The sequence below is a fragment of the Shinella sp. M27 genome (genome assembly GCF_049199905.1).
GTDB lineage: Bacteria > Pseudomonadota > Alphaproteobacteria > Rhizobiales > Rhizobiaceae > Shinella.
Window position 1 is genome coordinate 57,911 of sequence record NZ_JBLZPK010000059.1, and the last position, 41,394, is coordinate 99,304.

Consider the following 41,394-nt stretch of genomic DNA (forward strand, 5'->3'; position numbering starts at 1 on the left):
ACTGCAAGCGCCGCCATGTTCACCACGCCGCGCGAGGTTGCCGACGGCGACAGGATGTGGGCGGGCAGGGCGGCACCGAGCAGGATCGGGCCGACATGCAGGCTGTCCGTCATGGTCTTGACGACGCCGAGGGTGATGTTGGCGGCGTCGAGGTTCGGGAAGACCAGCAGGTTGGCTTCGCCCGTCAGCGTCGAGTTCGGCATGACGCGCTGGCGCAACACCTCGGAAATGGCCGCGTCGCCGTGCATTTCGCCGTCGGCTTCCAGATCCGGGTCCTGCTCGCGCACAAGCTCCATCGCCCGGCGCATCTTGAGCGCGCTGTCCGATTCGCGCGAACCGAAGTTCGAATGGGAGACGAGGGCTGCGCGCGGTGTGATGCCGAAGCGGCGGATTTCCTGCGCGGCCATGATGGTCATCTCGGCCACTTCCTCGGCCGTCGGCTCCATCGTCACATAGGTGTCGGTGAAGAAGGTCGCACCACGCTGCGAGATCAGCAGGCTGAGACCTGAGAAATCGAGCACGCCGGGCTTCTTGCCGATGATCTGGCTGACATCGCGCAGGTGGCGCGCATAACGGCCTTCGACACCGCAGATCAGGGCATCGGCGTCGCCGCGCTTGACGGCCAGGGCGCCGATGACCGTCTGGTTCGTGCGCACGATGGTGCGGGCGGCTTCTGGGTTGACGCCCTTGCGGCCGACGAGGCTCAGGTACTCTTCGACATAGTCGCGGTAGCGCGGATCGTCTTCCGGGTTGACCAGTTCGAAATCGACATTCGGGCGCACGCGAAGGCCGTAGCGCTTGAGGCGCGTTTCGATGATCTGCGGACGGCCGATAAGGATCGGCTGGGCCGTATTCTCCTCCAGCAGAATCTGGGCGGCGCGCAGCACGCGCTCGTCCTCGCCTTCGGCAAAGATCACGCGCTTCTTCTCGGCCTTCTTCGCGGCGGCGAAGATCGGCTTCATGATGAAGCCGGAGCGCCAGACGAAACGGTTGAGCTGGTCGAGATAGGCGTCGAAATCGGTGATCGGGCGCAACGCCACCCCGGTCTCGGCCGCCGCGCGGGCAACGGCCGGCGCGATGCGCAGGATGAGGCGCTGGTCGAAGGGTGAGGGGATCAGGTAGTTCGGCCCGAAGCTCGGCGTATCGCCGGAATAGGCGCGGGCGGCGACGTCGGAGACTTCTTCACGGGCAAGCGCCGCGATGGCGCGCACGGCGGCCATCTTCATCTCTTCATTGATCGTGCGCGCGCCGCAATCGAGCGCGCCGCGGAAGATGTAGGGGAAGCAGAGGACGTTGTTGACCTGGTTCGGGAAGTCCGAACGGCCGGTGCAGATCATGGCATCCGGGCGTATGGCCCGCGCCTCCTCGGGCATGATTTCCGGCGTCGGATTGGCAAGCGCCATGATCAGCGGATTTTCCGCCATGCGGGTCAAAAGTTCCGGCTTCAGCACGCCAGCGGCGGAGAGGCCGAGGAAGACGTCGGCGCCGTCGATGCTTTCGGACAGCGCGCGCTTGTCGGTCTCCTGTGCATAGACGGCCTTCCACTGGTCCATGAGGACTTCGCGGCCCTTGTAGACGAGGCCTTCGAGGTCGTGCACCCAGATGTTTTCGACCTTTGCGCCGAGCGAGACGAGCTGATTGAGACAGGCGAGTGCGGCAGCGCCGGCGCCGGACGCGACGATCTTGGCCTCGCCGAGCGCCTTGCCGGCCAATTCCAGGCCGTTCAGGACGGCGGCTGCGACGATGATGGCCGTACCGTGCTGGTCGTCGTGGAAGACGGGTATGTCCATCTTCTCGCGCAGCTGGCGTTCGACCTCAAAGCACTCCGGCGCCTTGATGTCTTCAAGGTTGATGCCGCCGAAGGTCGGCTCCAGCGCGGAGACGACATTGACCATCTCATCGACGGTCGGGGCGTCGATTTCGATGTCGAAAACGTCGATGCCGGCGAATTTCTTGAAGAGGACGGCCTTGCCTTCCATAACCGGCTTGGAAGCGAGCGGGCCGATATTGCCGAGGCCGAGAACTGCCGTACCGTTCGAGACGACGGCGACGAGGTTGGCGCGGGCCGTGTAGTCGGCGGCCGTCTCGGGATTGTCGCGGATTGCAAGGCAGGGGGCGGCAACACCGGGCGAATAGGCAAGGGCGAGATCGCGCTGGTTGCCGAGCGGCTTGGTTGCGGTGATCTCGAGCTTGCCGGGGCGGGGATAGCGGTGGAAGAAGAGGGCCTGCTGGTCGATGTCGCCACTGACTGGGCCGTTCTGCGTCCTCGGTTTGTCACCCGTGCTCATGATGTTTCCTGCCATATGCTGTTTTGGTTGCGGCTCCACATGCCACGAACACGTCGCGACGTGAAGTTTCCGGAACCTTCCATAAAGCCGCATTCGCCGGCCTGTGCAATGCCTATTTGCGGACGGAAAAGGCATAGGTGTGTCATCAATTTGAAACAGGAGTCTGGTTTTCAACGGGACGAAAGCCGCCGGTTCCAGATGGAACGCGGCGGCCGGCCACCCGGAGACGAACGCGATGAGCCCGACGCCTGCCGACCCCAATGTCCGCCACTTCCGCACACTCTTCATCTCGGATGTGCATCTGGGATCGAAGGCGGCCAAGGCGGATTTCCTGATCGACTTCCTGCGCCACCACGAGGCCGAAACGATCGTGCTGGTCGGCGATATCGTCGATGGCTGGCGGCTAAAGCGCAACTGGTACTGGCCGCAGTCCTTCAACGACGTCACGCAGAAAATCCTGCGCAAGGCGCGCAAGGGCACGCGCATCATCTACATCCCCGGCAATCACGACGAGTTCCTGCGGGACTTCCCCGGCACGCATTTCGGCGGTGTCGAAGTGGCCGAGCGCATGATCCACGAGGCCGCCGACGGTAAGCGTTACCTGGTGCTGCATGGCGACGAATTCGATGTCGTGGTGCGCCATGCCCGCGTCGTCGCCTATCTCGGCGACTGGGCCTATGATGCGGCGATTGCCATCAATGTCGTCTTCGCCGCGATCCGCCGCCGCCTCGGGCTGCCGTACTGGTCGTTCTCGTCCTGGGCCAAGCAGCAGGTGAAGAGCGCCGTAAATTTCATCGGCGAGTTCCAGAAAGTGGTTGTGGAAGAAGCCCGCCGCAACGATGCCGACGGCGTCATCTGCGGCCATATCCACCATGCCGTCATCACCGAGATCGACGGTATCCGCTACATCAACAGCGGCGACTGGGTGGAAAGCTGCACGGCGATTGCCGAGCATCACGACGGCGAGATGGAGCTGATCACCTGGCAGACGCTGACGGCGGTGCCCGAACCCGTGTCGATTGCAAGCCGCAGCCTCGGCGTGGTGGCGACGTCTGGTGCCGAAGCCGCCTGACGCATTCCGTTGCAGACGAGATCGGAACGCAACCGGCAGAAATAGCGGATTGGCGTACGTACATCGGCGTGCTAGAGCGAGGTCGTTCCAATACAGGTTCCCCGCCATGACCGCCCCTTCCGGGTTCACCGTGACATCAGGCGCGCCGCCGTTCTTCGTCGCGCGCATCGCCCTCGTTTTCAGCGCCCCGATGATGGTGAACGGCATTGCGCTGCCGTTTTTCCCCGTCTGGCTGGAAACGCTATCGATGAGCGATTTCCAGATCGGCATCATTCTGGCCGTGCCGATGTTCGTGCGCGTCTTCACCGCGCCGGTGGCCGGCGTCATCGCCGACCGGATCGGCGAACGCTCGATCATGCTGGCCTGGTCGGCCGTGCTGTCGCTCATGACGGCGATTGCGCTCTTTGCGACGGGATCGTTCTGGCCGGTGCTGTTGCTCTACACGCTGCAAGGCGCGGTCTATTCGCCCTATGTGCCGATCACCGAGGCGATCATGCTGTCGGGCGTGCGGCGCTGGAATTTCGATTATGGCCGGATGCGCCTCTGGGGTTCGCTCGCCTTCATCGTCGCGACGATGATCGGCGGCTGGCTTGCCGGCCTTTATGGCGGCGCCATGGTGCTGCCAGCGATGGCGGTGGGTTTCGTCTTGACCGTGCTTGGCGCGGTGATCGCGCCGAGGGTCGGCAAGCCGCGCCGGCCGTCGCCGATCTCGGCGATCGCGACGATGCCGACGAAAAGCACGCTGCGGCAGGCGGATGTGCAGTTCATGCTGATCGGCGTCGCGCTGGTGAACTCGAGCCATGCCATGCTCTTCGCCTTTTCGGCGATCTACTGGCAGAAGATGGGTTTCAGCGGCGTGGATGTCGGCATCCTCTGGAGTGCCGGCGTGATGGCCGAGGTGATTTTCTTCCTCTTCGCCGTCCAACTCCGCCGCCGCTTCAATCTGTGGTCGATGATGATCGTCGGCAGCAGCGTCGCCGTCCTGCGATGGATCATCTTCCCGATGGATATGTCCTTTGCCGGCTATTTCGTGCTGCAATGCCTGCACGCCTTTACCTATGCCATCATCCATATGAGCGTGCAGAGCCGCCTCGTGGAGCGCGTGGCGGAAGAGCAGGAAGCCTCGGCGCAGGGGCTCTATTACTTCTACACCGGCATCTTCACGGCGTTCGCGACCTTCCTGTCGGGCTATGCCTTCAACTGGTATGGCGTTCACGGCTTCTACCTGATGTCCTGCATCGCCGCTGCCGGCCTCGCCTGCGTCGTCGCCGGCAGGGTCTTTGCAGTGCGTCTTCAGCCCCAGAGCGCCGCTTCGGGCGGATAGACCGACGATCCCTCGTAATGCAGGCCGGGCACCCGGTCGCGGGCCAGCAGCAGGGGGCCGTCGAGATCGACGAAATCGGCACCCTGCGCCAGAAGCACCGCCGGCGCCATGCCGAGCGAGGTGCCGACCATGCAGCCGACCATGATCTTCAGCCCGTGTTCGCGGGCGGCTTCGCGCAGCGCGAGCGCTTCCGTCAGACCGCCGGCCTTGTCGAGCTTGATGTTGATCGCGTCATAGCGGTCGATGAGCTTTGCGACATCCTCCGTGCGATGCACGCTCTCGTCCGCGCAGACCGGGATCGGCCGCGCATGACCGGCAAGCGCGGAATCGTTTCCGGCCGGCAGCGGCTGTTCGACGAGCGCGATGCGCGTCTCGGCGCAAATGGCGAAATGATAGGCGAGGTTTTCGGGCATCCAGCCCTCGTTGGCGTCGAGGATGATCGCGCTGTCGGGCGCACCGGCGCGCACGGCCCTGATGCGCGCGGCGTCGTCTGCCGTGCCGACTTTCACCTTGAGCAGGGCGCGGCCGGCATGCTCAGCGGCCTGGCGCTGCATAGCCTCGGGCTCTCCGAGCGAGAGCGTGTAGGCGGTGACGAGTTTCTGCGGGGCGGCGGCGTTGATGACCTGCCAGGTCGGCACGCCGGAAAGTTTCGCCTCGAGGTCCCACAGGGCGCAATCGATGGCGTTGCGCGCCGCGCCGGCCGGCATGATGCGGGCAAGGTCCTCGCGGCCGATGCTGTCCTCGACGGCGCCGCGCATCTCCTCGATCGCAGCCAGCACGCCGGGCACCGATTCGCCGTAGCGGGCATAGGGCACGCATTCGCCCCGACCGATCTGGCCGGAGGATTCGATTTCGCAGATGACCACCTCTGCCGTCGTCTTGGCGCCACGGGAAATCGTGAAGGCCCCGGCAATCGGGAAGGTTTCGGCGGTCGCGCGCAGTCTACGGTGCATCGGGCGGGATCCTGGCTGGCCCCGAAATATTCGAGGCGGAAACGGGGTTTTGCCGGTTCGTTCGGTGACAGATGGCCGGCGAGCCGATAAGACAGGCGCATGTTGTGCCCCAAGCACGGGAAGATGCAAGAGACTTGACCACAGCCGCCAGCCCATCAGCCGACATCGTGAGCGAAAGCCTGCCGGACAATGGCGGGGAGGTCTGGCGCTTGTCCGGCCACTGGGTGAACACAACCGCCGTTGCGGGTGCCAAGCGTCTGGCGGAGATGGCAGGCGGCAAGGGCGGTGCGCTGGAGATCGATCTCAGCGGCGTCTCGGAAATGGACACGGCCGGCGCCTGGCTGTTGCGCCGTGCGATCACCGAGCGGCAATCCGGCGGTGCCGAAGTGCATCTGAGGGATGGCGACGGTGAGCGTTATGCCGATCTCGTCTCCGCCCTGCCCGAAAAGCTTGCTCAGCCGCGTGCGGAAAAAGCGGCGCGCGTCACGCTGTTCGAGCGTGTGTTTTCACCCGTCGGCCGCGTCATCATGGACGCCTGGGAGGATATGGTCGCCGCCATGTTCATCCTCGGCTCGGCGGTGCGCGGGGCGCAGCTGAAACTTGGCCGCAGGAGCGGGCTTTCCCCGGCCGCTATCGTGCACCAGATCGACCATATGGGCGTTCGCGCCGTGCCGATCATCCTTCTGATGTCGTTCCTCATCGGCGCCATCATCGCCCAGCAGGGCGCCTTCCAGCTGCGGTATTTCGGGGCGGAGGTCTTTGTCGTCGATCTCGTCGGCATCCTGCAGCTGCGCGAAATCGGCGTGCTGCTCACCGCCATCATGATCGCCGGCCGCTCCGGCAGTGCCATCACCGCCGAAATCGGCTCGATGAAAATGCGCGAGGAGATCGATGCGCTGAAGGTCATGGGTCTCAGCCCCGTCGGCGTGCTCGTCTTCCCGCGGCTCGTGGCGCTGACCGTTGCGCTGCCGCTGCTCACCATCATCGCCAATTTCGCCGCGCTGTTCGGTGCGGCCTGCGTCGCCTGGGCCTATTCCGGCATCACCTTCGACACGTTCCTGTCGCGCCTGCGCGAAGCCATCGACCTTTCGACCATTGTTTCCGGCATGATCAAGGCGCCGTTCATGGCGCTGATCATCGGCATCGTCGCTTCGGTGGAAGGGCTGAAGGTCGGCGGCAGCGCCGAATCGCTCGGGCGTCACGTCACGGCCGCCGTGGTGAAGTCGATCTTCGTCGTCATCCTCGTCGACGGTCTCTTCGCCATGTTCTACGCAGCCATCGATTTTTAGGAAGGCGAATGGATCAGGCTCCCGAAAAACAGGACAATGTCGTGCTCTCGGTCAAGGACCTGACCGTGGGCTTCGGCAACAATGTCGTGCTCGACCGGCTGAACCTCGATATCTATCGCGGCGAAATCCTGGGCTTCGTCGGCGCGTCCGGCACCGGAAAATCCGTGCTGATGCGCACAGTCCTGCGCCTGCTGCCGCGCCGCTCCGGCAATATCCGCATCTTCGGCACGGATTTCGATAAGGCGAGCGAGGCCCAGCGCCTGGCGCTCGACATGAAGCTTGGCGTGCTCTTCCAGCACGGCGCCCTGTTCTCCTCTCTAACGGTCAAGGAGAACATCCAGGTGCCGATGCGCGAATATCTCGACCTGCCGCAGGCGATGATGGACGAGTTCGCGAAATTGAAGATCGAGCTTGTGGGCCTCGCACCCGAGGCCGCCGATAAATATCCCTCAGAACTTTCCGGCGGCATGATCAAGCGCGCGGCGCTGGCGCGTGCGCTCGCGCTCGATCCGGCGCTGGTCTTTCTCGACGAACCGACCTCCGGCCTCGATCCGATCGGTGCGGCCGAATTCGATGAGCTGATCGCCAAACTGCGCGACACCCTGGGATTGACCGTGTATATGGTGACTCACGACCTCGACAGCCTGTTTTCGGTCTGCGACCGGATTGCAGTGCTCGGAAAGAAGAAGGTCATGGTCGAAGGCACGATCGAGGACATGCTGGCCTTTGACGATGCGTGGGTGCAGTCCTATTTCAAGGGCAAACGCGCGCGCTCCATTGTGCGGAAAGCGTGAAGAAGTGTCCGGGAGCGTCGCTGCCCCGGAATAGGAACTGCGAGCGGGATAGCCTGAAGCATGGAAACGAAAGCCAATTACGCCATTGTCGGTTTCTTCACCGTGCTCGTGATGGCCGCCGCCTTCGGCTTCGTCTACTGGATGTCGCAATACGGTCGCAGCGGCGACATGGCACAGCTCGCCATCCGCATTCCGGGCTCCGCCAACGGTCTGAGCATCGGTTCGCCCGTGCGCTTTAACGGCATTCCTGTCGGCTCCGTGCGCAGCCTTGCCATCGATGCCGACGATCCCCGCTTTTCCGTCGCCATGACGGAAGTGGCGACAAGTGCGCCGGTCAAGCAGTCGACCACGGCCGTGCTCGAGGTGCAGGGTCTTACCGGCGCGGCCTATATCGAATTGTCCGGTGGTACCTCCGGCGATCCGAACATTCTTCAGAAGGCTTTCGACACGGAGACGGCAGCCGTGCTCGAGGCCGAGCAGTCGAGTGTCACCAATATCCTGTCGACCGCCGACAAGATCCTGAAGCGCGCCGATGCCGCCATCACCGACATCCAGGGGTTTGTCGCCGATGCGCGCGGGCCGCTGACCAAGACGATCAACAATGCCGAGCAGTTCTCCGATTCGCTCGCCCGCAACGGCAAGAATATTGACGAGTTCCTGAAGAGCGTCGGCGGCCTTTCGGAAACCTTCCGAAATCTCTCCGGCCGGCTGGATTCGACGCTTGCGTCGGTCGACGGTCTTATCAAGGCGGTCGATCCCAAGAAGGTCGAGGACTTCGTCGGCAATGTCGACAAGATCAGCAAGGACATCGCGGCCGCCTCGGGTGACGTGAAGACGACCGTCGAGGGCTTCCGTAAGACGGCCGAGACCTTCGATACCTTCGGCAAGAATGCCAATGCGGCGCTCGACAAGGTCGATACGCTGATTGCCGCCGTCGACACACAGAAGGTCTCTGGCGCGATCGACAATATCTCGGTGGCGAGTGCGGATGCCCGCAAGGCGATCGCCTCGGTCACGGGCGTTGCCAATCGTATCGGCGAGCGTCAGGGGGATATCGACCAGATCATCACCGACGTGAAACAGATGACCAACAAGCTGAACGCCGCCTCCACGCGCGTCGATGGCGTGCTCGCCAAGCTCGACGGCTTCCTGGGCGAGGGCGATTCCGAATCGCTCTTTGCCGAGGCCAAGGCGACGTTGCAGTCGATCAAGCAGGCTGCCGATACGCTGAACGGCCGCATCGGACCAATTGCCGATGGCCTCCAGCGCTTCTCCGGATCGGGTTTGCGCGATGTGGAAACGCTGGTGCAGGATACGCGCCGCACGATCCAGAACCTCGACAGCGCGATCTCGGGCTTTGAGCGTGATCCGCAGCGCCTGCTGTTCGGCGGCGAGACGGTGAAGCAGTACGATGGCCGCACGCGGCGCTAAACCAAAGGTGTGGCGCTATACCCACAATGGCTGTCTGGATGTTTCGGACGCGAATTTGTCCGGTATCGCAGCCGTGACTTGTTGTTGTGCCACTGCTAGACATTGAGTCTGTGGCTTTGAGGACGAGATGACAGTACCGGGTAATGAGTTGTTGCGGAACGGAACGGCGGCGCGCGCTGCCCTGATCGCCGTTCTGGCGGCAACGCTTGTCGCCTGCGGCAGCAAGGCAGCGAACAACGATACGTTCAGCCTTTCGGCACTCAGTTCCGTCGAAGGTCCTTCAGCGAAGAGCCGCCAGCTTCTCGTGCCGCAGCCTTCCGCGTTGAAAGCGCTGGACAGCGAGCAGATCATCATCCGCCCGACGCCGTCCGAAATCCAGTACCTCGCCAAGGCGCAGTGGAGCGACAGCCTGAGCAAGATGGTGCAGGCCAAGCTCGTGCAGGCCTTCGAGAACACCGGCCGTCTCGGCGGCGTGGGCATGCCGGGGCAGGGGCTTGCGATCGACTATCAGCTCGTCACCGACATCCGGTCGTTCGAGGTGCAGGCGTCGGGCGCCGACACGGCCGTCGTGGAGATTTCGGCCAAGCTGCTGAATGATCGCAATGGCACGGTACGAGCACAAAAAGTGTTCCGTGCGGCGGTACCGGTCAGCGGCGCGGGCAATCCGGCCTTCGTGAAGGCGCTCGATGCGGCCTTCGCCCGTGTGACCGCCGACATCGTCGGCTGGACGCTCTCCACGATCTAATCAGCCTTTTGCCCGCGTTGGCATCGGTGCAAAGCCCCTCATCCGGCCTGCCGGCCACCTTCTGCTCGCAAGCGGGGCGAACGCGGATGAGAGCGGGCCGCCTTCATGACCTATCGAATGCAGGAAGATCGAGCATCCTTTCACCCCGCTTGCGGTGAGAAGGTCGCGGCAGCTTGATGAGGGGCATACGCCACACCTGGCGGCACATGCCGTATCGCATCAGGCGTCGGCGACGCCCTGGATGGCCGAGACCTTCCACTCGCCGCCGTTGCGGCGCAGGAACGTCCAGATTTCGACGGCTTCCGTCAGATTGTCGGGATCGCCCGAAACCAGGCGGCCGGTCGCGCGGTCGCGCATCACGTCGATGCTCTCGTAGCGCATGGCGACGGTCGCATATTCATCCGAGCCTTCGCGCCAAGCTTCGGCCACGTCGCCCTGCACGAGGTGGATATCCTTGACCTCGTTCTTCAGGCCCTGGGTGGCATTGTCGCTCAGCTCCTCGGCGAGATAGGACATGGCTTCCGGCGTCGTGATCTGGCGCAGCGTGCGGAAGTCTTCCGCCGCATAGGCAGCCTGCAATTCCTTCAGCATGCTTTCGAACTGTTCGAGGTCCGCCTGCTGGATACCGATCTCGTCGCTGTTTTTCGGCTGGACGGGCGCTGCCTGCCGGCTGCCGCCGCCGACGCGCGGGATTTCGAAATCGGAGGCGCCGCCCTGATAGGCGCTGCGGGCCTGGCCGTTGCCGGCATAGGCGGGCGCGTTGCGCTGCGCGAACATGCGCCGCAGGAAGAAGAACAGGCCGGCGATCAGCGCCACCTGCAGGATAAGGCCGAGGAAGCCGATGCCGCCGCCGAGACCGGAGCCAAGCAGCATGCCGACGAGGCCGCCGAGCATCAGGCCACCGAGCAGCCTGCCGCCAAAACCGCCAAACAGGCCGGGGCGCGGGTTGGTTGCGGTCGTGGTGTTGCGGCCGGCCGAAGGCTGCGCCGACTGCTGGCGGGTCATGGTGCGGTCGATCGGCTGGGCTTCCGACGGCGAAGTGCGCGTCGTCGAAGGCGTGGAGAACGTCCGTGTGCCGCGGCTGCCGAAGCCACCGCCGGCGCGGCGCGCTTCGGCGACGTCAACGACCGTGACGATCGTCATTAGCGCAATCGCAAGCGTTGCCAGCACACGTCCAAATCCCTGTATCAAAATCATATTTCGTCTCTCTTCCCCTTGGCACTTTCAAAGTGCGTCGAGACGCATATAGAGGCCGGGCGCGCGGATTATAAGGTTTTGGCGAGGGGAAACGGCGTGAAGACCTCACATCTGCGTTATCGGCGCGTTATCAAAACAAAACGGCCGCCCCGAGGGACGGCCGTCGCTATTTTCGATCTTTATTCCGCTTAGCTGAAGCGGCCTGCCGCATGGGCCAGCATGGTATAGACCTTGCCGGTATCCGAGGTGAGGTAGGTCTGCGTCATCACCTTGTCGCGGTCGTTGCGGGCGACATCGGCGAGCAGCTTTTCGAAGTCCGAGATGTAGCGGTCGACCGCGGTGCGGAATTCCGGCTCGCGCTCATACTTGCGCTTGATCTCGTCGAACGTCTGCTGGCCCTTCAGCGTGTACAGGCGGCGTGTGAAGACGTCGCGCTCGCCGCGCTGGTAGCGGCGCCACAGATCGACCGAGGCATCGTGATCGATGGCGCGGGCGATATCGACGGAGAGCGAGTTCAGCGATTCCACGACATGGCGCGGGTTGCGCGTATCGGCCGGGCGGGCGGCCTGGGCCTCGCCGCGCGGCTGGGCGAATTGCGCTTCCTCGCGCGAAACAGCGCCGCGCAGCAGGTCTCGCATCCAGCCGCCTTCGCCTGAAGTCTTGGCATCGGCATCAGTGGGCAGGGGCTGGGCACGCTGCGGTACGGTTGCGTTGGCCGCACGCTCGAGGCCGAGGCTACCGCGCAGCTGGGCCGGCTCTTCGCGGCGGGGCTCGACGGCGCGGGTTTCCTGCACCGGCTGCTGCTGCTGTACCACGGGCTGCTGGACGGCCGGGCGGGAGACTTCGAGCGCCGAGGATGACTTGCCGATGATATCGGAAAGATCCTGCAGCGCCTTGATCTGCTCGCTGACGGCGCGGCGCATCTGTGCGGCGTTTTCCTTGGCTTCTTCCGGAAGGTCGAAGGCACCGCGCTTCAGTTCGCCACGGGTCTGGTCGAGTTCCTTGCGAATTTCGGAGGCCGCACGGCGGATTTCTTCGGTCGCGCCGGAGAACTTGCCGATGGCTTCCTCGACGGCCTCGCGCATGGATTCCCGCATGACGGTCGTGGCGGCCTCGGATTTCTTGCCGGATTCGGTAAGAAGGCGATCGACATCGGAGAGCGAGGCGCCGACGCTGCCGCGCAGGCGGTTCGCCACCTCCTTGGTCCGTTCCTCGGCGCGCACGAAGGCGCCTTCGACGGACTGGCCTGCCTCTTCACCGGCCTTGACCAACGAATCACGCAGGGTGCTGGCGGCTGCTTCGGCGCGCTTCTCGGTCTCGCCGAGAATGCGGCCGACTTCAGCAAACGAGCTCTGGATGCCGCCGCGCAGGTTGCCGGCGATCAGGCTGGAGCGTTCCTCGGCGCGGCTGAAGACGCCCTCGACCATGCCTTCGAGTGATTGCATGGTCTTCTCGATCTCTTCCGAGCGCTGGACGAGGCCGATGGAGAGCGAGCGCAGTGCGTCCTGGCGCTCTTCCAGCGTCGAGACGAGGTTCGATTGGGCGGCGGCGAGCAGGTCGGATGCCTGCGACAGGATCTTGGAGTGATCCTCGAAGCGGCCGACGATGCCGCCGATCTGCGAGAGCGTGCCGGCCGAAATGTCGGACAGGCGATCGACCTTGCCTTCGAGCAGGCGCGACGTGGTGGCGACCATGTCGGCGGCGCGTTCGGCCGAGGTGGTGAAGCGCTCCGATGTGCTGGTGAGACGGCCGTCGATGGCACCGAGCGTCTGGCTTGCCGAATCGACGAGCCCGGCAATCGCGCCATTGCTCTCGGAGAGGCGGGCGATCAGGCCTTCGACATTGGCGGCAAGGCCGTTTTCGATATCGCGCATCGCGCCGGCCGCTTCTTCGGTGCGGCTTGAGATCGCGGCAAGCGTATCGGCCGTGCGGGCGGAGATGGCGTTGATCAACGCGGCATTCTCGTTGCGCAGACGGTCGGCGCTGTCACGGGCGACGCTGCTGATGCTTTCCGCGGTCTCGCGGCCGACACCGGCCATCCGTTCGACGGCCTCGCGGCCGACGGCAGCATAGTCGTCGATAACGGGACGGGCTTCCTCGTTGATGAGGCGCGACAGTTCTTCCGTGCGGCTTGCCAGCATGGAGTTGAGTTCACGCGTGCGGTCGTCGAGCGTCGAGCGGATGGAGGCGCCGCGCGCTTCCAGCGCCTTCTCGACATCACCAAGACCGGTGCGCAGCGACTGCGCCTGGCTTGCAAGACGGTTTTCCGTTTCGGCGAAGCGGGCGGCGGCCGCCGTCGTGGTCTCGTCGACCGCGCGCGTGAAGGCTTCGTTTCGGGCGGAAAGGTTTTCGGCGAATTCATCGCCGGTCTTGGCGATGTTTTCCGCAACGCGCTGGGCTTCGACGCCCATTTCCTGTGCCGCACGAGAAACCGCGCCGCGCAGCGAACTCGACAGATGGGCGAATTCCTCGCCGGTCTTGGCAAGCGACTGGGCCGAACGGATGGCTTCGGCATCCATATCCTGGGCAGCCTGGGAGACGGCTTCGCGCAGTGTCTGGGCAAGGCCGGCCGCCTTGCCGTCGATCGTGCGGTTGACGCCATCAAGACCGATGGTGAGGGCCCGGTCCATCGTGCCGAGACGTTCCTCGATACGGCCGGTCTTCTCGTCGATGGTCGCAGCGATACGTTCGGAGGCTTCGGTCGAGACCCGCTCGATATCGTTGGTGCGCTGCGTGAGCGTACCGTCGATCTTGTCCGTCGCTTCGCCGGTCACGCGGGCGATTTCGCTCGCGCGTTCGGCAAGCGCACCTTCGAGGCGCGTCGCGGCGGCACCGGCAATGCGTTCGATCTCGGATGCGCGGCCGGAGAGCACATTCTCGATACGCTCAGCGGTGTCGCCGGCAACACGTTCCAGCTCGGAGGTCCGGCTCGACAGCGTAAGGTCGATGCGCTGGGCGGCATCACCAGCAATGCGCTCGATTTCTGAGGCGCGGCCGGAGAGAGACGCGTCGATGCGCTGGGCGGCATTTTCGGCGATCAGGTCAATTTCGAGCGCGCGGCCGGTCAGCGTGTTGTCGATGCGCTCGGCGGCTTCGGTCGTTACGCGTTCGATATCGCTGAGGCGGCCGGAAAGGGCGCCTTCGATGCGGTTGGCCGCATCAGCACTGACGCGCTCGATATCGCCGACGCGGCCGGCAAGCGCAGCCGCGATGCGGGCCGTCGTCTCGTCGCCGATGCGATCGACTTCGGCGATCGGGCGGGAGAGGGCGTTGGAGACGCGCAGCGACACGTCGCTGCCCACGCGGTCGAGATCGACCAGACGCTCGGACAGCGTGTCGGAGATACGGGCGGCGGCGGTGTCGACCGTGCCCGAGACATGATCGACGCTCTGTTCGATGCGCGCTTCCAGCTTGCCGAGGTTTTCCTCCAGACGGCTGCCGGTGGCGTCGAAACGGTTCGCGACGCCGTCGACCGTCGTTTCCATACGGGCGCCAAAGGCATCGGCGGCCTCGGCGATCTTCGCCGTGGTTTCGCTGAGGCGTTCGGCGACCGCACCGGCGCTTTCGCGCACGCGGTGATCGAGCAGGGCGGCACTGCCGTCGATGGTGCGGCGCAGCGTTTCTTCATGCTGCTCCAGCGACATTTCCAGCATGCCGGCCGAGGTGGCGATCGAGGTGCCGATATTGGTGGCCTGCTCGTTCAGCGTTTCGGTGAGCTGGTTCTTGCCGTCGGTGATGGCGACATTGATCGCGTTGATGCGGTCGTCGAGCGTGGCGCGGATCTGCTCGTGGGTGTTGACGAGCGAGCCGGCGAGCTGTGAGGCGCGGCCGGAAAGGGCTTCGGCGATCTCGGCGGCGCGGCCGGAGAACGCATCGGCGAATTCCGCGGCCTGACCATGCAGGACGCCGCCAAGCTCGCGGCTGCCTTCGGTCAGCACCGTCTCGACGCGGTTTGCGGCGGCATCGATCGACGACTGCATGGCGCCGGCGCTGTTGGACAGAACCGAGGCGAGGTTGGCCGTGCGGCCGGTGATGACTTCATCGATCTGGCGGGCAGCACCCGTCAGCGCGTTTTCGACGCGGCCGGCGGCGGAGCCGACCGACTGCTCGAGCTGGCTTCCGGTTTCGTTCAGCATGGCCGAGAGGGCGGCCGTGCGTTCGGTGAGCGCGCTGTCCAGACGGTTGTGGCTGGCGGCGATCGTCGAAGTGATCTCGTCGGCGCGGGCGCCCAGCGCTTCTTCCATACGCGCCTGGGCGGCCTGGATGTCTGTGGCAATTGCCGTGCCGCGGTTGTCGAGCGCTTCCGTAAGGCGGCGTTCGCTGCCCGAAATGCTTTCCGCCAGCGCATCCGCGCGGGCACCAAAACCGCTTTCGATGCGATTCTGGACATCGGAAAGGCCGCCGAGCAGGGCCGCCGACTTTTCGGAGAGCACCGCGCCGACGCGCTCATGCGCACCGGTGACGGCGCTGTTGATGGCATCCGCATGGCCGGAAACGGCGCTTTCGAGCACTTCCTGGCTGGTGGCGAGCGTCGTCGCGAGAGCGAAGGACTGGTCGGTCAGCGTGTTGCCGAGGCGGTCGATGCCGGAGGTCAGCAGGCCGTCGATGGCATCGCGGCCGCTCGCAACCGTCTCGTTGATGCGGCCGAGACTTTCCATCAGCTTCGAGTCGAGCGAACCGGCGCGCTGGTCGAAGGCCTGGGCGAATTCCTCGACGCGGTTGTCGAAAGCGCCGGCGATCTGGCCGACGGTCGCCTGCATGCGCTCGTCGAAGAAGCCCGAGCGCAGGTCGAGGTCCATGACCGTATCGTCGGCGGCGTTCTTGAGGCTCTGGCGGAACTGCGCGCCCTTTTCGTCGAGTGCGGCATTCATCGACTGGAGAACCTGGTCGAGACCGTTTGTGACGGCATGCTGGCCGACGGACAGGCTTTCGCTGATCTCGCGGGTGCGGGCGATCAGCGTCTCGTTGAGCTGCTTGGCGCGCTCGTTGAGGGCGGCGTTCAGCTTTTCGGTATTGGTGTCGAGCGAGGAGGCGCGCGTCTCGAACTGCTGGAGCAGATCGCGGCCGCGGGAATCGAGGCTCTTGGTCAGATGATCGAGGCGGGTGTCGAACTCGTTGGCGAGTGCCAGGCCCGAAGAGGAGAGGGTGGAGAGCAGGCTGTCGGTGCGGGCCGAAAGCATGGCGCCGATCGTCTGCGTCGCGCTGTCGGACTTTTCCATCAGCATGGCGGCGCGGGTGTCGAGCATGGAAGCGAAGGCTTCGCCCGAGGTCGCAAGCCGATGGGTAATGTTGTCGCCGGCGCTGGCGAGCTCGTCCTTCAGCTGCTCATGCGCACCCGAAATCGAGGAGCGGATGCGCTCGGCATGACTGACGATGGCTTCGCGCTCGGAGCCAAGTTCCTGCACGAGCGTGCGCACGCGCATTTCATTATCGGTGTAGCTGCGCTCCAGTGCATTCACTTCCGAATGCACGAGGGTTTCAAGTTCGGTGGCGCGCGCGATGGTGCGCTCGATGCCTTCGTTCATCGCCGACACTTCGCGACGAACCGCCTGGCCGACTGTCATGATGCGGTCGGTGGCGACGGTTTCCGGCTCGGAAAGACGCAAGGCCACTTCGGCCATCGAGCGGGCAGCGCTGCGCAGCTCATGAGCGCGCGAGATCATGATCGCGAAGGCGAAGAACAGCATGATCGGCATGACGATGGCGACGACCATGCCGATGGCGCCGGGAAGGGCGACGAGATCGGCTACCGAGCGGATCTCCCAGATCTTCGGCGCATAAAGCAGGTTGGCAACGCCGAGGCCGCCTACGACCCAAAGGATCGAGGCGACGACGGCGGTGCGGATCGACGAGCGGCTGGAGCGCACGTCCAGCGATTTCAGGATCGCAGCCGGCGATTTGCGCGAACCGTCATTGGCGGGCGTGAAGGCGGGGGTCTTGGGTGCGGGCTCGGGCGCCAGGTTGCGGGGCGTTTCGCCCGCTGCCGGGCGGCTTGCCGGCTTTTCCTGTGTCTTGGTCGAAACACGGCTTGCAGGTTCAGACACGCGCGCCTCCGAAGTGTCCTTCTTCGCGGGCGTCTCCGGCGTCAGATCGTCGAAATCGATCTTCAACGCCTCTTCCAATGCCTGGAAAGCCTTTTCGTCGATCGTTTCGTTGGACTTGTTCGTCGCCATGCGGTTACGCCTCGTTACCATTCTCCGGGACGGGCCTCATACGCGCTGCCGCTGCTCAGGCGTCTTCGAACCGTCCGGTGGGTGGCCGGTCTTGCTGCTTACCCTCATGGCAAGCAGCGTCCAGGCCGCCGTTCATTCCAAATTCGCTCGATAAACCGAAATCGTGGCGTAAAGTATCTCCGCGCACGGCTTATCCACCGGGACTATCCCGGTCGTATCGTAGTGACACATTAGCCTGTATCACACAATTGATTGCCATCTCCCTTCGCTTGAAACTTAACAGGAAGTTAATGCGAGGGCTTTTTGTATCGCGATGGAATAATAGGAAAAATGGCGATTTTTCAGCCGTTAACCATAGTTTGCGATTCATGCCCAGATTGCGCCCTCTTTTAATCGGATAGGCGCGCCGGTCCCGCAGAATGGTGTCCCATGACTTCCACCGGATCCCGGCACAGGTTCGTGGCCGCATCCGGCTCCTGCGTGCATCACAACGAAACAAGCGTGCGTCGCATATAAAGGAAATTGGCAAATGGCAGCGCTCAACATCGCCTTCGAGGCCCCCGACAATACCGGCGGCATGGGACCTTCGAACGGACGTCCGATCGATCTGGTACACTTGGCGCGCCAGACGATGGGCGACAAGGCCCTCGAACTGGAAGTGTTGCAGATGTTTGCGCGCCAGGCGCGCGAAAGCATGAAGGAACTGGCAACGAGCGAAGGCGCTGTGCGTGCCGCCGTGGCACACCGCCTCAAGGGCTCTGCCCAGTCCGTCGGTGCGGACGCCGTTGCCAAGTCTGCCGCCGCGCTGGAGGACAACCCGGCCGATGCGATTGCGCTTGCCGGCGTCACCGCCGCCGTCGTCGAGGCGGAAAACTTCATCCTCAAACTCTGCCGCTGATCGCCGCTGCCCCGGCGCAGCGGGAAAATTCCATGGCGCGGCGGGACTGGCGCGGCCTCGCCCGGCGCGCGATGTTGACTGGAGAGGGGTTTTGTTGGAAACGTCCGGCGGAAAACCGGCGTTTCGGAAAACACCTTCGCCGGTCGTCCCTTCGCCCGCTTCGGGCAGTTCTTGAGAATCCGGAAGCCATCATGAGCAAACTCACCATCGTCGCCTTCGACGGCACGCGCCACGAACTGGATGTCGCCAACGGCTCCACAGTCATGGAAAATGCCGTGCGCAACTCCGTGCCTGGCATCGAGGCGGAATGCGGCGGCGCCTGCGCCTGCGCCACCTGTCATGTCTATGTCGACGACGCCTGGAGCGCCACCGTCGGCCCACCGGAAGCGATGGAAGAGGACATGCTGGACTTCGCCTACGAGGTGCGCCCCACCTCGCGGCTCTCCTGTCAGATCAAGATGTCGGATGCGCTCGACGGGCTCGTGGTTCACGTGCCGGAACGCCAGGCCTGACATCATCCACCCATGCCGAAGTTTAGCGGCGGCACCGTTCCGGTGTCGCCTTTTTGGCATGCGCATTTTGCTTTTCCGTGTCGGAAGAGAGGAAGACGCGGCGTTACATTTTCTCTCGCAAAGAAGAGAATCGTTCGTCTGTGTTTTCTTGAAGTATAGAAGACAAAAAAAGAGCCTCGCCGGTCGATCAAGACGAGCGAGGCCAGTAGGGCGCATCGCAGCGAGGAGAGGGAGGAGACACCTGCTGCTGAGATAAGGACGCGCCAGGAGAACCTGTTACAAACCGTTTCATGCAACTCCGGGAAGGAAATGTCTCTTCCCGTTCACTGTTGATATGAAAATACGGTGATTTGCGGAATTGCGCTATCGCTAAAACTAACCAGTCATTTCATGGATAGAACGCACACGGGGCCTTGCTCCGGTCCCGTTGCATTAAAGCTTTCTCAAGAAATACCTGTGCGGCCACGTACGCTTATTCGGCTTGGCTCTTCAGCCGGTGCGTGAGGAGCCGCATCATGCGGTCATTGAAGCTTTTCGATTCGACCCGGTCGAAACGGGCCTGGTCGGCATCGTGCTTCGAAACGGCATCCGCCGTTGCCCGGTCGACACGGGCCTGCATGCGTTCGCAGTCGCTTTCCGGCCGCAGCGTCTTCAGCGTCTTCTCCAGGGCGCGGGCATGGGTGCGGGCGATTTCCGCGTGGCGCTCCTCATGGCGCTTGATATCGGCCGAGAGCGTATCCCAGATCAGCGCGAGCGAGGCGGTGGCGCGCCTGCGGTTCTTCCATTTGGGCAGGATGATCTGGGTGGAGAGCGTCACCTTGGCATCGCCGACCGCGCATCTGCCGCCGCGGCGCACATAGGTGACCGAGCCGCCCCATTTTATGCGCGTGGCGCCAGGATGGCGCGAGCCGGAATGCTTCATGACGGGACCGCGCTTGGAAAGTTCCTCGTCCAGTTCGGCCGCCGTGCGCCCGCCGATCGAGAAATAGGCGAAGGATTTCGAGGTGATGGTCTCGGCGGCTGCGGGCTGGAGAGCGACGGAGGCGAGGGCGGCAACGGCCATCAGGCGAGCGATGGTCTTCATTCTTATCAGCATTCCTTTCGCCATCGGGCTTTTGCAATCGACGGAGCCCGACGCAGTGCCGGCCAGAGGCCGGTTGAACTTCCCTTAAGCTTGGGGCATAGGCTCGGCGAGCGCAACACCCTTTCGGGAACGCTGGTTAATCGCGAAGGAAACCGCCATGGTCTCGCCGTTCGATCCCTTTCGCTGGGCGCTCGCCCATGGCCGGCATCTGGAGCTCGGCCCGCGCGGCATCCTGATGGCGATCGTCAATGTCACGCCCGATTCCTTTTCGGACGGCGGGCAGTTCGACAGCGCCGATGCGGCGGTCGCGCAGGCGATCCTCTGTCTGGAGCAGGGCGCCGGGATCATCGATATCGGCGGCGAATCGACCCGGCCGGGTGCGGCCAGCGTCTCGGCGGCCGAGGAGCAGGAGCGTATCCTGCCCGTCATCGAGGCGCTCGCCGGCACGACGGATGCCATCATCTCCGTCGATACCTACCGCGCCGAGACCGCGCGTCTTGCCGTGGCCGCTGGCGCCCATATCGTCAATGATGTGCACGGTCTGCAACGCGAGCCTGATATTGCGCGCGTCGCGGCCGAGACCGGGGCCGGGCTCTGCATCATGCATACCGGCCGCGACCGGCAGAAAATGCCTGACGTGGTCGAGGACCAGTATCTCTTCCTCGGCCGCTCGCTGGAGATCGCCCGCGAGGCCGGTATCGCCGGCGACGCGATGGTGCTCGATCCCGGCTTCGGCTTTGCCAAGGATACGCAGGAAAATCTCGAACTGATGGCCCGCTTCGGCGAGCTTTTCGGCTTCGGCCGGCCCATCCTCGCCGGTACCTCGCGCAAACGCTTCGTCGGCGCGGTGACGGGCCGCGACGCTGCGGAGCGGGATGCCGGCACGGCCGCGACCACGGCGCTGCTGCGTGTCGCAGGTGCGGCGGTGTTTCGGGTGCACGATGTCGCAATCAACAGGGATGCGCTTGCCATGGCGGATGCTATGCTGGACGCAAAGCGCACGGTGAAGGCCCGCGAAGAACGCGCCTGACCATAGCCAGACAGGAAAAACCATGACCACCACCTACACGATCACGCTCAAGAACTGCGCCTTCTTCGCCCGCCATGGCCTGCATGATGCGGAAGAGTTTCTCGGCCAGCGCTTCTTCGTCGATGCGGAGCTCGAAGTTCGCCCCTCGCAGCCGCTCTCGGATGACGCCATCGAATCGACCGTCGACTATGGCGTGGCCTTTCAGGAGATCGAGAAGATCGTCACGGGTCAGCGCCGCTACCTCATCGAGGCACTGGCGCAGGAGATCGCCACGGTGCTCTGTGCCCGCTTTCCGCAGATTTTCCGCGCGCGCATTACGGTGCGCAAGCCGAATGCGCCGGTGCCTGGCGTGCTGGATTACGTTCAGGTGACCGTCGATCATGTCGTCTGAAATTTTCCACCGGGCCTCGCTCGGCCTCGGCGGCAATATCGGTGATCCCGTGCAATCCATGGCCGAGGCGCTGCGTGCGCTCGATGCGCGGCCGGACTGCCGCCTGACGGCCGTCTCGCGGCTCTACCGCACGCCGCCCTGGGGCAAGACCGATCAGGACTGGTTCTTCAACGCCTGTGCGCTGGTAGAGACATCACTGGCACCCGAGGCGCTGCTCGACACCTGCCTCGGCATCGAGCGCGACATGAAGCGCGAGCGCAAGGAGCGCTGGGGACCGCGCACCATCGATATCGACGTTTTGACCTATGAGGGTGTGGAGCAGTCCGGCGGGCGACTGGAATTGCCGCATCCGCGCATGACGGCTCGCGGCTTCGTGCTGATGCCGCTTTCGGATATCGCGCGCGATCTGATCGTCGCGGGACGCACGATCGGCGACTGGCTTCAGGACGCGGATGTCGCGGGCATCGAGCCGGCGAGTGCCGGCTCCGAATGGTGCCCGCTTACTTGATCGAGCCGACGGCGATGTCGTCGAGGTTGCGGTCGAGCGCGACGCCGATGACCGGAACCATCTTCTCGCCGACCTTCACCGAAATGGTGATAGCGAGCTTGTTGTCGCTTTCGAGCCGGGCGATCATCGCACCGTTCAGCTTCTGGCGGTTGATGCCGACGACGACCTTGTTGCCGGCGACCTGGCCGGAGGTGATGTCGAGGCCCTTGCCGGAGGCGCCATCGAGGAATTTGCCCTTGTAGGTGCCGCCGGCCTTGGTGATCAGCGCCGACATCGGCTGCTTGAAGACGCCGACGCGGCAGAAGCCGTCGAGCTGGATGCCGGAGCCCTTGGCGGGTGCGGTGTCGCCCGTCAGGTCGCAGGCGAATTTCGTGCCCTTGTACTTGCCGGCGACGATTTCGCCCTTGCCGGACCAGTTGCCGGTGACCTGCTCGAAGAAGGCCTTGTCACGCGTGCCGGCCGATGCCGGAATGACGAAGGTGGAGGCTGCAACGAAGGCCGCTACGGAAGCGCGGGCGATCAAAGAGGTGCGCGGGTACATGAACGATCCTTGATGGGCGACGGCCATTCGGCCTGCTTTGGTGCGACGAGATTTGCGCGAAAATGGTTAATGGACGGTTTCCGGCGCCCTTGTCGTTCATCATTTGCTAGGATTGTGCACCCGCAAAACCGGGGTGTTGCAAGACGGTCACGTCTCGTCGCGCCGGCCGTTTCCGGCGCCCGGCGTCAGGTCGCCGATGAAATCGCCGATGCCGGGGCGTTTCAGCGCGCGAAACGGCATGGGGCGGCAGAGGTCCATGGCGGCGATGCCGATCCGGGCCGTCATCAGGCCGTTGATGACGCCTTCGCCGAGGCGGGCGGAGAGTTTCGAGGCGAGCCCATGGCCGAGTACCTGCTGCACGACGCTGTCGCCCATGGCGATCGAGCCGGTGACAGCGAGATGGGCGATGACGTCGCGCATCAGCCTGAGCATGCCAAGCTTGCCCGGCCGGCCGCCGTAGAGTTCCGCCATGCGCCGCACCAGCCGGCTGCTTTCATAGATGACATAGCCGAGATCGACCAGCGCGCGTGGACTGACGGCGGTTACGATCGAGACGCGTTTCGCTGCGTCGAGGATGAGTGCGCGCGCCTCGCGGTCGAGCGGGCCCATCAGTTCGCGTTCGGCGAGATCGACGAGATGGGCCGAATCGATGATCTCGCCCTCCGTCTCGGCAAGCCGTGTGCGGCCGCGCGCCGTTTGTGGACGGGCCGAGAGGAGCGTGACGAGGCGGGCAACGATGGCGCGGCCCACAGCCGGCTTCGGCGAGGCGATGGCCTCCGTCACGTCGCGCTTCAGGTCCTGCACGGCGGCGAGGCGACGCAGGCCCCAGGCCTCGCGCAGCACGACGCCGAGAAGGGCGAGCGCCGCAATAACGGTCGCGCCGATCGCCAGATAACCCAGCCAGTCGTTGCGGCTGAAGAGGTCGCGGATCAGCGCATCGATCCAGAGGCCGACGGCGAGCGAGAGCAGCAGTCCGAGTGCGCCGATGGCGATGCGGCCGAAGGTGAGGCGGCGGGGGCGAGGTGTGGCGACCGGCGGAGCGAGATTCGGCAGGTCCGTCGTCGTCGCGATGAAGGGATCGTCGGCATCCGGCGTGAGCGTCACGGCATTGTCGAAGGCGGCCGGTTTGCGCGGCTCGCTGCGCACCGGCGGCACCGTGCTGTCCGATGGCAGCGAGAAGGCTGCGGGCTTGCGCGGGCGGTCGTTCATGCCAGCCGGTCTCCGATCAGATATTGCAGCGCGCGGTCGAGCCTTATGTGCGGCACCGACAGTTTCAGGCCGCCGCCGGTCTCCTCGATATGCGGCGGGCGGAAGCGCACGAAATTGAGAAGACCTTCGGAATGCTGTTCAAGCGCTTCGAAAAGTGAATCCGGATTCTCCGGTAAGTCACCGGGAAATATGGCGGTTTTCCTTTCGCCGTCGAAGATCTCGCCGTTGATCTTTTCGCCCGTCATCGGCACGCCGACGATGACGGGCAGCTCTTCTCCATTGTGCTTGACGGTCGCCTCGCGGGTGGCGCGCACGGAGGCGAGCGCCATGACCTCGATGCCGGCGCCGCTCATGCCGATGCGCTCGATGGCGCGCTCGACCAGCCGCCGCGTGACGGCTTCGAGCCGTGCGTGGCTCTCGTGGTGAAGGTGGTCCGCCTTGGTCGCGGCAATCACGATGCGGTCGATGCGGCGGGTGATGAAGGAGGACAGGAAGCTGTTGGTGCCGGAGCGGAAGCAATCGAGCACGTCGCCCAGCGCCCGCTCCAGATCGTGCACCGCCTCCGCGCCGCGGTTGATCGCCTGAAGCGCGTCGATCAGCACGATCTGCCGGTCGAGGCGGGCGAAGTGCTCGCGGAAGAACGGCCGCACCACATGGGTCTTGTAGGCCTCGTAGCGCCGCTCCATCATCGCCTGGAGCGAGCCCTTGGCGGGGTTCTCCTTGGTCAGGTCCGGCAAGGGTGCAAACGTCAGCGCCGGCGACCCCTCGAGATCACCCGGCATCAGGAAGCGGCCGGGCGGCAACGTGGAGAGCGAGCGCTCGTCGGATTTGCAGGCCTTCAGATAGGCGGTAAAACTTTCCGCCAGTGCCCTTGCGGTCGCTTCGGACGCCGCGGCGGTGGGATCGACCGTGCCGGACAGGGCCAACCAGTCGCGGGCAAGTTCGGCGCGGATGCCGGACCCTGCCAATGCCACGGTGTTTTCACTGAAGGTACGGAAATCCTGTCCGAGCAGCGGCAGATCGAGCAGCCATTCGCCGGGATAGTCGACGATGTCGATGGAAAGCTTTCCAGGCGAAAACAGCCGGCCCCAGCCGGAGGCGCTTTCATAATCGAGCGTGATGCGCAGCTGCGAGATGGCGCGCGTCGAGTCGGGCCAGAGGCGATCGGCGACGAGTGCGCGGATATGATCCTCGTACTGGAAGCGCGGCACGGCATCGTCGGGCTGCGGTTCCAGCCGGATCTTCGAGACGCGGCCGGAGCGACCGGCCTCGAACAGCGGCAGGCGGCCACCGTTCAACAGGTTGTGCACCAGCGAGGAGATGAACACTGTCTTGCCGGCGCGCGACAGGCCTGTCACGCCAAGCCGGATCGACGGATGGACGAGATTGGCGGCACGGCCGGTTAGCGCGTCGAGCGCGAGCAGGGCTTCATCGGTGAGATTGGTCAGGCTAGGGGGCAAGGTCTCTTTCCAGCATCGATCGCGATATAGGAACCGAAATCCGGCGAAAAAAGAGGCCGCCGTACTCTCAGCGCGTGGGGCGCGGCGTCATGAAGCCGGCAAGGCAGGCGCCGGCATAGTCCTCTTCCGTCGGCCGCTTGTCGAAATCGAGGATCGCGAGGCCAGCCGTCGGATAGCCGAAGGGGGCCGCGGTTTCCGCGATTTCCTTGCCAACGAGGCGGTGAAAGAATTCTTCTATCATCGGATTGTGGCCGACGATCATGATGGAGGTCTCCTGCCGCTCGGCGAAGGCGAGCTCGGCATAGGTATCGACCGTGCCGGAATAGAGCTGATCGACATAATCGATGGACAGTTCCTCACTGACCGTGCGCTGGAATGGCTCGGCGGTCTGGCGGCAGCGCACGGCGGTGGAGGAGAGGATCAGATCGGGTTTGTAGCCCTGGTCGGACGCCTCCTCGGCGATCACCTCGGCCTCGGCAAAACCGTCATCATCGAGCGTGCGGTCGAAATCCGTCTTGCCGGGGTCGGCCCAGGCTGCGCGGGCATGGCGGAGGAGGTAGAGCCGGAAGGCCGGTGCGCCGAAAGATGCCAAGTCTGTCCTCCATCGCCTGCGGCCGGACATCCGTGCCGCGTCCAGACTTTCATGTCTTTCCTCGCGGCAAAGATCAACCGGTTTTGCGCAGGACCGGATTGAGGATCGTCTCCGCCGTCGCCTGATAGGCGAGCGTATCCTCCAGCTTCTGCGGCCGGGCGAAGTAGTAGCCCTGCATCATGCGGCAACCGAGCGCGCGCAGCGCCGCCACCTGCTCGGCCGTCTCCATGCCCTCCACGACGCAGACACAGCCGACATTGCGCGAGAGATCGACGATGGTCTTGACGATGCTGCGGCTGAGTTCGTTCGTCGCGATATCGACGATGAAGCTGCGGTCGATCTTGATCTTGGTGAGCGGCAGCTTGTGCACATAGCTCAGGCTGGAATGACCCGTGCCGAAATCATCGAGTGCTACGCCGATGCCGCGCTCTGCAAAGCGGCGGATATTTTCGGCGGCGAGCGTGAAATTGCGCATGACGGCGGTTTCCGTCACCTCGATATCGAGGCGGGCCGGATCGATGCCGCTTTGGGCGATGATGTCGAGCAGCGCGTCGACGGTCTTGTTGGAGACGACGTCGCGCGTGGAGAGGTTGACGGAGAGGCGGATATGCTCCGGCCAGGTCTGCACCGCCTCCAGCGCCTTGCGCATCAGCACCTCGGTGAGCTTGCCGATGATGCCGGCCCGTTCTGCGGCCCGGATGAAGACGCCGGGGGCAACGGTGCCGATGGTCGGGCTCTTCCAGCGGGCCAGCGCCTCATAGGCGGAGATGCCGTTGGTATCGGCGTTTACCATGGGCTGGAAGGCAAGATACATTTCCTTATCGAAATCCGCGGCGCGCAGCGCCTGCTGGATGCGGCCCTGCTCGCTGATCTCCGCCTCGTGCTCGGCGGAGAAGACGACGGTCGTTCCACGAAAATTCTGCTTGGCGAGATAGAGGGCAAAATCTGCCCGGTCGAACAATCGGTCGGCGGTGGTGCCGGCCTCGCCGAGGATGGAAATGCCGAGCGAGCCGGAAACACGGGCCGCTTGGCCGCTGAAGACATAGGGCTCCTGCAAGGCCGTACAGATTTCCTCGCCAAGCGCATCCAGTTGATCCGGATCCAGGGTGCCCTCGAAGATGAGGCCGAATTCGTCGCCGCCGAGGCGGGCGGGGAAGATGTTGCGGTCCGCGAAGGCGGTGAGCCGCTCGCCGACTTCAATCAGAAGCCTGTCGCCGATGCTGTGGCCGAACGTATCGTTGACCGGCTTGAAGCCGTCGAGATCAATGAGGCCAAGCCCGAGGCCCGTGCCGTTCTTTTCCGCGCGGGCAAGACGTTTTTCGAGTTCAGCGCGGAACTGGCGGCGGTTCGGCAGGTTCGTCAGACTGTCGAGATTGGCCAGCCGATGGTTCTCGTCGCTGAGGCGCTGGGTTTCCGCCTGACGGGCGGTGAGTTCCTTCTGTGACTGAATGAGCGCACGGAAATCCCGGTAGTAGGTCAAGAGGATGAACACCATGGCGGCCGTGACGAGCGCGACGTTGAGCGCCAGCGCCGTGAAGACCGGATTGCCCGACGTGCCGAAGAAGATGGTGAAGGGGCCGAGTACGATAGCTGTCAGGGCCAAGGCCGCCGCCCGCAGATGCATCAGGCAGAAGATGCAGCCGATCACCGTGTTGGCGATGTAGAAGGCGACATGGGATTGCTGGTAGGCATCGCCATAGGGATAGAGGCTGAGCGACCAGGCGCAGAAACCGGCGCCGAGCAGGGCGGTGAGACGGTAGGTCGAGCGCAGGCGGCCGGTCGCCTCTTCATGCGTATAGCGCTTGTGGCGGCTGAACCACCAGTGCACCAGCCGGAAGAGGCTGACGGCATAGAGCATGGAAGGGATATAGAGCGTCAGGAGGGCAGGCGCGGCCCCGAAATGGGTCACCGTCAGCGCGACGGTGTTCGTCACCAGCATGAAATAAAGCAGCGGAACCTGCTTGGTGAAGGCGGCCAGCTGTGCCTGAACCAGATCGGGATCGCCAGCCTCGATTGTCAGAAGTGCCCTCAAATTGCGAAACATCAAAAACACGCTCCTACCCCACGCTGAAGAGAAGCATGACTTACTAAAATAAATCTGAATCCGGCCTTTCCGACAGGTTCAGGAAAGAAAACGGGCGCATCATCCGTTTAGGAACAAAGACCCTGTGCCTGAATTGAGGGCAGGGTAATGTGAAGCCCATCGCGCAGGCAAGGTTCCCGAGGGTGGGCGGCGGCCAATTTTGGCACTTCTCCGGGGCGGTTTTGCCATCCCGTTGTAATCTTGATGAAATATTAGTCTGGCAAGGTTTAAAATTAAGGCATGCGCGAAAACCGTGGGTAAGTCCCGACAGGCTTGAATCGCGTTACCCGTGGGGATATACAGCGCGCCTTGAGATGTTCTTCAGGAGAATCGCGTTGAGTGAGAAGATCGATCTTAGCAGTTTCGTCCTCGATGAGGGCGAAGAATTCATGAATGCACGCCAGCGCGCTTACTTCCGTGCGAAGCTGAACGCCTGGAAAAACGACATCCTGCGCGAAGCGCGCGAAACCCTCGATCATCTGGCGGAGGAAAGCGCCAACCACCCGGACCTCGCGGACCGGGCATCCTCGGAAACCGACCGTGCCATCGAGCTTCGGGCTCGCGACCGCCAGCGCAAACTGATCTCCAAGATCGATGCCGCGCTCCAGCGTCTCGACGAAGGCACCTACGGCTATTGCGAGGAAACCGGCGAACCGATCGGTCTCAAGCGTCTCGACGCCCGCCCGATCGCAACGCTGTCGATCGAGGCGCAGGAGCGCCATGAGCGTCGGGAAAAGGTGTATCGCGACGAGTAAGCGTTATCAGCGGATCTGAGGAGGTCCGCGGACTGCGTTTACAAGGGTCGAATACCGGATGCATCCGGTGCCGGCAGTTCTCGGACTGTGGTGCACCGTCAAAATCAAAAGCCGCTGGAAACATCTCGTTTCCTGCGGCTTTTTATTTTGAAGGATGCGGGAGGGCGCAAGGCTGTCGGACGTGTGAAATCAGCTTTTGCGGTTTGCCGCGATCTCGCCGAGCAGGCGAGCCATCTCCGCCTCGGTTTCTTCGCGGCTCTTGGCGACGGGCTGGCCTTGCGTGCCCGCCGGCGTCGCCTGTGTGGTGACGGCGGCGGTTTGCGTGGCAGGTATTTGCGTGACGGGGCGGGTAGCGGCCACCGCAGCGGCATTGCCGACCATTTCGGCTTCGAGGATCTTTTCGAATTCGCTGACCAGCGCGGCGTTGTCGGTGACGTTGGTCACCGGCTTGGCGACGGCAGCCGTCGTCACCGGCCGCTGCACCGGCCGCTGCACGGGCTGGCCGGCTGTCGCCTGCGTCGTCGTGGTCTGCGCAGTGGAGGGCTGCGTCGCCAGGACACGCTGGCGGCTCTGTTCCAACACGTCTTCGGCGCGCCGTTCCGGCGTGCGTTGCTGAGCGGTTGCCGGGATTTGCTGCTGGGTGGTGACGGGCTGCGTGACCGGGCGGGCCTGCGCCGCGCGGGCGGAGGCCTCGTCGTCGCCGGCATAAAGCACCTTGCTCATGGAGGAGACGCCCTCGGGAACGGCGGCCGGGCGACGCTCGGCCGTGCCTGACGCAGCCGATGCCGCGGCCCGAGAAACCGTAGCGGTCTCGGTGGTGCGTACAGGCGTTTCCTGAAGGACCGGCACTGGCTCGGCGCGCTCGATCTTCTGGACAGGCTTTTCAGCCGGCTGCTCGGAGGGTGCGCCCGTGCCGATGCGCGTCTCGATGACGATATCGGTCGGACCGCCGATCATGATGAGATGTTCCACGTCGTCGCGCCGCACCAAAACGAGGCGGCGGCGCGTGTCGATGGCGGCGGCATCCAGCACGGCCAGGCGCGGCGTGCGGTTGCGTCCGCCGCGGATGAAAGGCGAGGAGGGACGGCCGCGGATGATCCACAGAACGAGCGCGAGGCAGAGCAGGCCGAGCAGCACCACGATGGCGGCGATGACGAACTTCGTGCCGTTCTCCGCGAGGATCTCCTGGAACATGACGCGCGCACTCCTTGTCGGCAGATGGATCGATCAGCTCGAAGGCTGCATTTGACGGCTTTTTGCAGGCACCTACAAGCGCTTGTTGCCGCTTGTCCAGCGCCCATTTCCCCCGCCACTGTCGCGAAAATAGCGCGAGGTGCCGAAATTGCGATGGTTATGCCGGGAATATTCCCTGTGAATTCGCGCCCTTGCTTTCCCTTGGTGGCTTTTTGCGCTTCCCTCGTGCAGATAAAAATGATTCTGGCATCGGATCCGGCGGCAAGTGCTACACCGGACCTTTGCGAATGAGGGAATGATGACGACGATGAAGCGGCCTGGCGAGGACAACCTGCCGATCGTGGACCGCAATACGCGGCCGGCAGTGGCGCTGCGCGTCGTCGTGCTCGCCGTTGTGCTCGCGGCGTCCGCCGGCGCCTTCATCGTCTTCAAGAACCAGCTCGACAACGAACTCGTGCTCGGTGTGCTCGGCGTTCTCGCCATGGCCGGCATTTTCTTCGTCGTCTCGGCGCTGATCGGCTTCATCGAGATCATGCCGCAGGCGGCGGGTTCCGACGAGCTTGCGCGCGCCTTCCTCGATTCCCATCCCGACGGCACCGTCGTGACGGACCGCAAGGGCCGCATCGTCTATGCCAATGCCGCCTATGGCGCACTGACGGGCGCTTCGGGTGCCGGGGAGGTGCAGACGCTCGAAACCCTGCTGTCGCGCAACCGCGACGCCACCGAGGCCGTCTATCGCCTGACCAATGGCCTGCATGAGGGTAAGGAGGGCGCGGAGGAATTCCGGGTCCAGAAGGCGCTCAATCCGTCGTCGACAAGCGGATCGGGCGCCCACTGGTATCGCCTGAAGGCGCGCGTCCTGCCGAACCGCGACAAGGCGAAACAGCCGCTCTATATCTGGCAGATCTCCGACATTACCTCCGAGCGGGACGATCAGGAACGGTTCTTCAAGGAGTTGCAGAACGCGATCGACTATCTCGACCATGCACCGGCCGGCTTCTTTTCCGCCGGCCGCAAGGGCGAGATCGTCTATCTCAATGCGACGCTGGCCGAATGGCTCGGCATCGATCTGGCAAAATTCCATCCCGGCTCGCTGTCGATTGCCGACGTGGTGGCGGGCGAGGGGCTTGCGCTCATCCAGTCCGTGCAGGCCGAACCCGGCCTCAAGCGGACGGAGACGCTGGATCTCGATCTTCGCAAGACCAACGGCCAGAGCCTGCCCGTGCGCATCGTGCACCGGGTTTCCTCCATGCGCGACGGCGCGCCCGGTGAAAGCCGCACCATCGTTCTGGCGCGCGAAGAGGGCAGCGAGAGTGACCAGTCCGCGTCGATCGCCTCCATGCGCTTCACGCGTTTCTTCAACAACACGCCGATGGCGATCGCCTCCGTCGATGGCAGCGGCCGTATCCTGCGCACCAATGCGCCGTTCCTGAAGCTGTTCTCCGGCGTCGTCTCGCGCGACGATATCGACCGGGGGGCCAAGCTCGAAACCATCGTGCATGATGTGGATCGCCTGCGCCTGCAATCGGCGCTGGATGCCGCCAAGGACCGCCAGGGCGATATCCCGCCGCTCGATTCGCTGCATCCGGCCGACGACAGCAGGCATTTCCGCTTCTACATAAACGCCGTCATCGACCAGAGCGACGAGGCGCCCGAAGAAGCCGCCATCGTCTATGCCGTCGAGATTACCGAGCAGAAGGCGCTCGAGACCCAGATGGCGCAGACACAGAAGATGAATGCGGTCGGCACGCTCGCCGGCGGCATCGCGCACGATTTCAACAACGTGCTGACGGCAATCCTGCTCTCCTCCGACCACCTGCTGCTCTCGGCCCGCCCCTCGGATGCGAGTTTTGCCGATCTCATGGAGATCAAGCGCAATGCCAACCGCGCCGCCGTGCTGGTGCGCCAGCTGCTTGCCTTCTCGCGCAAGCAGACGATGCGCCCGACCGTCCTGAATATGACGGATGTCATCGGTGACCTGCGCATGCTCGTTGACCGCATGACGGGCACCAACGTCAAGATCGACGTCGAATACGGTCGCGACCTCTGGGCGGTGAAGACCGATCTCGGCCAGTTCGAGCAGGTACTGATCAACCTCGCCGTCAATGCGCGCGATGCCATGCCAGAGGGTGGCACGATCACCTTCCGCACCCGCAATCTGCCTGCCGACGAGGCCGCCGCCCGCAACCTTCGCGACCTGCCGCCGGGCGATTATGTTGAAGTCGACGTTGCCGACCAGGGTACCGGCATCCCGCCCGAGATCATCGATAAGATCTTCGAGCCCTTCTTCACGACGAAGGAAGTCGGCAAGGGTACCGGTCTCGGCCTCTCCATGGTCTACGGCATCGTCAAGCAGTCCGGCGGTTACATCTATCTCGATTCGGAAGTCGGCAAGGGTACGACCTTCCGCATCCTCATGCCGCGCCATATCGAGGACGTCGTGCCGGTCGAGGCCGCTGTCGCTGGCGAAGCCAGCGTGCAGCAGCCAGTCGCGGCCGTCGCCACTCCGGAAAAAGAGCCGCGCGACCTCACCGGCGGCTCGGCAGTCGTGCTTTTGGTCGAGGACGAGGAGGCGGTGCGCCGCGGCGGCAAGCGCATGCTGGAAACCCGCGGCTACACGGTGCACGAGGCCGGCTCGGGCGTCGAGGCGCTGGATATCATGGAAGAGCTGAACGGCGCCGTCGACATCGTCGTCTCCGACGTCGTCATGCCCGAAATGGACGGCCCGTCACTACTGCGCGAGCTGCGCAAGACCTATCCCGACATGAAATTCATCTTCGTCTCCGGCTACGCCGAAGACGCCTTCGCTCGCAACCTGCCGGCCGACGCCAAATTCGGCTTCCTGCCGAAGCCGTTCTCGCTGAAGCAGCTGGCCGAAGCGGTACGGGAAATGCTGGACGCGTAAGGCGTGCATCCAAAAAAATGGCCGGCTTAAAGCCGGCCATTCGCCTTTCAATCCACCAGCGCCACGGCGATTTCCGCCGCCAGCCGCGCGTTGTTTTCGACGAGCGCGATGTTCGTCTTCAGGCTCCGGCCATCGGTCAGGTGGAAGAGATTGTCGAGCAGGTAGGGTGTCACCGACTTGCCGGCGACTTCGTCGCGCTCGGCATTGTCGAGGGCACGAGCAATGTAGATTTCCATTTCCTCGCGCGGAATCTCGTCGGCTTCCGGCACGGGATTGGCGATCAGCATGCCGCCATCGACGCCGAGCTGGTCGCGCACCGTCTGGAAGTTGGCGATCGCCGCCGGGCTGTTCAGCGTCAGCGGGCTCTTCAGGCCCGAATCGCGCGACCAGAAGGCCGGGAAGACGGGGCTGTCATAGGTCACGACCGGCACACCGCGGGTTTCCAGCACTTCCAGCGTCTTCGGGATATCGAGGATCGCCTTGGCGCCGGCGCAGACGACGATGACGCCGGTGCGCGAGAGTTCGTCGAGGTCGGCGGAGATGTCGAAGGTCTCCTCGGCCTTGCGGTGCACGCCGCCGATGCCGCCGGTCGCAAAGACCCTGATGCCGGCGCGGGCCGCGCCGATCATCGTGGCCGCGACGGTGGTGGCGCCGGTGCGGCGCTCTGCGATCGCGAAGGCGAGGTCGGCGCGCGACAGCTTCATGGCGCCCTGCGTCTGGGCCAGCACTTCCAGCCGCGCCTCATCGAGGCCGATATGCAGCACGCCGTCGATGACCGCGATGGTGGCCGGCACGGCGCCCTGTTCACGGATGATGCGCTCCACGCTGCGCGCCATGTCGAGATTGCCCGGATAGGGCATGCCGTGGGTGATGATGGTCGATTCGAGCGCGACGATCGGGGCGCCGCGCGCCTTGGCGGCGGCGACTTCGTCCGAATAGTGCATCGGCAGAAGGGGGGAAACGGGTCGGGTCATGCGATGTCCTTACAAAATCCTGGGAGGAAATCCGGGCAAAAAAGTCTCATGACAGGATTTCCGCCTGCGGTACAAGCGAAAGTGCGGCGGCAAGGGCAGCCTGCGACATTTCTTCAGCGACGGCGAGCGGCGAGCGCACGGTGATGGCCGCTGCTGCGACGCCGTGGCGGAGCGCCGCCGCGATGTCTGCACCGCCAAGAACCGCGCTGAGGAAACCAGAGGCCAGCGAATCGCCTGCACCCGTGACATCGCCAAGCGCCGGTATGGCAGGCGGTATCACGATGACCGCCCGTGTTTCGTCGAAGGCGATAACCCCGTGGCCGCCCCGCGTCACCACGCCGGCGGAAAGGCCGGCGGCGTGCAGCACCTTCGGCCAGTCGGCAGGGTTTTCCGGTGCTTCACCCGTCAATGCACGCGCTTCCGCCTCGTTCATGAAGAGGAAGGCGAGGGCGGACAGGCTTTCCCGGAACCGAACGACCTTCGCCGGCGAAATGGTGATGCCGGCGATCGGTACGCCTGCCGTCCTTGCAGCCTTTGCCATGGCCGCGAGCGTTTCGGCCGGCAGATTGGCGTCCGTCAGGACGACTTCCGCCACAGCCATCGCCTCGCGCATGGCCCGCTGCTGCAATCGGCGTGACGAAAACAGCCGGTAGAGCTCCATATCGGCCAGTGCGATGACGAGGTTGCCGTCCCGCTCGATGATTGCCGTATAGCTCGGCGTCGCCCGGTCGAGGAAGACGAAGGGCGTGTCCTCGACGCCGGCGGCCTGCGCTGCCGCCGCCACGATATCGCCGTCGGCATCGCCGCCGCGCGGCGAGACCAGCCGCACGGCGTGGCCGAGCCGGGCGAGATTGCGCGCCGCGTTGAACGCGCCGCCGCCCGCTTCCACGAACCAGCTGCCGGGGTTGCTCGCCCCCGGCGCCGTCTCGCCGGCAATGCGTCCGCGCCTGTCCACATGGGCGCCGCCCATCACCAGAATCGTTTTCTCCGTCATCGTCGTCCTTCACATCCGGCAGGCCGATTCGCGCGGGTCGCGCTTCATCGGGTACCGGTTTGTTCCTGTTCCTACGTCGGCCCTATCCACCTGAAACGAAAATAGAACACGCCCCGGATTCACAAAAATATTCAAATGGATGAATGTTTCTTGCAAAACGAGAACAAAATGTGTACATACCGTTCATCGACGGCTTCGTTGCCTGTCTTGCTTCAATAACCTAAAGGTGGACCAAATGGCACAAAACACTTTGCGGCTCGTAGAGGAAAAATCAGTGGACAAAAGCAAGGCACTCGAAGCAGCTCTCTCTCAGATCGAGCGCTCGTTCGGCAAGGGCTCCATCATGAAGCTCGGTGGCAAGGACAGCGTCATCGAGGTCGAGACGGTTTCGACGGGCTCTCTCAGCCTCGACGTGGCGCTGGGTATCGGCGGCCTGCCCAAGGGGCGTATCGTCGAAATCTATGGCCCGGAAAGCTCCGGTAAGACGACGCTGGCCCTGCAGACCATCGCGGAAGCCCAGAAGAAGGGCGGCATCTGCGCCTTCGTCGACGCCGAACACGCACTCGACCCGATCTATGCCCGCAAGCTCGGCGTGGACCTTCAAAACCTGCTGATCTCGCAGCCCGACACCGGCGAGCAGGCGCTTGAAATCACCGACACGCTGGTGCGCTCCGGCGCCATCGACGTGCTGGTCGTCGACTCCGTCGCGGCACTCACGCCGCGCGCCGAAATCGAAGGCGAGATGGGCGAAAGCCTGCCGGGTCTTCAGGCCCGCCTGATGAGCCAGGCGCTGCGCAAGCTGACCGCCTCGATCTCCAAATCGAACACCATGGTCATCTTCATCAACCAGATCCGCATGAAGATCGGTGTCGTCTATGGTTCGCCGGAAGTGACGACCGGCGGTAACGCGCTGAAGTTTTACGCTTCCGTCCGTCTCGACATTCGCCGCATCGGCGCCGTCAAGGAGCGCGATGAGGTCATCGGCAACCAGACCCGCGTCAAGGTCGTCAAGAACAAGATGGCGCCGCCCTTCAAGCAGGTCGAATTCGACATCATGTATGGCGAAGGCGTCTCCAAGACGGGCGAACTCGTCGATCTCGGCGTCAAGGCCGGCATCGTCGAGAAGTCGGGCGCCTGGTTCTCCTATAACAGCCAGCGCCTCGGCCAGGGCCGCGAGAACGCCAAGACGTTCCTGCGCGACAACCCGGATGTCGCCCGCGAAATCGAAGCGACGCTGCGCCAGAATGCCGGCCTGATCGCCGACCGCTTCCTGGAAAATGGCGGACCTGACCCGAACGACGGCGGCGACGGCGAGCCCTGATCGTGCCGCGACGGCTGATGTGGCTGTCGCAAATGCGTGCCGCGGTTTCTTGAATGCGGCATGGACGGAATGAAAATTTGGAAACCGGCCTCTTCTTCGCGAAAGGCCGGTTTTTTGATGTCTGGACAGGGGATGAGGCGGGCGATAAAAGCCTTCAGTTCTCGCGCGCGCCCGCGTTTTCGGCCTTTTCGACGGAATGGGCGGCAGGCGCGTGCAGTTTCGACGGAATTGGCGGATGGTGGCCTTGTCAGGCCTCCGGCGGGCACTCCGGCCGGCGGGGCGGTTTCGCATCTGCTGAACTTGAATTTGGTGGATGTTGCGCCCGGCTTGAGGCGCAGACAGTGGCAAGATGAAGGACGCGATATGAGCGGCGTGAATGAGATCCGGTCGACTTTCCTCGACTATTTCCGCAAGAACGAGCACGAGGTCGTGTCCTCCAGTCCGCTCGTGCCGCGCAACGACCCGACGCTGATGTTCACCAATGCCGGCATGGTGCAATTCAAGAATGTCTTCACCGGGCTGGAGCAGCGTCCTTATTCACGCGCCGTGACCGCGCAGAAATGCGTGCGCGCCGGCGGCAAGCACAACGACCTCGACAATGTCGGCTACACCGCGCGCCACCACACCTTCTTCGAGATGCTCGGCAACTTCTCCTTCGGCGACTACTTCAAGGAACGTGCCATCGAGCTGGCCTGGAACCTGATCACCAAGGAATTCGGCATCGACAAGAAGCGTCTTCTCGTCACCGTCTACCACACGGACGACCAGGCCTTCGATCTCTGGAAGAAGATCGCCGGCCTGACCGACGACCGCATCATCCGCATTCCGACCAGCGACAATTTCTGGGCGATGGGCGATACCGGCCCCTGTGGCCCGTGCTCGGAAATCTTCTACGACCACGGCGATCATATCTGGGGTGGCCCGCCCGGCTCGCCGGAAGAGGATGGCGACCGCTTCATCGAGATCTGGAACCTCGTCTTCATGCAGTTCGAGCAGGTGACGAAGGAAGAGCGCATCGACCTGCCGCGCCCGTCCATCGACACCGGCATGGGCCTCGAGCGCGTTGCGGCGCTGCTTCAGGGCAAGCACGACAACTACGATATCGACCTGTTCCGCGCGCTGATCGACGCCTCCGTCGAAGCGACCGGCGTCAAGGCCGAGGGTGAGGCGCGTGCCAGCCACCGCGTCATCGCCGACCATCTGCGCTCCTCCGCCTTCCTGATCGCCGACGGCGTTCTGCCGGCCAAGGACGGCCGCGGCTATGTGCTGCGCCGCATCATGCGTCGCGCCATGCGTCATGCGCAGCTGCTCGGCGCCAAGGAGCCGCTGATGTGGAAGCTGCTGCCGACTCTTGTCAGCGAGATGGGCCGCGCCTATCCCGAACTGCAGCGCGCCGAAGCGCTGATTTCCGAGACGCTGAAGCTCGAGGAAACCCGCTTCCGCACCACCCTGGAGCGCGGTCTCAACCTGCTCTCCGACGCCACCTCGACGCTCACCAAGGGCGACATGCTGGACGGCGAGACCGCCTTCAAGCTCTACGACACCTATGGCTTCCCGCTCGACCTGACGCAGGACGCGCTGCGCGCCCGCGAAATCAACGTCGATCTCTCCGGCTTCACCGATGCCATGGAGCGCCAGAAGGCGGAGGCGCGTTCGCACTGGGCCGGCTCCGGCGACAAGGCGATGGAAACGATCTGGTTCGAACTGAAGGAAAAGCACGGCGCGACGGAATTCCTCGGCTACGACACCGAGACCGCCGAAGGCGTCGTTCAGGCGATTGTGCGCGACGGCAAGGCGGTCGAGACCGCCGCGGCCGGCGAAGAGGTTCAGCTGGTCATCAACCAGACCCCGTTCTACGGCGAATCCGGTGGCCAGATGGGTGATACCGGCGTCATCTCGTCCGACAATGCCAAGCTCACCGTTTCCGATACGCAGAAGAAAGGCGAGGGCGTCTTCGTCCATGTCGCGACCGTCGCCGAGGGTACACTGAAGGTCGGCGATGCCGTGGCGCTGAATGTCGATCACGCCCGCCGCTCCCGCCTCCGCGCCAACCACTCGGCGACACACCTGCTGCATGAGGCGCTGCGTGAAGTGCTCGGCACCCACGTCGCCCAGAAGGGCTCGCTGGTCGCGCCCGAGCGCCTGCGTTTCGACGTCTCGCATCCCAAGCCCATGACCGCCGAGGAACTGCGCGTCGTCGAGGACATGGCCAACGAGATCATCGTACAGAATTCGCCTGTTACCACCCGCCTGATGACGGTGGACGACGCGATTGCCGAGGGCGCTATGGCGCTGTTCGGCGAAAAGTACGGCGATGAAGTGCGCGTCGTCGCGATGGGCACTGGTGTTCGCGGCGCCAAGGCGAACCGCGCCTATTCGGTCGAGCTTTGCGGCGGCACGCATGTCGCGGCCACCGGCGAAATCGGCCTCGTGCGCATTCTCTCCGACAGCGCCGTCGGTTCCGGCGTGCGCCGTCTGGAAGCGCTGACGGGTGAGGCGGCCCGCGCCTATCTCGCCGAGCAGGACGAGCGCGTGAAGGCGCTGGCCACCACGCTGAAGGCGCAGCCGGGTGAAGTGCTCGCCCGCGTCGAGGCGCTGGTCGATGAGCGCCGCAAGCTCGAACGCGAACTGACCGAGGCCAAGAAGAAGCTCGCGCTTTCCGGCGGTCCCTCGGGCGGCGATGATGGCGTTCGCGAGGTTGCCGGCATCAAGTATCTCGGCAAGGTCGTCACCGGCGTCGAGCCGAAAGACCTGAAGAGCCTGGCGGACGAAGGCAAGAAGAGCCTCGGCTCCGGCGTCGTCACCTTCGTCGGCGTTTCGCCGGATGGCAAGGCGAGTGCCGTCGTGGCCGTCACGGACGATCTGACCGGCCGCTTCAGCGCCGTCGAGCTTGTGCGTCGCGCCTCCGAAGCGCTTGGCGGCAAGGGCGGCGGCGGCCGTCCCGACATGGCGCAGGCCGGCGGTCCCGATGGCTCCAAGGCTGCCGATGCCGTGGACGCGGTGGCTGCCGTCATCGCCGGCTGATCCGGCGTCAAAACATCCTGTATCGATACGGCGGCGGGCTTCTGGCCCGCCGTTTTGTTTGCGAAGTCTTCAAGCTTTGCGCCTAGCATCTTCGCCGTGCGGAGAGCGTGTTTTGATTGCGGACATCGTCAGTATTTCAACCTTGATGATTTGTACCTTCCTGTCGACCATGGTCGTCGGGATTTTCATGCTGCAGGTCTGGCTGACCGACCGCCGCCATGCCGCCGCCGGCTACTGGTGCGTTTCCATGTGGGTCGGCTCGCTCTGCACCTTGCTATATGCCCTGCGTCCCATCGGCTATCCGATGCTGACCGTCGGTTTTTCCAACATGCTGGCGGCCCTTGGTTATGCGTTGATGTGGGCCGGCTTTCGCGTCTTTGACCGGCGTCGGGCCTATCCGCTGGTCGTGGTGGCAGGGCCGGTGCTGTGGTGCTTTGCCTATCTTTTTGTGCCTGCGATCACCGGTGACGTGAACAACCGCATCATCCTTTCCTCGGTGATCATCACCACCTATTCGCTGTGGATGGGCGTCGATATCTGGCGCGGGCGTGGCGGCGAGCGGCTGCCGAGCCGTACCCTGTCCGCCATCTTCTTCCTGTCGCACGGCGTCATCTATTCGCTGCGCATCCCGATGGCTATCGTCTCTCCCGCACCGCTCGGCAACGGCACGGCGCATTCGGCTTGGTTCGCGTTATTCTCGCTGGAGCTTTTCGCCCACACGATCCTGGCTGCCATCGCCATGCTCGTGCTCATCAAAGAGCGCGGTGAGGCGTTGTACCGGCTGGCGTCGCGCACCGATGCGCTGACGGGCATCGCCAATCGCGGCTCGTTCCTCGAGGACACGCGCATCCTCCTTGCCGGCCGCAATGATGGCACGCTGATGATCTTCGACCTCGACCGCTTCAAGGCGGTCAACGACACGCACGGCCATGTGGCGGGCGACGTGGTTCTAAAGCGTTTCGCGGCATGCATCTCGGCCTCGCTGGAGGAGGGCATGCTGTTTTGCCGCTTCGGCGGGGAAGAGTTCGCGCTTTTCGCGCCCCGGTACGATATCGCGCAGGCCGAAGAGTTTGCCGAGCGGCTGCGGCAGGAGGTGGCGGCGCTCCATATTCTGAGCGAGGGCCGCGAGATCGACGTTTCCGTCAGCATCGGCCTTGCCGATGTCGCGACCTTCGGCGTGGATTTCGACCGCCTGCATTCGGCCGCCGATGGTGCGCTTTATGCCGCGAAGGAGGCAGGACGTAACCGCGTCATGCTTGCGGCACCGGCCGCTGTGCTGTCCGGTTTTGCCAAGCGCATGTGCAAATCATCCGCTTACTCCACCGGTATCGCTGCCGCCGGCTAAGCGGAGGCTATCCGGTCAAGTGCTTCCGCTGTCGTGTTGGTGAAGATCACATGGTCGTGCAGGCCGCGCCTCCAGAAGACGGCGCATGTTCGGCTTCAATCCCGCAATGTAGATCTGCACGCCGGACCTGATCGCTTGCGCACCAGGGCGCGCGGCGTTGTAACTCTCCGCGAAAACGCTGGCTAGCTTGGGCATTAGGGTATCAGTCATAAGAGCCTCGAAAGGCCGGAGGACGGAGGGTTCGGAGCGTCTATCTCACGCCGATGCAGTTGATGGACGTCAAGCCGTCGAAAAAGACGAGCACCGCAGAAGCGCAGGATTTGTGAAATCGCTCCGTGCTTGATTGAATGCGTCCCGACGAGAAAGGAAACGGCATGAGCGAGAACGAGATCTGGGCCGCCTACGAGAAGCGCCTGCTGCGCGTCTCCGCCTATATCTATGAGCATCTGGACGAGGATCTCGACCTCGACCGGCTCTCGGATATCGCCTGCCTTTCCGCCCATCACTGGCATCGTGTCTATCGGGCGGTGCACAACGAGACGCTGGCGTCGACCGTCCGGCGGCTCCGGCTGCACCGCGCGGCGGGCGATCTGGTGCGAAGCGACCGCTCGGTCCGGGACATCGCCGCCCGCTGGGGTTATCCCAACCTGCAATCCTTTACGCGCACCTTCGCGGCTGCCTATGGCATGCCGCCGGCGCGCTACCGCAAGGACGGCCCCCATCGCGCCTTCGAACCCGAACACGGCAAGGAAACGTTCCGCATGTATGATATCGCCATCCGCAGCATTCCCGAGCAGACGCTGCTCTGCGTTCCCCATAACGGGTCCTATATGGGCATCGGCAAGGCCTTCGAGGCGCTGTACGGCGCCTTGTTTTCCCGCAACATCTTCACGCCCGACATGCGCATGATCGGCCTCTTCCTCGACGATCCCGATCTCACGCCCGAGGACAAGCTGCGCTCCTTCGCCTGCGTGACGGCCGATGCGGATATCCCGGCGGACGCGCCGCTCGAACGCCGCACGCTGGCCGGCGGTGATTACGCCGTGCTGCGCCACAAGGGTCCCTATGCCGATATGGGGGCTGCCTATCGCTGGCTCTACGCTACCTGGCTGCCGGCCTCCGGCCGCTCGATTCGCGATGAGGTGATGTTCGAGGCCTATCTCAACAACCCGCGCGACGTGCCACCGAACGAGTTGATCACGGAAATCTGCCTACCCTTGCAGCCGGCAATGGAGGCCGCGGCCTGAGTTCGGGGTAGAGCGTTGGGGGCCGTGACGCTGTTTGTCTCGGCCTCTCATCCCCATCGAC

The 41,394-nt window shown here is 64.0% G+C and carries 30 protein-coding genes; 17 read left to right on the forward strand and 13 right to left on the reverse strand.

The window, feature by feature from the left end; genetic code table 11:
- The coding region (locus tag ACOZK4_RS21215) for an NADP-dependent malic enzyme (RefSeq protein WP_421593647.1) at positions 1–2,288 on the reverse strand (2,288 nt) is incomplete at its 3' end.
- Between the two features lie 235 nt (positions 2,289–2,523).
- Between ACOZK4_RS21215 and ACOZK4_RS21220 the strand changes: the two genes are divergently transcribed.
- The gene (locus tag ACOZK4_RS21220) at positions 2,524–3,360 is read left to right on the forward strand and encodes a UDP-2,3-diacylglucosamine diphosphatase (protein ID WP_421593648.1); all 837 of its coding nucleotides are present in this window, start codon (positions 2,524–2,526) and stop codon (positions 3,358–3,360) included.
- Between the two features lie 106 nt (positions 3,361–3,466).
- Entirely contained in the window at positions 3,467–4,684 is a 1,218-nt protein-coding gene (locus ACOZK4_RS21225; RefSeq protein WP_421593649.1) for an MFS transporter, read from the forward strand.
- On the opposite strand, the gene dgcA is transcribed toward ACOZK4_RS21225, so the two are convergent.
- Complete coding sequence (gene dgcA, locus ACOZK4_RS21230; protein ID WP_313530911.1) at positions 4,654–5,637, reverse strand: N-acetyl-D-Glu racemase DgcA; 984 nt, start codon at positions 5,635–5,637, stop codon at positions 4,654–4,656. The two genes, ACOZK4_RS21225 and dgcA, sit on opposite strands and share 31 nt — an antisense overlap.
- A gap of 71 nt (positions 5,638–5,708) precedes the next feature.
- Here dgcA and ACOZK4_RS21235 point away from each other — a divergent pair, with 71 nt between their 5' ends.
- From ACOZK4_RS21235 to ACOZK4_RS21250, 4 genes are all read left to right on the forward strand, one after another.
- Positions 5,709–6,926 (forward strand): ABC transporter permease, encoded by a 1,218-nt coding sequence (locus tag ACOZK4_RS21235; protein WP_421593651.1) that lies wholly within the window; start codon positions 5,709–5,711, stop codon positions 6,924–6,926.
- A gap of 8 nt (positions 6,927–6,934) precedes the next feature.
- Positions 6,935–7,720: an ABC transporter ATP-binding protein gene (locus tag ACOZK4_RS21240; protein WP_421593653.1), complete on the forward strand. Its 786-nt coding sequence runs from the start codon at positions 6,935–6,937 to the stop codon at positions 7,718–7,720.
- Between the two features lie 60 nt (positions 7,721–7,780).
- On the forward strand, positions 7,781–9,151 hold the full coding sequence (locus ACOZK4_RS21245; RefSeq protein ID WP_421593655.1) for an MlaD family protein: 1,371 nt from the start codon (positions 7,781–7,783) through the stop codon (positions 9,149–9,151).
- Between the two features lie 127 nt (positions 9,152–9,278).
- Complete coding sequence (locus tag ACOZK4_RS21250) at positions 9,279–9,896, forward strand: ABC-type transport auxiliary lipoprotein family protein (RefSeq protein ID WP_421593657.1); 618 nt, start codon at positions 9,279–9,281, stop codon at positions 9,894–9,896.
- A 219-nt stretch (positions 9,897–10,115) separates the two neighbouring features.
- On the opposite strand, the gene ACOZK4_RS21255 is transcribed toward ACOZK4_RS21250, so the two are convergent.
- Together ACOZK4_RS21255 and ACOZK4_RS21260 are read right to left on the reverse strand one after the other, a co-directional pair.
- Positions 10,116–11,093, reverse strand: a complete 978-nt coding sequence (locus tag ACOZK4_RS21255; protein WP_421593659.1) for a Tim44 domain-containing protein — start codon at positions 11,091–11,093, stop codon at positions 10,116–10,118.
- Between the two features lie 188 nt (positions 11,094–11,281).
- Positions 11,282–17,266: a kinesin gene (locus ACOZK4_RS21260; protein WP_421593661.1), complete on the reverse strand. Its 5,985-nt coding sequence runs from the start codon at positions 17,264–17,266 to the stop codon at positions 11,282–11,284.
- Positions 17,267–17,795: 529 nt separating this feature from the next.
- Here ACOZK4_RS21260 and ACOZK4_RS21265 point away from each other — a divergent pair.
- The gene (locus ACOZK4_RS21265; RefSeq protein ID WP_421593662.1) at positions 17,796–18,164 is read left to right on the forward strand and encodes an Hpt domain-containing protein; all 369 of its coding nucleotides are present in this window, start codon (positions 17,796–17,798) and stop codon (positions 18,162–18,164) included.
- 191 nt (positions 18,165–18,355) lie between these two features.
- Positions 18,356–18,676, forward strand: a complete 321-nt coding sequence (locus ACOZK4_RS21270; protein ID WP_023512203.1) for a 2Fe-2S iron-sulfur cluster-binding protein — start codon at positions 18,356–18,358, stop codon at positions 18,674–18,676.
- Between the two features lie 472 nt (positions 18,677–19,148).
- Here ACOZK4_RS21270 and ACOZK4_RS21275 read toward each other — a convergent pair whose 3' ends face one another.
- Positions 19,149–19,769, reverse strand: coding sequence for a DUF922 domain-containing Zn-dependent protease (locus ACOZK4_RS21275; RefSeq protein WP_421593788.1), 621 nt, complete (start codon positions 19,767–19,769; stop codon positions 19,149–19,151).
- Between the two features lie 148 nt (positions 19,770–19,917).
- Between ACOZK4_RS21275 and folP the strand changes: the two genes are divergently transcribed.
- Genes folP through folK form a run of 3 tightly spaced genes read left to right on the forward strand, consistent with a single transcriptional unit; the run spans position 19,918 to position 21,689 of the window.
- Entirely contained in the window at positions 19,918–20,790 is an 873-nt protein-coding gene (gene folP / locus ACOZK4_RS21280; RefSeq protein WP_421593663.1) for a dihydropteroate synthase, read from the forward strand.
- Positions 20,791–20,812: 22 nt separating this feature from the next.
- Complete coding sequence (gene folB, locus ACOZK4_RS21285; protein WP_117366234.1) at positions 20,813–21,181, forward strand: dihydroneopterin aldolase; 369 nt, start codon at positions 20,813–20,815, stop codon at positions 21,179–21,181.
- Positions 21,171–21,689 carry a 2-amino-4-hydroxy-6-hydroxymethyldihydropteridine diphosphokinase gene (folK, locus tag ACOZK4_RS21290; RefSeq protein ID WP_421593664.1) on the forward strand — a complete coding sequence of 173 codons (519 nt, stop codon included), beginning with the start codon at positions 21,171–21,173 and terminating at the stop codon, positions 21,687–21,689. Before folB ends, folK begins: the two co-directional genes overlap by 11 nt.
- Here folK and ACOZK4_RS21295 read toward each other — a convergent pair.
- From ACOZK4_RS21295 to ACOZK4_RS21315, 5 genes are all read right to left on the reverse strand, one after another.
- Positions 21,682–22,230 (reverse strand): hypothetical protein, encoded by a 549-nt coding sequence (locus ACOZK4_RS21295; protein WP_313530927.1) that lies wholly within the window; start codon positions 22,228–22,230, stop codon positions 21,682–21,684. The two genes, folK and ACOZK4_RS21295, sit on opposite strands and share 8 nt — an antisense overlap.
- A gap of 147 nt (positions 22,231–22,377) precedes the next feature.
- Entirely contained in the window at positions 22,378–23,439 is a 1,062-nt protein-coding gene (locus ACOZK4_RS21300; RefSeq protein WP_421593666.1) for a YcjF family protein, read from the reverse strand.
- Positions 23,436–24,899, reverse strand: coding sequence for a YcjX family protein (locus tag ACOZK4_RS21305; RefSeq protein ID WP_421593668.1), 1,464 nt, complete (start codon positions 24,897–24,899; stop codon positions 23,436–23,438). Before ACOZK4_RS21305 ends, ACOZK4_RS21300 begins: the two co-directional genes overlap by 4 nt.
- 67 nt (positions 24,900–24,966) lie before the next feature.
- On the reverse strand, positions 24,967–25,491 hold the full coding sequence (locus tag ACOZK4_RS21310; RefSeq protein ID WP_421593669.1) for a SixA phosphatase family protein: 525 nt from the start codon (positions 25,489–25,491) through the stop codon (positions 24,967–24,969).
- Positions 25,492–25,564: 73 nt separating this feature from the next.
- Positions 25,565–27,535: a putative bifunctional diguanylate cyclase/phosphodiesterase gene (locus tag ACOZK4_RS21315; protein WP_421593670.1), complete on the reverse strand. Its 1,971-nt coding sequence runs from the start codon at positions 27,533–27,535 to the stop codon at positions 25,565–25,567.
- A gap of 374 nt (positions 27,536–27,909) precedes the next feature.
- Here ACOZK4_RS21315 and dksA point away from each other — a divergent pair, with 374 nt between their 5' ends.
- Positions 27,910–28,329 carry an RNA polymerase-binding protein DksA gene (gene dksA, locus ACOZK4_RS21320; protein WP_117366228.1) on the forward strand — a complete coding sequence of 140 codons (420 nt, stop codon included), beginning with the start codon at positions 27,910–27,912 and terminating at the stop codon, positions 28,327–28,329.
- A gap of 189 nt (positions 28,330–28,518) precedes the next feature.
- On the opposite strand, the gene ACOZK4_RS21325 is transcribed toward dksA, so the two are convergent.
- A complete protein-coding gene (locus ACOZK4_RS21325; RefSeq protein WP_421593672.1) occupies positions 28,519–29,523 on the reverse strand; it encodes a histidine kinase in 1,005 nt (334 codons plus the stop codon).
- Positions 29,524–29,821: 298 nt separating this feature from the next.
- Between ACOZK4_RS21325 and cckA the strand changes: the two genes are divergently transcribed.
- On the forward strand, positions 29,822–32,428 hold the full coding sequence (gene cckA, locus ACOZK4_RS21330; RefSeq protein ID WP_421593673.1) for a cell cycle histidine kinase CckA: 2,607 nt from the start codon (positions 29,822–29,824) through the stop codon (positions 32,426–32,428).
- Positions 32,429–32,475: 47 nt separating this feature from the next.
- Here the strand turns inward: cckA and ACOZK4_RS21335 are convergent, their stop codons facing one another.
- Positions 32,476–33,402, reverse strand: coding sequence for a pseudouridine-5'-phosphate glycosidase (locus tag ACOZK4_RS21335; protein ID WP_421593675.1), 927 nt, complete (start codon positions 33,400–33,402; stop codon positions 32,476–32,478).
- A 46-nt stretch (positions 33,403–33,448) separates the two neighbouring features.
- Positions 33,449–34,396, reverse strand: coding sequence for a carbohydrate kinase family protein (locus tag ACOZK4_RS21340; protein WP_421593676.1), 948 nt, complete (start codon positions 34,394–34,396; stop codon positions 33,449–33,451).
- A gap of 235 nt (positions 34,397–34,631) precedes the next feature.
- Here ACOZK4_RS21340 and recA point away from each other — a divergent pair, with 235 nt between their 5' ends.
- The 4 genes from recA (at position 34,632) to ACOZK4_RS21360 (ending at position 41,333) form a co-directional block, all read left to right on the forward strand.
- A complete protein-coding gene (gene recA, locus ACOZK4_RS21345) occupies positions 34,632–35,717 on the forward strand; it encodes a recombinase RecA (RefSeq protein WP_313528824.1) in 1,086 nt (361 codons plus the stop codon).
- Between the two features lie 363 nt (positions 35,718–36,080).
- The gene (gene alaS / locus ACOZK4_RS21350) at positions 36,081–38,741 is read left to right on the forward strand and encodes an alanine--tRNA ligase (RefSeq protein ID WP_421593678.1); all 2,661 of its coding nucleotides are present in this window, start codon (positions 36,081–36,083) and stop codon (positions 38,739–38,741) included.
- Positions 38,742–38,886: 145 nt separating this feature from the next.
- Entirely contained in the window at positions 38,887–40,086 is a 1,200-nt protein-coding gene (locus tag ACOZK4_RS21355; RefSeq protein WP_421593789.1) for a GGDEF domain-containing protein, read from the forward strand.
- 374 nt (positions 40,087–40,460) lie between these two features.
- A complete protein-coding gene (locus tag ACOZK4_RS21360; RefSeq protein WP_421593679.1) occupies positions 40,461–41,333 on the forward strand; it encodes an AraC family transcriptional regulator in 873 nt (290 codons plus the stop codon).
- Positions 41,334–41,394 lie beyond the last annotated feature (61 nt).

What these genes read in the sequence shown, in the direction of transcription:
- ACOZK4_RS21220 (WP_421593648.1), top strand. Translation starts at nt 2,524, where the DNA reads ATGAGCCCGACGCCTGCCGACCCCAATGTCCGCCACTTCCGCACACTC.
- ACOZK4_RS21225 (WP_421593649.1), top strand. Translation starts at nt 3,467, where the DNA reads ATGACCGCCCCTTCCGGGTTCACCGTGACATCAGGCGCGCCGCCGTTC.
- dgcA (WP_313530911.1), bottom strand. Translation starts at nt 5,637, where the DNA reads ATGCACCGTAGACTGCGCGCGACCGCCGAAACCTTCCCGATTGCCGGG.
- ACOZK4_RS21235 (WP_421593651.1), top strand. Translation starts at nt 5,709, where the DNA reads ATGGCCGGCGAGCCGATAAGACAGGCGCATGTTGTGCCCCAAGCACGG.
- ACOZK4_RS21240 (WP_421593653.1), top strand. Translation starts at nt 6,935, where the DNA reads ATGGATCAGGCTCCCGAAAAACAGGACAATGTCGTGCTCTCGGTCAAG.
- ACOZK4_RS21245 (WP_421593655.1), top strand. Translation starts at nt 7,781, where the DNA reads ATGGAAACGAAAGCCAATTACGCCATTGTCGGTTTCTTCACCGTGCTC.
- ACOZK4_RS21250 (WP_421593657.1), top strand. Translation starts at nt 9,279, where the DNA reads ATGACAGTACCGGGTAATGAGTTGTTGCGGAACGGAACGGCGGCGCGC.
- ACOZK4_RS21255 (WP_421593659.1), bottom strand. Translation starts at nt 11,093, where the DNA reads ATGATTTTGATACAGGGATTTGGACGTGTGCTGGCAACGCTTGCGATT.
- ACOZK4_RS21260 (WP_421593661.1), bottom strand. Translation starts at nt 17,266, where the DNA reads ATGGCGACGAACAAGTCCAACGAAACGATCGACGAAAAGGCTTTCCAG.
- ACOZK4_RS21265 (WP_421593662.1), top strand. Translation starts at nt 17,796, where the DNA reads ATGGCAGCGCTCAACATCGCCTTCGAGGCCCCCGACAATACCGGCGGC.
- ACOZK4_RS21270 (WP_023512203.1), top strand. Translation starts at nt 18,356, where the DNA reads ATGAGCAAACTCACCATCGTCGCCTTCGACGGCACGCGCCACGAACTG.
- folP (WP_421593663.1), top strand. Translation starts at nt 19,918, where the DNA reads ATGGTCTCGCCGTTCGATCCCTTTCGCTGGGCGCTCGCCCATGGCCGG.
- folB (WP_117366234.1), top strand. Translation starts at nt 20,813, where the DNA reads ATGACCACCACCTACACGATCACGCTCAAGAACTGCGCCTTCTTCGCC.
- folK (WP_421593664.1), top strand. Translation starts at nt 21,171, where the DNA reads ATGTCGTCTGAAATTTTCCACCGGGCCTCGCTCGGCCTCGGCGGCAAT.
- ACOZK4_RS21295 (WP_313530927.1), bottom strand. Translation starts at nt 22,230, where the DNA reads ATGTACCCGCGCACCTCTTTGATCGCCCGCGCTTCCGTAGCGGCCTTC.
- ACOZK4_RS21300 (WP_421593666.1), bottom strand. Translation starts at nt 23,439, where the DNA reads ATGAACGACCGCCCGCGCAAGCCCGCAGCCTTCTCGCTGCCATCGGAC.
- ACOZK4_RS21315 (WP_421593670.1), bottom strand. Translation starts at nt 27,535, where the DNA reads ATGTTTCGCAATTTGAGGGCACTTCTGACAATCGAGGCTGGCGATCCC.
- ACOZK4_RS21325 (WP_421593672.1), bottom strand. Translation starts at nt 29,523, where the DNA reads ATGTTCCAGGAGATCCTCGCGGAGAACGGCACGAAGTTCGTCATCGCC.
- cckA (WP_421593673.1), top strand. Translation starts at nt 29,822, where the DNA reads ATGACGACGATGAAGCGGCCTGGCGAGGACAACCTGCCGATCGTGGAC.
- ACOZK4_RS21335 (WP_421593675.1), bottom strand. Translation starts at nt 33,402, where the DNA reads ATGACCCGACCCGTTTCCCCCCTTCTGCCGATGCACTATTCGGACGAA.
- ACOZK4_RS21340 (WP_421593676.1), bottom strand. Translation starts at nt 34,396, where the DNA reads ATGACGGAGAAAACGATTCTGGTGATGGGCGGCGCCCATGTGGACAGG.
- recA (WP_313528824.1), top strand. Translation starts at nt 34,632, where the DNA reads ATGGCACAAAACACTTTGCGGCTCGTAGAGGAAAAATCAGTGGACAAA.
- alaS (WP_421593678.1), top strand. Translation starts at nt 36,081, where the DNA reads ATGAGCGGCGTGAATGAGATCCGGTCGACTTTCCTCGACTATTTCCGC.
- ACOZK4_RS21355 (WP_421593789.1), top strand. Translation starts at nt 38,887, where the DNA reads ATGATTTGTACCTTCCTGTCGACCATGGTCGTCGGGATTTTCATGCTG.
- ACOZK4_RS21360 (WP_421593679.1), top strand. Translation starts at nt 40,461, where the DNA reads ATGAGCGAGAACGAGATCTGGGCCGCCTACGAGAAGCGCCTGCTGCGC.